Origin of the sequence: Paenochrobactrum gallinarii, from assembly GCF_014205685.1 — a bacterium.
GTDB lineage: Bacteria > Pseudomonadota > Alphaproteobacteria > Rhizobiales > Rhizobiaceae > Paenochrobactrum > Paenochrobactrum gallinarii.
The window spans coordinates 90,978-148,648 of sequence record NZ_JACIIU010000006.1 but is presented as its reverse complement, the minus strand read 5'-3'; the positions used below and the strand labels follow the sequence as shown (position 1 = coordinate 148,648).

Annotated in this window: 47 protein-coding genes and 1 riboswitch; of the genes, 19 read left to right on the top strand and 28 right to left on the bottom strand. The window is 50.0% G+C overall.

Going from position 1 to position 57,671, the window contains the following annotated elements; genetic code table 11:
- Positions 1–63: 63 nt before the first annotated feature.
- Complete coding sequence (gene polA / locus FHS77_RS08650) at positions 64–2,991, bottom strand: DNA polymerase I (RefSeq protein WP_184222382.1); 2,928 nt, start codon at positions 2,989–2,991, stop codon at positions 64–66.
- Positions 2,992–3,500: 509 nt separating this feature from the next.
- Here polA and FHS77_RS08645 point away from each other — a divergent pair.
- The 4 genes from FHS77_RS08645 (at position 3,501) to FHS77_RS08630 (ending at position 8,868) form a co-directional block, all read left to right on the top strand.
- Positions 3,501–4,898 (top strand): M20/M25/M40 family metallo-hydrolase, encoded by a 1,398-nt coding sequence (locus FHS77_RS08645; RefSeq protein WP_184222380.1) that lies wholly within the window; start codon positions 3,501–3,503, stop codon positions 4,896–4,898.
- A gap of 23 nt (positions 4,899–4,921) precedes the next feature.
- Positions 4,922–5,539, top strand: a complete 618-nt coding sequence (locus tag FHS77_RS08640; RefSeq protein ID WP_184222378.1) for a ribonuclease D — start codon at positions 4,922–4,924, stop codon at positions 5,537–5,539.
- A 277-nt stretch (positions 5,540–5,816) separates the two neighbouring features.
- Positions 5,817–6,512: an outer membrane protein gene (locus tag FHS77_RS08635; protein WP_184222376.1), complete on the top strand. Its 696-nt coding sequence runs from the start codon at positions 5,817–5,819 to the stop codon at positions 6,510–6,512.
- Between the two features lie 175 nt (positions 6,513–6,687).
- Positions 6,688–8,868, top strand: coding sequence for a transglycosylase domain-containing protein (locus FHS77_RS08630; RefSeq protein ID WP_184222373.1), 2,181 nt, complete (start codon positions 6,688–6,690; stop codon positions 8,866–8,868).
- A gap of 72 nt (positions 8,869–8,940) precedes the next feature.
- Here FHS77_RS08630 and glpK read toward each other — a convergent pair whose 3' ends face one another.
- A complete protein-coding gene (gene glpK / locus FHS77_RS08625) occupies positions 8,941–10,428 on the bottom strand; it encodes a glycerol kinase GlpK (RefSeq protein ID WP_184222371.1) in 1,488 nt (495 codons plus the stop codon).
- Between the two features lie 109 nt (positions 10,429–10,537).
- On the opposite strand from glpK, the gene FHS77_RS08620 reads away from it, so the two are divergent.
- Both FHS77_RS08620 and FHS77_RS08615 read left to right on the top strand, forming a co-directional pair.
- Complete coding sequence (locus FHS77_RS08620) at positions 10,538–11,284, top strand: SDR family NAD(P)-dependent oxidoreductase (protein ID WP_184222369.1); 747 nt, start codon at positions 10,538–10,540, stop codon at positions 11,282–11,284.
- A gap of 24 nt (positions 11,285–11,308) precedes the next feature.
- Positions 11,309–12,229 (top strand): carbohydrate kinase family protein, encoded by a 921-nt coding sequence (locus tag FHS77_RS08615; protein WP_184222367.1) that lies wholly within the window; start codon positions 11,309–11,311, stop codon positions 12,227–12,229.
- Between the two features lie 45 nt (positions 12,230–12,274).
- On the opposite strand, the gene pncB is transcribed toward FHS77_RS08615, so the two are convergent.
- The 7 genes from pncB to FHS77_RS08580 form a co-directional block, all read right to left on the bottom strand.
- Complete coding sequence (gene pncB / locus FHS77_RS08610) at positions 12,275–13,579, bottom strand: nicotinate phosphoribosyltransferase (protein WP_184222365.1); 1,305 nt, start codon at positions 13,577–13,579, stop codon at positions 12,275–12,277.
- 103 nt (positions 13,580–13,682) lie between these two features.
- Entirely contained in the window at positions 13,683–22,289 is an 8,607-nt protein-coding gene (locus FHS77_RS08605; RefSeq protein ID WP_184222363.1) for a glycoside hydrolase family 94 protein, read from the bottom strand.
- A gap of 389 nt (positions 22,290–22,678) precedes the next feature.
- Complete coding sequence (locus tag FHS77_RS08600) at positions 22,679–23,740, bottom strand: sulfate/molybdate ABC transporter ATP-binding protein (protein WP_184222407.1); 1,062 nt, start codon at positions 23,738–23,740, stop codon at positions 22,679–22,681.
- Positions 23,741–23,753: 13 nt separating this feature from the next.
- Positions 23,754–24,632, bottom strand: coding sequence for a sulfate ABC transporter permease subunit CysW (gene cysW / locus FHS77_RS08595; RefSeq protein WP_184222361.1), 879 nt, complete (start codon positions 24,630–24,632; stop codon positions 23,754–23,756).
- Positions 24,616–25,479, bottom strand: coding sequence for a sulfate ABC transporter permease subunit CysT (gene cysT / locus FHS77_RS08590; protein WP_184222359.1), 864 nt, complete (start codon positions 25,477–25,479; stop codon positions 24,616–24,618). Before cysT ends, cysW begins: the two co-directional genes overlap by 17 nt.
- 52 nt (positions 25,480–25,531) lie before the next feature.
- Complete coding sequence (locus tag FHS77_RS08585; protein ID WP_184222357.1) at positions 25,532–26,575, bottom strand: sulfate ABC transporter substrate-binding protein; 1,044 nt, start codon at positions 26,573–26,575, stop codon at positions 25,532–25,534.
- 214 nt (positions 26,576–26,789) lie between these two features.
- Positions 26,790–27,185 carry a hypothetical protein gene (locus FHS77_RS08580; protein WP_184222355.1) on the bottom strand — a complete coding sequence of 132 codons (396 nt, stop codon included), beginning with the start codon at positions 27,183–27,185 and terminating at the stop codon, positions 26,790–26,792.
- A 241-nt stretch (positions 27,186–27,426) separates the two neighbouring features.
- On the opposite strand from FHS77_RS08580, the gene FHS77_RS08575 reads away from it, so the two are divergent.
- Positions 27,427–27,813: an MliC family protein gene (locus FHS77_RS08575; RefSeq protein WP_184222353.1), complete on the top strand. Its 387-nt coding sequence runs from the start codon at positions 27,427–27,429 to the stop codon at positions 27,811–27,813.
- Between the two features lie 64 nt (positions 27,814–27,877).
- Here FHS77_RS08575 and FHS77_RS08570 read toward each other — a convergent pair whose 3' ends face one another.
- From FHS77_RS08570 to FHS77_RS08560, 3 genes are all read right to left on the bottom strand, one after another.
- Complete coding sequence (locus tag FHS77_RS08570) at positions 27,878–28,267, bottom strand: DUF930 domain-containing protein (RefSeq protein ID WP_184222351.1); 390 nt, start codon at positions 28,265–28,267, stop codon at positions 27,878–27,880.
- Positions 28,268–28,431: 164 nt separating this feature from the next.
- Positions 28,432–29,586 carry a GGDEF domain-containing protein gene (locus tag FHS77_RS08565; RefSeq protein ID WP_184222349.1) on the bottom strand — a complete coding sequence of 385 codons (1,155 nt, stop codon included), beginning with the start codon at positions 29,584–29,586 and terminating at the stop codon, positions 28,432–28,434.
- 264 nt (positions 29,587–29,850) lie between these two features.
- Entirely contained in the window at positions 29,851–31,113 is a 1,263-nt protein-coding gene (locus FHS77_RS08560) for a D-amino acid dehydrogenase (RefSeq protein WP_184222346.1), read from the bottom strand.
- Positions 31,114–31,341: 228 nt separating this feature from the next.
- Positions 31,342–31,428: riboswitch (glycine riboswitch) on the bottom strand.
- Positions 31,429–31,567: 139 nt separating this feature from the next.
- Here FHS77_RS08560 and FHS77_RS08555 point away from each other — a divergent pair.
- The 3 genes from FHS77_RS08555 (at position 31,568) to ilvD (ending at position 34,785) form a co-directional block, all read left to right on the top strand.
- Complete coding sequence (locus FHS77_RS08555) at positions 31,568–31,804, top strand: Lrp/AsnC ligand binding domain-containing protein (RefSeq protein WP_184222405.1); 237 nt, start codon at positions 31,568–31,570, stop codon at positions 31,802–31,804.
- A gap of 168 nt (positions 31,805–31,972) precedes the next feature.
- Positions 31,973–32,335, top strand: a complete 363-nt coding sequence (locus FHS77_RS08550) for a response regulator (RefSeq protein WP_184222344.1) — start codon at positions 31,973–31,975, stop codon at positions 32,333–32,335.
- Between the two features lie 614 nt (positions 32,336–32,949).
- Positions 32,950–34,785 (top strand): dihydroxy-acid dehydratase, encoded by a 1,836-nt coding sequence (gene ilvD, locus FHS77_RS08545; RefSeq protein WP_184222342.1) that lies wholly within the window; start codon positions 32,950–32,952, stop codon positions 34,783–34,785.
- A 78-nt stretch (positions 34,786–34,863) separates the two neighbouring features.
- Here ilvD and FHS77_RS08540 read toward each other — a convergent pair whose 3' ends face one another.
- The 5 genes from FHS77_RS08540 to ccmA form a co-directional block, all read right to left on the bottom strand.
- A complete protein-coding gene (locus FHS77_RS08540; RefSeq protein ID WP_374786225.1) occupies positions 34,864–35,475 on the bottom strand; it encodes a DsbE family thiol:disulfide interchange protein in 612 nt (203 codons plus the stop codon).
- Positions 35,462–35,647 carry a heme exporter protein CcmD gene (ccmD, locus tag FHS77_RS08535; RefSeq protein ID WP_184222338.1) on the bottom strand — a complete coding sequence of 62 codons (186 nt, stop codon included), beginning with the start codon at positions 35,645–35,647 and terminating at the stop codon, positions 35,462–35,464. The genes FHS77_RS08540 and ccmD overlap by 14 nt, the downstream gene beginning before the upstream one ends.
- Before the next feature lie 17 nt (positions 35,648–35,664).
- Positions 35,665–36,459 carry a heme ABC transporter permease gene (locus tag FHS77_RS08530; RefSeq protein WP_184222336.1) on the bottom strand — a complete coding sequence of 265 codons (795 nt, stop codon included), beginning with the start codon at positions 36,457–36,459 and terminating at the stop codon, positions 35,665–35,667.
- 200 nt (positions 36,460–36,659) lie between these two features.
- Positions 36,660–37,325 (bottom strand): heme exporter protein CcmB, encoded by a 666-nt coding sequence (gene ccmB / locus FHS77_RS08525; protein ID WP_184222334.1) that lies wholly within the window; start codon positions 37,323–37,325, stop codon positions 36,660–36,662.
- Complete coding sequence (gene ccmA, locus FHS77_RS08520; RefSeq protein ID WP_184222332.1) at positions 37,325–37,945, bottom strand: heme ABC exporter ATP-binding protein CcmA; 621 nt, start codon at positions 37,943–37,945, stop codon at positions 37,325–37,327. The genes ccmB and ccmA overlap by 1 nt, the downstream gene beginning before the upstream one ends.
- A gap of 312 nt (positions 37,946–38,257) precedes the next feature.
- Here ccmA and acnA point away from each other — a divergent pair, with 312 nt between their 5' ends.
- Positions 38,258–40,945, top strand: a complete 2,688-nt coding sequence (gene acnA / locus FHS77_RS08515) for an aconitate hydratase AcnA (RefSeq protein WP_374786224.1) — start codon at positions 38,258–38,260, stop codon at positions 40,943–40,945.
- Between the two features lie 811 nt (positions 40,946–41,756).
- Here the strand turns inward: acnA and FHS77_RS08510 are convergent.
- The 4 genes from FHS77_RS08510 to FHS77_RS08495 form a co-directional block, all read right to left on the bottom strand.
- A complete protein-coding gene (locus FHS77_RS08510) occupies positions 41,757–42,296 on the bottom strand; it encodes a GNAT family N-acetyltransferase (RefSeq protein WP_184222330.1) in 540 nt (179 codons plus the stop codon).
- Positions 42,297–42,502: 206 nt separating this feature from the next.
- Complete coding sequence (locus tag FHS77_RS08505; RefSeq protein WP_184222328.1) at positions 42,503–43,279, bottom strand: Bax inhibitor-1/YccA family protein; 777 nt, start codon at positions 43,277–43,279, stop codon at positions 42,503–42,505.
- Positions 43,280–43,525: 246 nt separating this feature from the next.
- Positions 43,526–46,087, bottom strand: coding sequence for an ABC transporter permease (locus FHS77_RS08500; RefSeq protein ID WP_184222326.1), 2,562 nt, complete (start codon positions 46,085–46,087; stop codon positions 43,526–43,528).
- The gene (locus FHS77_RS08495; protein WP_184222324.1) at positions 46,084–46,803 is read right to left on the bottom strand and encodes an ATP-binding cassette domain-containing protein; all 720 of its coding nucleotides are present in this window, start codon (positions 46,801–46,803) and stop codon (positions 46,084–46,086) included. The genes FHS77_RS08500 and FHS77_RS08495 overlap by 4 nt, the downstream gene beginning before the upstream one ends.
- A gap of 228 nt (positions 46,804–47,031) precedes the next feature.
- Between FHS77_RS08495 and FHS77_RS08490 the strand changes: the two genes are divergently transcribed.
- Positions 47,032–47,769 carry an arylesterase gene (locus FHS77_RS08490; RefSeq protein ID WP_184222322.1) on the top strand — a complete coding sequence of 246 codons (738 nt, stop codon included), beginning with the start codon at positions 47,032–47,034 and terminating at the stop codon, positions 47,767–47,769.
- 214 nt (positions 47,770–47,983) lie between these two features.
- Complete coding sequence (gene thpR, locus FHS77_RS08485; protein WP_184222319.1) at positions 47,984–48,577, top strand: RNA 2',3'-cyclic phosphodiesterase; 594 nt, start codon at positions 47,984–47,986, stop codon at positions 48,575–48,577.
- On the opposite strand, the gene FHS77_RS08480 is transcribed toward thpR, so the two are convergent.
- Positions 48,529–48,999: a low molecular weight protein-tyrosine-phosphatase gene (locus FHS77_RS08480; protein ID WP_246431274.1), complete on the bottom strand. Its 471-nt coding sequence runs from the start codon at positions 48,997–48,999 to the stop codon at positions 48,529–48,531. The two genes, thpR and FHS77_RS08480, sit on opposite strands and share 49 nt — an antisense overlap.
- A gap of 63 nt (positions 49,000–49,062) precedes the next feature.
- Between FHS77_RS08480 and FHS77_RS08475 the strand changes: the two genes are divergently transcribed.
- From FHS77_RS08475 to FHS77_RS08455, 5 genes are all read left to right on the top strand, one after another.
- Entirely contained in the window at positions 49,063–49,356 is a 294-nt protein-coding gene (locus FHS77_RS08475) for a 4a-hydroxytetrahydrobiopterin dehydratase (protein WP_184222315.1), read from the top strand.
- A gap of 131 nt (positions 49,357–49,487) precedes the next feature.
- Entirely contained in the window at positions 49,488–49,880 is a 393-nt protein-coding gene (locus FHS77_RS08470; protein WP_184222313.1) for a YkvA family protein, read from the top strand.
- Positions 49,881–50,180: 300 nt separating this feature from the next.
- Positions 50,181–50,684, top strand: a complete 504-nt coding sequence (locus FHS77_RS08465; protein ID WP_184222309.1) for an invasion associated locus B family protein — start codon at positions 50,181–50,183, stop codon at positions 50,682–50,684.
- A gap of 259 nt (positions 50,685–50,943) precedes the next feature.
- Complete coding sequence (rlmN, locus tag FHS77_RS08460) at positions 50,944–52,179, top strand: dual-specificity RNA methyltransferase RlmN (protein WP_184222307.1); 1,236 nt, start codon at positions 50,944–50,946, stop codon at positions 52,177–52,179.
- Positions 52,176–52,664, top strand: a complete 489-nt coding sequence (locus tag FHS77_RS08455) for a hypothetical protein (protein WP_184222305.1) — start codon at positions 52,176–52,178, stop codon at positions 52,662–52,664. The genes rlmN and FHS77_RS08455 overlap by 4 nt, the downstream gene beginning before the upstream one ends.
- Before the next feature lie 16 nt (positions 52,665–52,680).
- On the opposite strand, the gene FHS77_RS08450 is transcribed toward FHS77_RS08455, so the two are convergent.
- Positions 52,681–53,340 (bottom strand): LysE family translocator, encoded by a 660-nt coding sequence (locus tag FHS77_RS08450; protein ID WP_184222303.1) that lies wholly within the window; start codon positions 53,338–53,340, stop codon positions 52,681–52,683.
- A 202-nt stretch (positions 53,341–53,542) separates the two neighbouring features.
- On the opposite strand from FHS77_RS08450, the gene FHS77_RS08445 reads away from it, so the two are divergent.
- Entirely contained in the window at positions 53,543–54,763 is a 1,221-nt protein-coding gene (locus FHS77_RS08445) for an argininosuccinate synthase (RefSeq protein ID WP_184222301.1), read from the top strand.
- Between the two features lie 70 nt (positions 54,764–54,833).
- Here the strand turns inward: FHS77_RS08445 and map are convergent, their stop codons facing one another.
- The 5 genes from map to FHS77_RS08420 form a co-directional block, all read right to left on the bottom strand.
- Positions 54,834–55,613: a type I methionyl aminopeptidase gene (gene map, locus FHS77_RS08440; protein ID WP_184222299.1), complete on the bottom strand. Its 780-nt coding sequence runs from the start codon at positions 55,611–55,613 to the stop codon at positions 54,834–54,836.
- Positions 55,610–55,822: a ParD-like family protein gene (locus FHS77_RS08435; RefSeq protein WP_184222297.1), complete on the bottom strand. Its 213-nt coding sequence runs from the start codon at positions 55,820–55,822 to the stop codon at positions 55,610–55,612. The genes map and FHS77_RS08435 overlap by 4 nt, the downstream gene beginning before the upstream one ends.
- Before the next feature lie 68 nt (positions 55,823–55,890).
- Positions 55,891–56,541: a PAQR family membrane homeostasis protein TrhA gene (gene trhA / locus FHS77_RS08430; RefSeq protein WP_184222295.1), complete on the bottom strand. Its 651-nt coding sequence runs from the start codon at positions 56,539–56,541 to the stop codon at positions 55,891–55,893.
- A gap of 120 nt (positions 56,542–56,661) precedes the next feature.
- Entirely contained in the window at positions 56,662–57,423 is a 762-nt protein-coding gene (locus FHS77_RS08425; RefSeq protein ID WP_184222293.1) for a lytic transglycosylase domain-containing protein, read from the bottom strand.
- Between the two features lie 9 nt (positions 57,424–57,432).
- Positions 57,433–57,621, bottom strand: coding sequence for a hypothetical protein (locus tag FHS77_RS08420; RefSeq protein ID WP_184222291.1), 189 nt, complete (start codon positions 57,619–57,621; stop codon positions 57,433–57,435).
- Positions 57,622–57,671 lie beyond the last annotated feature (50 nt).

The window sequence follows — 57,671 nt, the reverse complement described above, 5'->3', positions numbered from 1 at the left end:
AGAAAACAAATTGGTTGCGTTCTCCCTAAAGGGTACAGCGCCCGCGGTCAACCTTGCTCATGCTTAGTGTGCCTCATCCCAGTTATGCGCTGCACGCGCATCTACTTGTAACGGAACCGAAAGAGACACAGCCGGCATGGCAGCGTTTTCCATAATATCGCGGATCACCGGTATGGTTTTTTCTACCTCTTCTTCAGGGGTTTCAAAGATTAATTCGTCATGCACCTGCAAAAGCATCCGTGCCGACAGACCCGCCGCATCAAGAGCATCTTCCATGCGCACCATCGCACGGCGGATAATATCAGCAGCAGAGCCCTGAATAGGCGCATTAATGGCAGCACGCTCGTTAAAAGCACGGATCTGCGCATTAGACGCTTTAATTTCAGGGTAATGCGCGCGACGGCCGAAAATCGTTTCGACATAACCATGCTCACGCGCAAATTCCTTGGTCGCATCCATATAATCACGAATTCCAGGAAAACGCACGAAATAAGTTTTAATATATTGGCTGGCCTCTTCACGCGAGATCGACAACTGGTTGGCAAGGCCGAAAGCCGAGATACCATAGATGATGCCGAAATTGATCGCTTTGGCGCGGCGGCGTACTTCAGAAGGCATACCTTCCACCGGCACTCCAAACATTTCCGATGCTGTCATGGCATGAATATCAATACCATCAGCAAAAGCCTGTTTAAGCTGAGGAATATCTGCCACATGAGCAAGGACGCGCAATTCAATCTGGCTATAGTCGGCAGAAATCAGCCTGTTGCCTTGCTCAGCGACAAAAGCGGTTCTGATTTTGCGGCCTTCACTGGTGCGCACCGGAATATTCTGCAAATTCGGATCTGATGACGACAAGCGCCCTGTGGTAGTGGCAGCCATCGAATAAGATGTATGCACGCGCTTGGTTTGCGGATTGATAAAACCGGGAAGCGCATCCGTATAGGTGGATTTTAATTTGGTCAGCTGACGCCAATCAACGATTTTGCGCGGCAATTCATGACCTTCGGCGGCCAAATCTTCCAGCACCTGCGCCGATGTCGACCATTGGCCGGTTTTGGTTTTAGCGCCACCCGGCAGGTTGAGCTTACCAAACAGAATATCCCCAAGCTGTTTTGGTGAAGCAATATTGAGCTTTTCACCCGCCAGCTCATAGATTTCTTCTTCATATCCGGCGGCTGCTTGTGCCAATTCGCCTGAAAGACGCGACAAAATCTGCCGGTCAACCGAAATACCCCGCTCTTCCATCCGCGCTAAAACGGCCACCAGCGGGCGCTCCAGGCGCTCATAAACGGAAGTCAGTCCGTCTGCGATGAGGCGCGGCTTCAACACCTGCCACAAACGCAATGTCACATCGGCATCTTCACCGGCATAAGCAGTTGCTTTGTCCAGATCGACCATGTCGAAAGTGACGGCATTTTTGCCAGTGCCGGCGACATCTTTATAGACAATGGTTTTATGACCAAGCCAGCGCTCGGCCAGTGCATCCATACCATGCGCATTGGCACCGGCATCAAGCACATAAGACAGCAACATCGTATCATCAAAAGACACGATATTGACGCCGTAGCGGCGCATAATCAGCCAGTCATATTTCATATTCTGTGCAATTTTCAGCACAGACCTATCTTCAAGAACCACTTTCAGCGCTTTGATCGCAGCATCAAACGGAATCTGACCTTCAACAAACCCGCCGCCCAGCAAGTCATCCTGACCGGACTTATGCTGCAATGGCACATAGCCGACTTTGCCGCTTTCAAGTGCGATGGAAAATCCGATCAGATCAGCCTGCATCGGATCGAGCGAATTGGTTTCAGTGTCAAACGACATCACGCCTTTTTCAAGCGCTTCGTCGAGCCAGCTTTCCAACAATTTCAGGTCACGGATACAGGTATAAGAGGATGTATCAATCTTTTGCGCCAATGCCTGGCTTGTGCGCCATGCCACCAAATCGGACGCTTTGCCGCCTGCGACCGCTGCGGCTGGCTCAATATTATCTGTACCAGTCACTTCCGGCGCTGTGCCCAAATCCAGATCAGGCCCGCGCGCATCAGCGCCCCACTCGGTTTCCACATGGCATGGCTCAACAGCAGACGCATCCGTATCAGTTGCTTCCGCCACACGGCGAACCAGTGTGGTAAATTCCATCGCTTTCAGAAAGCTGATGAGCTTTGGCCCGTTTTGCGGCTCCAGCACAAAAGCATCCAGATCAACCTCCACCGGCACATCGGTGCGCAATGTCACCAACTGGCGGGCGATCTTGGTCTGATCCGCATAAGCGATAATATTTTCACGGCGTTTATTCTGTTTAATCTCACCGGCGCGTGCCAGCAAAGTATCCAGATCGCCATATTCTTCCAAAAGAAGGGCTGCTGTTTTCGGCCCGATCCCCGGAATACCCGGAATATTATCGGTGCTGTCACCGGTCAGTGATTGCAGATCAATCATCTTTTCCGGCGGCACGCCCCATTTTTCAATCACTTCCGGAATAGCAATCTGCTTGTCCTTCATGCCGTCATACATCCACACCTGCGGTGAGACGAGCTGCATCAAATCTTTATCTGATGAAACAATGGTCACATCACCACCAGCCTCAGTGGCCTGACGGGCATAAGTGGCAATCAGATCATCTGCCTCAAAGCCTTCTTTTTCGATGCAAGGCAGGTCGAAAGCGCGCGTTGCCTGACGGATAAGTCCGAATTGCGGGATCAAATCTTCCGGCGGCGCGGTACGGTTCGCTTTATATTCCGGATAAATATCCTTGCGGAAGGTCTGTGACGAATAATCAAAAATCACCGCAAAATGCGTTGGCACTACACCGACATCCGTGTCGCGGGCATCTTTCAAAAGCTTCCACAACATGTTGCAGAAACCCGACACCGCGCCAACCGGCAAACCATCAGATTTGCGCGTCAGCGGTGGTAAAGCATGGTAAGCCCGGAAAATATAACCCGAACCGTCGATGAGAAATAAATGATCGCCTTTTTTCATGGTTCAAAGTCTTAAAGCAAACGGACACGAAAAGAAATAAATCCTTGATGATCTTCATACCCCATCCACGCATATGATTATATTTTTTGCCAAAGCACCCAAAGCGACAACGAAATTTCGCAATTTCGCCCTTGAAAAAACATGATTCCATGGTGAATTCACTGTCATCAACACACTGTTGACCGTCAGCTTTTCCCCCAAATAAAGCTGACCAAAGCCATTTCCCCCCACCCCTTTCGGGAAATAGGCGACTTGAGAGTACGACCGTTGTGGCCCTTCCCCCTCGCCACGACGGTCAGTACACTTTCTCTCCCCTTCACACCTTAAAGCAAATGCGTAGCGCTTTCGTCCTTGCAGCGTAACGACACCTTGCTGTAGTGTCAGGCCTCTTGTTTTTGAACGTCCAAATCAGGTTAGTGCGACCTTTGTATGCCAGGCTTGGCACACGGCGCTCTAATTCCCGAACCGGATTTTAACACCCCGATTTTAACATCAAGTCAGGCTTTGCAATGTCAACAATCGCTCTCGATCCAGTTTTGTCGCATATTGATACCAGTTTTGACGCCAGCGTTGAGCATTTGTTCGATCTGCTGCGCATCAAATCCATTTCTACCGATCCGGCTTTTAAAGCCGATTGCCGTCAGGCCGCCGAGTGGCTGGTCAAAGACCTGCAATCAATCGGTTTTGATGCAAGCGTTCGCGACACACCTGGTCACCCTATGGTTGTTGCCCATCATGAAGGCCCGACAAAAGATGCGCCACATGTGCTTTTCTATGGCCATTATGACGTTCAGCCTGTAGACCCGCTCAACCTTTGGGAAAATGACCCATTTGCACCAGCTGTCAAAGATATGGGCAATGGCCGCAAAATCATGACCGGTCGCGGCACCTCAGACGACAAAGGCCAGCTGATGACCTTTGTGGAAGCCTGCCGCGCTTATAAAGCCGTGCATGGCAAATTGCCGGTTAAAGTTACCATCCTGTTTGAAGGTGAAGAAGAATCCGGCTCACCATCTTTGAAGCCGTTTCTTGAGCAAAACAAACAGGAACTAAAAGCCGATTGCGCGCTTGTTTGCGACACCTCGATGTGGGATATCAACACGCCAGCCATTTCCGTCGGGCTTCGCGGTCTTGTTGGCACGGAAGTCACTGTTTTTGCAGCCGATCGTGATCTGCATTCCGGCTTTTTCGGGGGAGCAGCAGCCAACCCGATCCATATTTTGAGCAAGATCGTTGCCGATATTCATGATGAGAACGGCCACATCACCATTCCGGGTTTTTATGACGGCGTTGAAGAAACACCATCGCAAATCCTGCAATCATGGGAAAATCTTGGCCGCACCGCTGAAAACTTCTTGGGTCCTATCGGCCTTTCCGTACCAAGCGGTGAAAAAGGCCGCAGCGTGCTGGAGCTGACATGGGCGCGCCCGACTGCTGAGGTTAACGGCATCACTGGCGGCTATACTGGCGATGGCTTCAAAACTGTCATTGCAGCACAGGCTTCCGCCAAAATCTCCTTCCGTCTTGTCCATAAGCAAGATCCGGAAAAAATCCGCGCTGCTTTCCATCAGTTTGTTCAAGACAGATTGCCAGCTGATTGCCGCGCAGAATTCGCCAATCACGGCGGCTCGCCAGCCATCCAGTTGCCTTACGATTCATCCCTCGTCAACAAAGCCAAAGACGCATTGTCCGACGAATGGCCAAATCCGGCAGTTCTCACCGCTATGGGCGGCTCTATTCCGATTGTTGGTGACTTCGACACCTATCTGGGCATGGAATCACTGCTGGTTGGCTTTGGCCTTGAAGATGACCGCATCCATTCACCAAATGAAAAATACGAAATCACTTCCTTCCATAAGGGGCAGCGCTCATGGGCTCGCATTCTAAACGCCCTGGCACAAAAATAATCCTTAAAAAGAAACGGCATGCAATGACTATTCGCTTTCACAAAAACGATCTGCCTGATTTAAGCAATTATCAGGTGGATGCTGTTGCCATCGACACTGAAACTCTGGGGCTTAATCCCCTGCGCGACCGCTTATGCGTGGTGCAGATCTCGCCAGGTGACGGCACAGCCGATATCATCCAGATTGACAAGGGGCAAAAACAGGCTCCCAACCTGATGAAGCTTTTGGGCGATGACAATATCACCAAAATTTTTCACTTCGGCCGCTTTGATATTGCTGTGCTTTACCATACTTTCGGCGTGATGCCGCTGCCGGTTTTCTGCACCAAAATCGCTTCAAAACTGACCCGCACCTATACAGACCGCCACGGCCTGAAGGAAATTTGCGGCGAATTGCTGGATGTGTCGATTTCCAAACAGCAGCAATCTTCCGACTGGGCAGCCGAAACCCTGTCACAAGCACAATTGGAATATGCAGCTTCTGACGTGCTTTATCTGCACCGCCTCAAAACCATTCTCGAACAGAGACTGGAGCGCGATGGCCGTAAAACCCAAGCCGCTGAATGCTTCAAGTTCCTGCCAACCCGCGCAGAGCTTGATCTGATGGGCTGGGATGAGCAGGATATTTTCTCGCACGCCTGATCCGCTGCGAGAATGATTTTATCGAATCAAAAAAGGCGGCCAGGTTATTCCGGCCGCCTTTTTTAATTCCATACAATATTATTAAATATAAAAATTATACAATAACAATATTTATAAAAATAAAAATCAAACCAACAAGCAAATATTAAAACAAAACAATATAATAAAACAAGCAATAAAATCCATGTTGCATTAATACTACATACAACAATACTTAAAAATGAGACCATAGCTGCATTGCCTAACCAAAAAAATATTCTTAACAGCTGAGGTTTTTATGAAGAAGCTATTAGTCGCCGCCACTATTCTGGTATCCACATCCTATGCGGCCCATGCAGCCGATGTCATTATGCATCACGAAATGGTTCCGGTTGTGATGAACACCGGTCATTCGTGGACGGGTGGATATTTAGGTTTTGAAACCGGTTATCAGAATGCTCGCTTTAAAGAGCATTTTAATGGCGTTCATCATTTAAGCCAAAAATCCGATGGCCTATTAGGCGGCATTTATGGCGGTTATAATTTCGAATTCCGGAACAGAATGATCCTTGGCGTTGATGCCAATCTAACCTACAATAGCGCGCGTCAAAACAACGCCTATTCAATGCTTGTCAACACAAATACGACCAGCAACTTCAACCATGAGAGCAAGCTGGAATGGTCGGCAGCCCTGCGTGCGCGTCTCGGCTTTGCGATGGATCGCTGGATGCCTTACATCGCCGGTGGTGTCGCCACTGCCCAAATTAAAAATTCCATCTATGACGCCAATTATAATTATCAAAGCGACCGCAATAATATGACCGGCTGGACAGCAGGTGCGGGTGTTGATTATGCGCTGGCCAGTAATACGACATTACGCCTTGAATACCGCCATACTGATTATGGCCGCAAAACATTCGCCATTGATAATTTCACTTATAAGACCAAGGTCAAAACAGACGAATTTCGCATTGGTGTCGCCTATCGTTTTTAAGGTGTGATTTTTCACATCGCTCAAAGCCTGCCGGATCAACACCTCCAAGATCCGGCAGGCTTTATTTTATAAACCATAGCGCCAAATAGCCCCCCCCTGTTTACCCCCCTTTAAACCGCCGCAATTATCATCCAAAGCAGACAAAAATTATTAGCCGGACAGAATCTGATCACGCATGTCATCACGTAAAAATAATAATAATCGCATTGAGCCGAGCTTTGGCGGCTCAAAACCAAAAAACGATCATGATGATTTTCGTGCAGACGAAAGCGATCGCACATCCGGCAGACGCCCGCCTCAAACACGGAAACCATCTAAAAAAACCGGCAAACGCAGCAAGAAAAAACCGGCCGGCTTCTGGGGCAGACTGCGTCGTCTGATCTACTGGCTTATGGTGCTTGGCCTTTGGGGCGCCATCGCCTTTGCCGGCGTATTGATTTATTTCGCGGTTAAAATGCCGCCGACGACCGATTGGGAAATTCCTGACCGCCCGCCCAACGTTAAAATCCTGGATGTAAACGGCAATCTGATCGCCAATCGCGGCACCACCGGTGGTGAGGCTGTCGGCCTGCATGATATGTCACCTTATATTCCGCAAGCGGTTATCGCCATTGAAGACAGACGTTTCTATTCACATTTCGGCATTGATCCGATTGGTCTGGCGCGTGCTTTTGTCACCAACATCACTAAAGGGCGCTCGGTACAAGGTGGTTCCACTCTCACCCAGCAGTTGGCAAAAAACCTGTTTCTTTCACCCGAGCGCACGATTGAGCGTAAGGTGCAGGAAGCTATGCTCGCTCTATGGCTTGAGCATAAATATACCAAAGATCAGATTTTGGAGATGTATCTCAACCGCGTCTATTTGGGCTCAGGCGCTTTTGGTGTTGATGCCGCATCCCGTCGTTATTTTGACAAATCGGCACGCGATGTCACGCTGATTGAAGCGGCAACCATTGCCGGTCTTTTGAAAGCGCCATCGCGTCTTTCACCGGCGCGTGATCCGCAGGCAGCATCTGACCGCGCCAAGCTGGTGCTGGCCGCCATGCGTGATCAGGGCATGATTAACGACACGGATCAGGCAATAGCCGAAAGCGAACCGCCAACGCGTGCTGCCAGCTATTGGCAGGGTTCGGAAAACTATGCCGCTGACCGTATCGTCGGTTCGTTGAAATCCCTGATCGGCGATGTGCATGACGACATCACCGTTCAGACCACCATCGATATGAATCTGCAACAGACCGGCGAGGAGGTCATTCGTGACCTTATTTCGCAAAACAAAGACAAGATGCAGGTCAGCCAAGGCGCGCTTGTTTCCATCGATGCGACAGGTGCCGTGCGCGCATGGATCGGCGGCTATGATTATGCTGCCAGCCAGTTTGACCGCGCAAGTGATGCACGTCGTCAGCCGGCCTCCTCATTTAAACCCTTTGTCTATCTGACAGCGCTCGAACAGGGGCGCACACCGGATTCGGTGCGCAATGATGCGCCGATCCGCATCGGCAAATGGACACCGGGCAATGACAGCGGCAAATATATGGGCGAAGTCACCCTTGCCACCGCGCTTTCTCACTCGCTCAACTCTGTCGCAGCGCAATTGGTGATGGAAGTGGGCCCGCAAGCGGTTATCGACACAGCGCACCGTCTCGGCATCCAGTCAAACCTTGTCAACAATGCTTCATTGGCACTTGGCACATCGGAAGTATCGCTGGTGGAGCTCACCGATGCCTATGTACCCTTTGCCAATGGCGGCTATAGTGCTCCGCCCTATATGATTGAAAAAGTCACCACCAATGACGGAACAGTGCTTTATCAGCGCGACAATATATTAGGGCCGCGCGTCATTGATGATCGTAATATCGGCATGATGAATGCCATGCTGAGCCGCACCGTTGAAGATGGTACCGCAAAACGTGCGCAATTTGGCTGGCCGGCAGCGGGTAAAACCGGCACGGGGCAAAATTTCCGCGATGCATGGTTTATCGGTTACACCTCAAACCTCACCACCGGTATCTGGTTTGGTAATGATGACGGCAAGCCGATGAAACGCGTTTTCGGCTCCACCTTGCCGGTAACGGCATGGAAAAGTTTCATGACAGCCGCGCATAAAGGGGTGCCGATTGCGCCGCTTCCAGGCTCATACCAGATTGAAAATATCGTACCGGGCGGTAGTGATAATATGCCGGATATTGATGCCCCATCCGGTGGTTATGGCGGCCAGAATGTGCCGCAGGATGATGACGGCTATTGGCCGCCAGCACCGGAAACCACCCAACCCGGCGCTGCTATTGATGATAATACGCCAGCACAACCGGCTAACAAGCCGACCACTTTGCTTGATATTATTATGGGCAATTAAAGCAAAAACGCTTATTCAAAAACCAAAGACTGCGCTCAGATTGAAGCGCAGTCTTTTTCATTTTCAGCGTAATTAGCGCGTCAAAGTACGTGACAGGGCATCTTTCCAACCAGCCATTTTACGTGAGCGTTCCGCCTCATCCATTTGAGGTGCAAAGCGACGCTCCAACGCCCATGTTGTGGCAAATTCTTCTGCATCCGGCCAAAGCCCTGCCTTCGAACCGGCAAGCCATGCCGCGCCTAATGCTGTGGTTTCCAGAATTTCAGGACGATCCACCTCAACATTGAGGATGTCGGCCAGACGCTGCATTGTCCAGTCAGAAGCAACCATACCGCCATCAACACGGAGTACAGTTTGCGAAGCATTGTGCCAGTCTTTTTGCATGGCCTGCAACAAATCTGCCGTTTGATAAGCAACCGATTCCAGCGCTGCACGGCAAAATTCGGCAGGCCCCGTATTGCGTGTTAACCCAAAAATGGCTCCACGTGCATCCGCATCCCAATGCGGCGCACCAAGACCGACAAAAGCCGGAACCAGATAAACATCCTGATGCGGGTCTGCCTGATCGGCCTGCTTGCCGGATTGATCCGCACTTTCGATGATTTTTAACCCATCGCGCAACCATTGTACTGCCGCACCGGCAATAAAAATTGAACCTTCCAACGCATAAGCAACTTTACCGTTCAGACGATAAGCAATCGTAGTCAATAACCGGTTTTGTGAACGTACAATATCTGCGCCGGTATTAATCAGCGCAAAACATCCCGTTCCGTAAGTGGATTTTACCATGCCCGGTTTAAAGCAGGCCTGCCCCATTAAGGCTGCATGCTGATCACCTGCAACACCCAGAATCGGTATTTCTGCCCCTAAAATTTCCGCGTTTGCGACCCCGAAATTATCGGCACAATCTTTCACTTCCGGCAGCATGGCACGCGGAATATTAAACAAGCGCAGCAGTTCCTCATCCCAGTCTTGTTCAGCAATATTGAAAAGCTGGGTGCGCGACGCATTGGTGGCATCAGTTGCATGAACCTGTCCGCCCGTTAGCCGCCAGATCAGAAAACTATCAATCGTGCCGAAAAGTAAATCGCCTTTTTCAGCTCGCGCCCGCGCGCCCGCCACATGATCCAAAATCCAGCTTATTTTGCTGGCTGAGAAATAAGGATCAAGCAACAGGCCGGTTTTAGAAACCACCATGTCCTCATGGCCGCTATCGCGCAACTGCGTACAGAATGCAGCGGTGCGCCTGTCCTGCCAGACAATAGCATTATAAAGCGGGCGGCCGGTATTTTTATCCCAGACCACTACGGTTTCACGCTGATTGGTAATGCCAATGGCTGCAACCTGTCCGGCCTCGATATGCGCATTGCGGATAGCCTGACGGCTTGTTTCCACAACCGTGTGCCAGATATCTTCCGGATCATGCTCCACCCAACCGGATTGGGGGAAATGCTGCTGGAATTCTTCCTGACCAACCCCGACCACACGCCGCCCTTGATTGAACACAATGCCGCGTGTTGATGTGGTGCCCTGATCAATTGCTAATATAAATTGTTGCATATGCCCTCCGTAAATAAAAGCAAACTAGGGATTAACCGCGATATGATCAATAAGACTACTCGAATTCCTTTAGCCAATAGGCTATTCAAGGTTGAACAGTGAGGCAATTATGAGTGATTCAGAGCGTAAAACTCTCGTATTGACCGGCGCCAGCCGTGGTATCGGCCATGCCACCGTCAAAAGATTTTCCAAAGCCGGATGGCGGGTTATCACCTGCTCCCGTCAGGATTTTTCTGAAAATTGTCCGTGGCCGGCAGGGCCTGAAGACCATATCAAGATTGATCTGGCCGATGCAGAAGATATCGGCCGCGGTATTGCTGAAATCCGCCGCCGCCTTGAGGCGCAGGGAAGCAAGCTGCATGCGCTCGTCAACAATGCCGGTATTTCGCCCAAAGCTGAAGGCGGCCGCCGCCTCAACTCTTTGGAAACGCCGATGCACGTATGGCGCGATGTATTTCAGGTTAATTTCATGGCTCCCATCATGCTGGGACGCGGGCTTTTCAAAGAGCTGGAAGCAGCACAAGGCTCAATCGTTAATGTGACCTCCATTGCCGGTAGTCGCGTGCATCCTTTTGCCGGAACCGCCTATTCTACCTCCAAGGCAGCACTTGCATCGCTGACCCGCGAAATGGCTTCAGACTTTGGCCCTCACGGCATTCGCGTCAATGCGATTGCACCGGGCGAAATTGAAACGTCTATTCTTTCACCCGGCACAGAAAAGCTGGTTGAACAATTGCCGTTGCGCCGTTTAGGCCAGACATCAGAGGTAGCCGAAACTATTTATTATTTGTGTTCCGAAGCCTCATCCTATGTCACCGGCTCGGAAATCCACATCAATGGCGGGCAACACGTCTAAAAACTGATAAAACGGGGGGAAACCATGATCCTGTGCTGCGGCGAAGCTTTGATTGACATGATAGCGGAGATCAACGCCGCAGGCGAACCGGTTTTCAAGCCCCATGCAGGTGGCGCAATTTTCAACAGCGCCGTCGCTATTGGACGTCTTGGTGTACCCTCCGGCCTGCTCACCGGCCTGTCATCCGATTTCTTCGGAGAAGTGTTGCGGGGCACCATGGCTGCCTCCCATGTCAGTGACAAATACACAATACAATCCGACCGTCCGACAACGCTTGCCTTTGTACGCCTCGTTAATGGTCAGGCATCCTATGCTTTTTACGATGAAAACACCGCCACGCGCCTGTTGCATATCGACGATGTGCCAGCGCTGGAAGATGAAGTGTCCGCCCTGCTTTTTGGCGGCATCAGCCTGATCTCCGAGCCATGCGCCGACACATTTGAAGCACTGATGATGCGGGAAAAATCCAAACGCGTCATTATGCTTGATCCCAATATCCGCGCCAATTTCATCCAAGATCGCGAAACCTATCTGGCGCGTCTCAACCGCATGATTAAACACGCCGATATCGTCAAATTATCAGATGAGGATTTGGGCTGGTTTGCCAACGAAGATAATCAAGATGCCAAAATTGATGAATGGCTAGCTCAAGGTGTTAAGCTGATTGTCATCACCCGCGGTGCCAATGGTGCAGATGCATATACATCGCATGGCAAACTATGTGTGGCAGCACAAAAAGTGGATGTGGTTGATACGGTTGGCGCTGGCGACACCGTCAATGCCGGTATTTTGGCGAGCCTTCACAACCACCAGCTTTTAAACAAAAAAGCAGTTGCCACACTTTCAGATATAGCGATTTTACAAGCTCTGAGCCTTGGTATTGATGCGGCATCGGTGACAATTTCCCGAGCCGGAGCCAATCCGCCATGGGCATATGAGCTTTAATCATCACTGGTGCTAATAGTACGGGGTGCTAAGGGTGCGGGATAATTAAACCCGCACCAGATGATCGCTGCGCTCTTCATTACCAAAGAATTCGATGTAGCGCTCCACTTCTGCCGGATCACCGGTGGCCTTCTGGATATTATCTGACAGTTTCACTGCCGGTCGGCCATTGGCATCAATCACTTTGCAAACCAGTGAAATGGCTTTCAAACCATCAATGCTGTTGGGCGCGCAACCGGCAAAATCATTGGTCAGGTTCGTGCCCCAACCAAAGCTCATCCGCACCCGATCCTTGAAGTGGTGATAAGTTTCTTCAATTGTATCCACATCCAGCGCATCGGAGAAAATCAGCATTTTCTCACGCGGGTCTTTGCCATGCTCTTTCCACCATTGAATAATGCGTTCGCCACCTTCAATCGGCGGGGCACTGTCAGGGCGGAAACCTGTCCAGTCGGCCACCCAATCCGGCGCATCCCGCAAGAATGCCGCCGTGCCATAAGCATCCGGCAGCACAATCAAAAGATTACCGCCATAATAGCGGTTCCAGTCCTGCAACACACGGTAAGGGGCAGTGCGTAATTCTTCATCCGTATTAGCCAGCGCCGCCAGCACCATCGGCAATTCATGCGCATTGGTGCCAAGCGCTTCCAGATCGGTGTCCATTGCCAACAACACGTTGCTTGTGCCGGTGAAAGCGTCACCAATACCTTCTTTCAAGGCTTCCACGCACCAGCGCTGCCACAAGAAGGAATGGCGACGACGAGTGCCAAAGTCCGACACTTTCAGGTCAGGCAATTCACGTAAGCGCTCAACCTTGCTCCACATTTTAGCTTTCGCACGCGCATAAAGCACATCAAGCGCAAATGGCCCTAAATTTTTCATCGCGGCGCGCGAGCGCATCTCATTGATGATAGCAAGAGCCGGAATTTCCCACATTGTTGTGTGAGACCAAGGGCCATGGAAATTTAACTCATACTGGCCATCGCGGCGGATCAGTTCATATTCCGGTAGTTGGAAATCCTGCAACCAGTGCAAAAATTCCGGCTGGAAAATCTGCTTGCGGCCATAAAATGTATTACCGGCCAGCCAGATCATTTCTTTTTTTGAAATGCGCAAAGTGCGGGCATGATCAAGCTGGGCGCGTAATTCGCCTTCATCAATCTCATCGGCCAGACGCACGGTTTTGGTGCGGTTGATCAGTGAGAATGTTGCATCCACCTTCGGGTAAAGCCCCCAGATCATTTGCAGCATCAGCAGTTTATAAAAATCCGTATCCAGCAAACTGCGGACGATCGGATCCAGCTTCCACGCATGGTTATAAACACGCCGGGCAATATCTGTTCTGGCCATAACGGCTCCCATTCCATATCAACTTTGTGCCAGCATTACGCATAATCAATAAACGAAAAGCTGCAATAAAAAAGGCGGGGTAAGCCCCGCCTTTTCAATCATTTCAGCTTAATGGCACAAGCTCAAGCAAAATTTCGTGGCTGCCATCTTCGGCAATCGTAATGCTTGGTGCAGAATTCGGCATTTTTTTGCCATTAACTGTCACTGTTCGCACCTTGGCACCACGCTTAACCACCACATGATAATGCGCTTTCCCAAACTGCAAATCAGCTTCAAAACCATCCCACTCCGGTGGCAGACACGGCTCGATGAAGAGCTGATCGCCACGGCGTTTGATGCCCAGAATACCTTCTGTCGCAACACGGAAGAACCAACCGGCAGACCCTGTATACCATGTCCAGCCGCCTTGACCGCGGCGTGGCTCGACCGAATAAATATCAGCCGCTATCACATAAGGCTCAACCCGATAAGTCTCAGGCTCTGCCCCGTGATTAACCGGATTGATCATCGAGAACAGCTCATACGCTTCGCGTGCTTTGCCCATTTGGGTAAGTGCCAGAATGGCCCATGTGGCGCCATGAGTATATTGACCACCATTTTCACGCACACCCGGCGGATAGCCTTTAATATAGCCCGGCTGCTGCTCAGTCTTGTTAAATGGCGGCGTAAAGAGACGCAGCAAGCCGCCCTTTTCATCCAAGAGATGTTCGTGCAGCGATTGCATAGCCTGTTCTGCATGCTCATCCGATGCCGAGCCTGACAAAACGCCCCATGATTGCGCAATGGCATCAATCGAGCATTCGTCACTGTCTTTTGAGCCAAGCAGAGTGCCATTGTCATAGAAGCCACGGCGATACCATGCACCATCCCAGCCATCACGCTCCAAAGCAGCGCTCAAGCTTTCCAAATGAGCTTCCCACGCTTTGACACGTTTTTGGTCATTGCGCTTTACGGCAATCGGCAACATTTGTTTAAGCGTATAGCTTAAGAACCAGCCAAGCCAGACGCTTTCACCACGCCCTTCAACGCCGACAAGGTTCATGCCGTCATTCCAGTCACCGCCTAAAATCAGCGGCAAACCATGCTGGCCGGTGCGCTTGATGGCCAGATCAAGTGCCAAAGCACAATGCTCATAAATGCAGACTGTATGCTCGGTAATTTCCGGCTGGAAGAAAGCATCATGCTGGCCTTCTTCCAGAGGTGCACCTTTTAAGAAAGGAATTTGCTCATCAAGCACTGCCACATCGCCGGTGGTTTCCACATAAAGTGAAGCCGCATAACCAAGCCAGACCACATCATCAGAAATCAATGTGCGCACACCAGCACCCGTTTCCGGCAACCACCAATGCTGCACATCGCCCTCTTCAAACTGGCGCGAGGCCACGTTGATGAGCTGCTTACGCGCCAGACTTGGATCAAGCAGCAACAGAGACAGACTATCCTGCAACTGATCGCGGAAGCCATAGGCACCACTTGCCTGATAGAAGGCAGCACGGGCCCAGATGCGGCAGGCAAGGCTTTGATAAGGCAGCCAGCCATTGACCATCACATCAAAAGACTGATCCGGTGTTTTGACCTGTACCGGTTTGAAAAATTCCTGCCATTGCTTGCGCGATGCCGCTAAGGCTTTGCCAAAATCAACAGTTCTGATTTCTTCAAGCAATGTGCTTGCTGATTTCTCATCTTTCTCATCACCAAGATAGAAGATGATTTCTTTCGTTTCACCGGCTTTCAATTCAAAGTCAAAGGCAAAGGCCGCGCACGGATCACGCCCTGCTTCGACAATATTGGAAAGCGCCTGCGCTTTGATCACCGCATCCGGCATTTCCACCGAGCCGGTCACGCCGATAAATTCGGAGCGGTCAGAGGTGACGGATTGTGGTTTTTCCGACATAGCAAAAAAGGCGACCTGCTCCGAACGGTCGGTGTGATAAGGATTGCGCGCCAGCAGAGCGTGCAGGTTTTCATGGTAGGACGGCACGATAAACGGCGCGTTTTTGGCGCGTTTATTGCCAAGCACCCATTCCGCATAAGCATAGTTGCGCAGACGACGCGTGGTTTTCCCCTTATTGGAAACCGTCAGACGAGACAGGCGCACCGGCCTTTGTCGATCGACAATATGGGTGAGTTCCAGATCAACATCGCCGTGGCGCGCCGAGAACGTGCTGAAGCCATGACCATGGCGGGCTTCATAGGTCACACTTTCATCACGTACCACGCCAGCCGTTGGCGCAAAGCTTTTGCCGCTATCCAGATCAACCAGATAAAGCGCTTCGCCGGTACGGTTTGTCACCGGATCATTCGCCCAAGGCGTCAGCTGATAATCGCGGCTGTTACCGGCCCAGGTAAAGCCTGCGCCTTCTGCGGATACATGGAAGCCGAAATCCGGATTGGCAATCACATTGATCCACGGATGCGGCGTGACGCTATAGCCGTTAAGGCGCACGACATAAGAGCCTTCACTATCGAAACCGCCAAAGCCGTTCCAGAAGGACAGATCTTTACCGTCCGGTGCCGGATAGGTTTGACGAGGTGCCGGGACTGGTAAGACAGGCGCTTTTTTGCTGCCATCTTTATCGGCGTCCGCCTCTTCTTTTTCACCATAACCGATGGCAGCCAATCCGGCAGTTTCGGTGAGTTTCTGCGGTTTAGCCTCTCGCAATGCTGCCAGATCGCCCGATAATTCATCACTGCGGCGTAATTGCTCTGCCAGCGAACCATTTTGTGCGTGCATGACAATGCGAGCAGATGCCAGCAATGTATTGTAGGTTTCTGCACTCATCTGATCACGGCGAACCGAGAAAATATGCGCGCGCATATCATGGCTGCGTGCGCGGAAACCTTCCAAAATCCAGTCAATCGCACGCTGGGTATCCTGAGCGTAGGAGAAGGAACGCTCATTGACCACCACCACATCAACAATCAAACCTTTGCCGAGCCAATATTCATGCGCTTTCAACAGACCGCGCAGCACGTCAAGATCGGCTTCATTGTCAATTCTGAGTGCAAAAATCGGATAGTCGCCGGAAATCGATGCCGGCCACAGGTCGGATTGTTTGCCAAGCCCTGCCGCAATGGTTTCCGGCGGCTGGCGCAGAGTGCGGTCAGGATAAGTCAGATAAGACGCAATCTTCTGGCACTCGACCGCTTCTGCCGGTTTCATGCCGATGTGATAGAGCTGCACCTGCGAACGCGTCCATGAGAGCGAATATTCACGCACAAAGCTTTCAGAGAAATTGTGATGTGCGACAGCTTCCTCCAGAGCGGCTCGTGTTTCGGCAGCCAATGTCCAGAAGACAAGGCTGACTTTTTTATGAGCAGGCACACGCACGCGGGTGCGCACCGATGCAATCGGATCAAGCACACACCCTTGCGAACCGGTCAAATGTGCACCTTCGTCAAAAGCCGCCGGATTGCGTAAATTACGACCGCGACCGATAAAGGCGCGACGGTCGGTTTCCGCTTCCACTTCACGCGCAACGCCCGACATGTCAGCGACAAAATGTGCGACATGCATATCCGGATCGGATGGCGCACGTTTACGGCGGGTTGCATAAATCGTGGTGCCGTTACCGGCAATTTCCGTCTCGACGAACATTTTCGCAAAAGCCGGATGCGCCGTATCATTATCTTCCGTGTTCAGCACCAGTTCCGCATAGGATGTCACATCCAGCACACGGTCGCGCGGGCTGGTATTGATGATGTCAATGCGGCGGCCTTCACCATCATTTTCAGAAGTGACGATCACCTCCACGACAGTTTTAATATCACCGGCGGTTTTATAAAACTCGGCTTTATCTTCAGTGAAAACCGTCTTGGCAAGTTCATGCGTCGAGCGGGTTGGCTCTCCGGTGGCAGACCACCAAGCGCCTGTTTCCACATCTTTCAGGAAGATGAAAGTGCCCTGCATATCTTCCGAGGCATCCGGCTGGAAGCGCGTCACCATCAGATCATTCCAGCGGCTATAGCCCGAACCATTGGCGGTCAGCATTAATGAATATTGACCGTTAGACATCAGATGGGTTGAACGCGGTGCCTGCAATGGTTTTTCAATAATCCGCATCGGCGCATCATCAAAACCACCGGAATCCACACGCATCGGATTTTCCGTCTTGGCATAGACCATCGGAATTTCGCGCGGGGCTTTTTCCTGCAACAGCAATTCAGCCGCTTCAATCACCGGATCGCTGTGAAAACGCTCACGCATACGGCCTTCAAAAATCACATTATTGACCGCGATAATCGCCATGCCGTGATGGTGGGCATAATAGTTTTGCACCACGGCGTATTCCTGACCTTCACGCACACGCGACGGCGTGAAGTCCACGGAATCATAAAAACCGTAGCGGCCAAGCGCACCGAGCTTATCCAGACGCTTGAGGTTTTGCACCGCAGCCGCAGGCTGATATTGCGAGGCCAACAGGCTTGCATAAGGCGCAATCACCGCATTACGCGAAAGCCCGCGCTGCAAGCCCAATGTCGGTACACCGAAATTTGAATATTGATAATTCATATGCGCATCGCGCGCATTGAAGGCAGCTTCAGAAATACCCCACGGAAGCCCGCGCGATGTGGCATAATCAATCTGGCGTTGAACAATCAGCTTATTGGTTTGATCAAGCATCGAACCGAGCGGCTCTGACATCACCAAAGGCGGCATCAGATATTCAAACATCGAGCCCGACCAGGAAAGCAGCGCCCCTTTCCAGCCCACCGGCACCAAAAGACGGCCTAAGCGGAACCAATGTTCCACAGGCACATCACCCTTGGCAATGGCAAAGAGGCTGGCAAGACGGGCTTCGGAAGCAAGCAAATCATAGCAACTTTCATCCAGCTCGTTTTCCTGCACGCGGAAACCGATTGACAGAAGACGACGTTCTTTACGCTCGAGGAAGCCAAACTGCATATCAAAAGCAAGCTGACGCGCGCGCGTTGCAAGATCGCTCAATGTCTGGCGCAAGCTCTCGGTATTATGCTCGCCAATCGCGTCATCGGTGTGTGCTTTACAGGTATTGATCAGCACCTGTGACCAATATTTAGCTTCAGCACTTTGCAGAGTTTCCACTTCCGCATCAAGCTCGGCCATCAGACGGTGAATATCATTGGCAAAAAGCGACAGATTAATGGTGCGGAAAGAAGCGGTTTCCGGCTCTTTCTTGATGGTTTGCACAGCACGACGGAAATTGGCAATCCGCTCTTCCAGACGGCGGCGCAACGGGCGCAAAATACGTCTGTCATCAGGAATTTTCGCAATTTCCTGTTCCAGCACATCATTGACATCCAGAAGACCGTTCAGGTCTGCCTGCAAGTAAACGGATGGTGCTTCCGCCCATTCTTCCACTGCGGAGGAAAGAGTGACCAAATGACCGGCAAGATTGCCGCTGTCCACCGCCGACACATAAAGCGGCTGCAATGGTTTCAGCGTATCGGTCTCATACCAGTTATAAAGATGGCCTTGATATTTCTCCATCTTTTCCAAAGTGGCGATGGTGGCAGACAGTCGCTTGATCGTCTCGTCAAAGCCGATCCAGCCGAAATCGCGCGCCGCCACAACGGAGAGCACATAAACACCAATATTGGTTGGCGAAGTCCGCTGTGCTACCAATGGTGCCGGATCTTCCTGAAAATTATCCGGTGGCAGATGGTTGTTGTCATCATTGGCAAATTCATCAAAGAAACGCCATGTGCGACGGGCAAAGCGACGTAGATCACCTTTGTCTGAGGAGCGTACTTCGAGCGTATCCTGCGGCTTGGCCGAACGGCTCACCAGCCATGCAATAAGCGGCGAAGCAAACCACACCAGCACAAAAGGCAGCGCGATCAGCACGGATTTTGCGCCAACAGATAAAGGCGCCAGCAGCGCTGCAACGGCAATCGCCATCGCAGGCCACATCAGCCATGTGTAATAAGACAGTGTATCAGGCGAAGATTTAGCCTGTGCCGCAGTGCGCCATTCCAAGAGATCACGCTTTGACACAAACAGGCGATAGAAGGTGCGGGCAATCGCATCGCTCATCAAAAATGCCGAATGGGCAATAAATGATGTGCGCAAAGCCACATCTGCCGTGCCAAGTCCGATATCGGTCAGAATTGATTGTGCATGGCCTTTTAAAGAATAGTCCATGCTAGCAGGAATGAGATTGGTGACGATGGCAAAGGTCGGCGCGATGAACATCGACAACAGCAGGAAGAACTGCCAGACGGCAGCAGCGCCCACCGGCAGCACAACCCAACCGACAACGGAAGCCAAAATCCACAAAATCGGATTGAGCGAGCGGCGTAAATTGTCGACCATTTTCCAGCGGGTAACAGCACTCACACCGCTTTTCATCGAGAAAAGATAAGGCAGTAACTGCCAGTCACCACGTGCCCAGCGGTGATGACGTGACACATCAACATTATAACCGGTCGGATAATCTTCCACCACTTCCACATCGCTGACAAGCGCTGCACGGGCATAGCCGCCTTCGAGAAGGTCGTGGCTGAGAATGGTGTTTTCTTTGATACGATCTTGCATCACCGCTTCGAAAGCGTCGATATCATAAAGACCTTTACCGGTAAAAGTACCCTCGCCCAGCAAGTCCTGATAGGTGTCGGAAACAGCAAATACATATGGATCAATACCGCGATTGACCGAAAATACGCGTTGCAGGAAAGAGGCATCATCTCCGGTCGTCAGCGATGGGGTCACACGCGGCTGCATGATGCCATAACCGCGCACCACACGGCGTGTTTCCGGATCAACCACCGGACAGTTGAGCGGATGGCTCATTTTACCGGCAAGAGTAGTTACTGCCTCCGGTGTCAGGCGCGTATCCGCATCCAATGTCATCACAAAGCGGATGCCGGTCGGTAATTTATCATCGGGCGGGAAAAAGCTGGTATCGCGATCGCCGCGCAAAAGCAGATTAAGCTCATGCAGCTTGCCGCGCTTGCGCTCCCAGCCCATCCAGCAACCTTGTTTTTCATTATACAAACGGCGACGATGCAAAATGAAGAAACGCGGCGCATTGGTTGCGCCATATTGCGCGTTCAAACGTGCAATTTCTTCCATTGCATAATCATAAATTTCCATATCTGCGGGTGTGACTTCGTCCTTGGAATCCAGCCAGTCACTCACCAGCGCGAAATAAACCTCACCGCGCGGATTGGTCAGATAATGCACTTCAAGATTGCGGATCTGCTCATCAACACTGTCGCGCGAATTGATCAGCGTCGGCACGGCAACCAATGTGCGTGCTTCTTCGGGAAGACCGTCCTTATATTCATAGCCGATCAGTCGCGTTGGCTGTAAAAACCACGGAACAAACGAGTTGACCAGCGAGTAACTGGCATCCATAGCCGGAAAAAGTGCGAGCAGCACAAACAAAAATTGCACTTCGCCCGAGAGCCCCAAACGGCTCATGGAATGTTCAGCAAACCATAAAAGTAAGCCTGTGAAAATTGCCGTCGGCAGGAACAGGCCCCAAAGACCGAGACTGCGATAAAAGCGCTCGAACTGAACTGTAAACGGCTTGTTATAGCCGCAAATTTCTTCCAGTTTTTTGCGCCCGTCACCAGCCAGATAATAGGCAATTGCACCAGTACCTTTGGCAGCACCATGACCGGCCGCTTCTGCCGTTTCGCCGTCTTCAGCCAGTTTTAAGGCCGCATGGGTAATTTCCACCTCACTCATTTTCGAGCGACGCGCCAGTTTTTCAATGGTTACACGATAGGCATTGCGGGAGCGGAAATCCAATCGCTCAAAATCAGAGTTGTCACGCAAAATTGCATCAACAACACTGACCATTTCAAACCATGTCGGCCAATCAATATCATCAATCGCCTTGAGGCTGCGGATGATATTGCCCATCGTCACACCGCCGGTGGACTGGCGGGCATGTTCTTCTACAATCGCTTCTTCGCCATCTTTATCAAAGCGCTTTAATTCGGCTTCCAGCCATGTTGTGGCGGGGCCGGTATCAGTTGACGCACTGCGCAAACGATAAAGCAAGTGCGTGGTAAAGGTGCTATCAGCAACAACCGGCTGGATACGCGCTAAAACAGCGTTTAGCTCATCACCGTTGCTGGCAATGATAATCTCATCCGCCGCACGGTTGGCAAGATTACGCATATTGCGCGCGCGCTCAACCCGCAAGGCAAGACGGCGCGCATTTTCAATCAGCACATAGCGGATGGCAGAAGGAAGCGCCCAAAGCTCCCCGATGCGCAGCGGCTCGACCGTCTGAAACCCCTCTACCAAAGCGGTCAGTGTTTTGAGCGAAAAATTACTATCATTATGACCGACATAAAGCCATGCCAGCGCAAATATGCGCGGCATGTCCGGCATGGACGGATAGACCGGTAATTGCCGCATAAAACGTAGAGGCAAATCGCGGCGTACCTGCTGAATGTTTTTATCAATCAGATAATGATTATCAAGCAGCCATTGTGCGGCTGGCGTGATAGTTTCACCCGCGCGCGATGCCGCATCGGATGAGCGATAGGCATGCAAAATGAATTTGGCATTTTCAGATAATCTTTTATCAAAAGCAAATTGCTCATAGCCGGGCAAAGCAACCGCTTCCCCCCGCGCCACTGAGGCTGCGATCTGCTGCAATTCTTCCGGTGTTTTATAATGATACCTCACCGGTGAGGGCTGTGTAGGTGGCAGGATCATCTGCCCGTTTGAAGAGAACATCGAAGACAGCGAAGAAGACAATTTGGGCATATGCCTTGGCAGCCTTTCAGGTAGAAAATCATCAGATGCATATTGAGAAAAGCTTGGGAGGATTTTTCAAAATCAATATGCGGTGGGTCTAAAAGTTGAAGAGTATTACACATCAAAAGCGGTACAGTTTCAGCCGCCAAACCGAAAATCAGAAGCATCCATAATCAATACCAGACTCAGATTTGAAACCCTCTTTAGTGTGAGATAACGAAGTAAAAGACGAATAGTTCCGTGTCTGCGAACAAGATTAGGCCAAATTGCGTCAGAGCTTATTGCTGTGACGTAATTCGGCCAATTCTCAATGCACATTTCGTTCCGGCTTTTAATCTTGCGTTATAAAAAGCCCTTAAAATACAAGTCAGTCCGGTAAAATAGCCAGTGGTCGTGGTTCAACCCAGAAACAACGCCCAATATCGCGGGCGAAATCGTAATTTCGCTCCCTTAGGTTCTGGCTCAGGTTCTGGCTCAAGTTCTGGCTGATCGGCAGGCACTTCAATTTCCACCTGCGCCTTGCCGTCATCAATCAACAGCTCCACACGGCGTCGGCTGCCCGAACGGCGACTGCTTAAAATCACACCTTCAATGCCCTCTTCATCAGCAGCAACCAGCGCCACATCATGCGGGCGAAAGTAAAGCAGCCCCCGGGTTTCAGGAAAACCTTTTACCTTCAATCCGCTTGCAGCATTTTGAATGATAATTTCGCCATCCCTCACCGTAACATGCAGATGACTGGATTCGCCTACAAAACCATAGGTAAAAGGTGAGTTGGGACGATCATAAACCTCATCTGGTGTGCCGACCTGTTCGATCTTGCCTTGGCTCATCACCACAACACGGTCGGCCAGCTCCAGTGCTTCATCCTGATCATGGGTAACAAAAATAGTTGTATGGCCGGTTTTCTCATGAATTTCACGCAGCCATTTGCGCAGTTCTTTACGCACCTGCGCATCCAGTGCGCCAAAGGGTTCATCCAGCAGCAGAAGTTTGGGTTCAATCGCCATCGCGCGCGCCAAAGCAACACGCTGACGCTGTCCGCCTGAGAGCTGCGACGGATAGCGATCCTCCAAACCTTTCAGCTGGACAAAATCCAATAATTGCAAGGCGCGGCGACGTATCTCAGCATTTGTTTCACGTGCATGGCGCGGGCGCACTTTAAGGCCAAAGCCGATATTATCAGCAACGGTCATATGCCGGAAAAGCGCATAATGCTGGAACACAAAACCAACATTTCGCTCCTGCACCGTTTTGGCCGAGGCATCTTCATCACCAAAGAAAATTGTACCTTCAGACGGCGTTTCAAGCCCCGCAATCAATCGCAGCAAAGTGGTTTTACCTGAGCCGGAAGGCCCCAACAAAGCGATCAGCTCGCCCGATTGAATATCCAGTGAGACATCATGCAAGGCCGGAAACTGGCCGAATTGCTTTTTCACATCAACAACGCGCACATCCATTAAATACGACCTCTCAATGCCTGCCGCCATTGCTTGCAAGTTCTGCGCTGTAGCGCATTTCCAATAAAGCTTTCAGTGCCAGTGTTAAAAGTGCCAGCAATGTCAGCAGTGATGCCACCGCAAAAGCGCCGACAAAATTATATTCATTATAGAGAATTTCCACATGTAGCGGCATGGTGTTGGTCAGGCCGCGAATATGGCCGGAAACAACAGAAACCGCTCCAAATTCGCCCATCGCACGCGCATTACACAAGAGCACACCGTAAAGCAGACCCCATTTGATATTGGGCAAAGTCACATACCAAAATGTCTGCCAGCCGGTGGCCCCCAAAGACAATGCTGCCTCTTCATCACTAGTTCCCTGCTCCTGCATCAGCGGGATCAGCTCACGCGCCACAAAAGGAAATGTGACAAACAAGGTTGCTAATACAATCCCCGGCACTGCGAACAGAATGTCGATATTATAAGATTTAAGCCACGGCCCCAGCACGCTTTGGCTGGAAAACAGCAATACAAACACCAGACCGGAAATGACCGGCGACACCGAAAACGGCAGATCGATCAAGGTGGTCAGGAAAGCCTTACCTTTAAACTCGAACTTGGCGATTGCCCATGCACCCGCCACCCCAAACACCAGATTGACCGGCACGGAAATTGCTGCCACCAGCAAAGTCAGGCGGATGGCTGCCAACGCATCCAGCTCGATAAATGTCTCGAAATATTGCGCCACACCTTTACGGAAAGCTTCGATAAAAACGGTCAGCACAGGCAAAATCAGCACCAAGCCTAAAAAGAGCATGGCAATGGCAATCAGGCTATAGCGTACCCAGCCCTGTTCGCTCACCGCATGGTCATCAGCAGGCGGAGTGTGCTGATCAGTTTTGATAGCCATATTTCCTCCTGCTCCAGCTTTGCAAAAGATTGATGATAAACAACATCAGAAATGACAGAAACAGCATGATAGTGCCGATGGCTGCCGCACCACGATAATCAAACTCCTCCAGTTTGATGACGATGAGCAAAGGCGCGATTTCCGACACATAAGGGGTGTTACCGGCAATAAAAATCACCGATCCGTATTCACCAACCCCACGCGCAAAAGCCAGTGCAAAACCGGTTAAAATAGCCGGTTGCAACCCCGGCAGCAGCACCCGCCAAATGGTTTGGAAACGGCTGGCACCAAGCGTTGCGGCCGCCTCTTCCACCTCGCGGCTGATCTCTTCCATAATCGGTTGAACGGTGCGCACAATAAAAGGCAAGCCGATGAAAATCAGCGCAATCACAATACCGGCTTTGGTAAAGGCTACCCGCGTATTGAACTGCATCAAGATACTGCCGATCCAGCCATTAGGCGCATAAACAGCAGTAAGCGCTATCCCTGCCACTGCCGTTGGCAACGCAAAAGGAAGATCAACGATGGCATCCACCAGGCGCCGCCCAGGAAAGCGATAGCGCACCAGCACCCACGCCACCAGCACACCAAAGACAACATTAATGAGTGCCGCAATAAAGGCCGTGCCAAAGCTTGTTTGCAGCGCATAAAGGGTGCGTTGATCCAGTGCTATTTTCCAAAACCCAGCCCATCCCAAACCGCTGGCATAAAACACCAGCACAGCCAGCGGAATGAGGATCAGCAGACTCAGATAAACAACACTCAAACCGAATGTAAGCCTGAAACCTGGCAATACACTCGGTTGGCGAAAGTTAAAACCGCTCAGTCGCGTGAGCCGTGATGTCATCAATCACACCTTTTGGTTTTGAGAGCAGTTTTGTTCACGAAACCAAACAAGATTATCTGCCCGACTTGTAGATCTGGTCAAATGTACCGCCATCACCAAAATGATAAGGTTGCGCCTTTTTCCAGCCGCCAAATATCGGATCATCAATGGTCAGTAATTTCACATCCGGCAATGGCTTTAACTGACCTTCAGGCACCAGTTCCGGTAAGGATGGCCGGTAATAATGCTTTGAAACTATCGTCTGGCCTTCGGGAGAATAAAGATATTGCAGATAGCCTTCCGCTAATTTACGTGTGCCTTTGGCATCGACATTCTTGTCAACCACGGCAACCGGCGGCTCGGCCAGAATGGAAACCTCCGGTACGACAATATCAAAGGCATTATCGCCAAATTCGGCCACCGACAAATAGGCTTCATTTTCCCATGCCAGCAGCACATCGCCTAATTGGCGCTGCACAAATGAGGTAGTTGAACCACGAGCACCGGTATCCAGCACCGGCACATGACGGAAAAGCTCCGAGAGATAGGCTTTTATTTTCTCTTCATCGCCATCAAATTGCTGATAAGCCCAGCCCCATGCGGCCAGATAATTCCAGCGTGCACCGCCCGAAGTTTTCGGGTTTGGCGTGATCACCTCAACGCCATCTTTGGTGAGGTCTGCCCAGCCTTTAATGTTTTTAGGATTGCCTTTGCGGGTTAAAAACACGATTGTTGATGTATAGGGAGCCGAATTTTTCGGCAGTTTTGTGCGCCAATCTTCCGCTATTTTCCCGGTGCGCTCGACAATCGCATCAATATCGCTTTGCAAAGCCAGCGTCACCACATCCGCATCAATACCATCAATCACAGAGCGCGCCTGCGCACCTGAGCCACCATGCGATGTACGCAGTGTTATTGTTTCGCCGGTTTCAGCCTTCCAATGTTTAGCAAAAGCGGCGTTATATTCTTTATAAAGCTCGCGCGTCGGATCATAAGAAACATTCAGCAAAACCTGCTGCGCCGACGCTATCCCCGTTGCTGCTCCGATCACAGCACTGACCAGAAAAGCAGATACCAGAAAATCTCTGGCCAACGCTCTCACAAAAACCTTGTTCATGCATGCCTCCATCTGGTTAACAATGCTCAGCCTAGCAAAATATGAGGCAAAGAAAACTTATGAACACCGCCTAAAACATCATGATCGCAGAAAATAAAACCTCCACTGACGCCATACGGAAAATAGATTTTTAGCATGCCTCCTCAACCCCAACAATGTAGCAGGCAGTGGCTGTCACAGCTATACTAAAAAATGTGACGTCGATTTAAGCCGCTTAAAAAACGCTTTTACGGCGCGTGACCGAGAATCCGCACGCATAGCGTACTTCATAATAAGGATCGACGATCAGCGTCACATCACGGCTCTCGCAACGCCGGTTGCCCGCGTTCAAATAAGCCTCGGCCGCATCGCGCACGACAACCGGTGAAACCGGATCAAGTCCGCTGCCCAAAGCCAGCCCTTTGACAAAACCGCGCGAGGCGGAAGGATCAATCGAAGGACCGATCAGAATTTTCTTCTGCTCGCGGTTTTCAACAATACGATAGCTGCGGCCATCGTCAGTTTTAAAATCAACTGCAGGCAATCCGGCATAGTTTTTTTGGGTGTAATCGACACCAGCGCAGCCATATAGGGCGATCAGAACAATGCTTAAACATGTAAATTTTGACATTTTTCTCTGTATTTCAAAACATTATCAGCCGGGATGATCAGGAGCGATTGCAATCATCGCGCAGCCAATGAAGACCACCGCGACCGATCAGATCACTTTTTCATGTGACCTTTTAAAATAAGTTCGCGGCATAAAAAAGTCAGGCGCGCATTCATGACGCTCAATTATTATTTATGCTTGCATCTTTCCTAATTCATGCCATCAATCTATCTTAAACGAGCCGAATATAAACGGAGTTTAGATGATGAAATCATTAGCCTTAATGACAGTAAGTGCCAGTCTTCTCATGCAGGCGGGTGCTGCACTGGCTCAGCCAGCCGGTGGCGACACCATTCAAAAGATTGACTATTATTGTGAGCGGAACATCGTCATTCCCGTCACCTATATCAACACTGCGGCAGGTACATCCTTTGCAGTGATCAATGTAGACGGCAAACAGGTTTCCATGACCCAGGCAACAAGCGGCAGCGGCGCACGTTACATTGCAATCGACGAGCAGGACAGCTATCGCTGGCATGAAAAGGCCGGTGAAGCCGTACTTTCCTATCTTGAAGCTGATGACAGTGCGAAGGAGCAAACATTGCTCACGCAATGCCGTGCTGATGATTTAAGCGAAGACGAAAATTAATCGTCACGCATCTCAATGAAAAAGCCGCCTGAAACTGACCTTTCAGGCGGCTTCTTTTTAAGGCTTAAGGCACCAGATAATGAGCGTCCCACTGGTCATGGGGAACAATGCCACCCAATTTATACTTGAATGACAAAATGGTCATCCGATCTGTGTCAGTCTTGCAGCTGTAAGACAGGCGATACCATTGATTGCGGCTGCGTAATGCAGCACCTTTGGCAATAATCGATTGCGGCTTAATGGTCGGTTCTGAAAAAGCATAGGCCAGCACTTTATCAGGACTAAAGCCTGACTCGGAGCGGTTTATCACTTCCATCGCCTCAACATCACAGCGTTGTTCAAGACGCGTTGCCGGATCAAGTTTTTTCAGCTGGGCAATTTCCAGTGCCGTCATGGCATTCGCCGGCATTGCACAAAATACAACGCCCGCAATAATAAATTTAAGCAGTTTCATCAGGCTCTTTTCAGTCAAAATCCGTAAAATAAAATAGTCATCCGGCCTGTCAAAAGAACGGAAAAGGAGCGAATATTCATTAGAATCAATTTCAGCCAAGGGTGCAAGGCGCTTAAAAATGAAACAGACACTTACGAACAGGAAAGCGCTTTATATAATCAATTTCACCCTGAATAGTTTAAAGGTACTTTAGTTTCTTCGGCATGAGTGCGGTTGCGCCCCCCGTGCTTTGCCTTAAATAATTGCTTGTCGGCGCGATCAATCACCGCCCAGATATCTTCCTGATGCCGCAGTTTCGTAATTCCGAAACTACAGGTCAGAATATGCATATCATCAAGCCCGTCAAAGAATGTCTCTTCAATTTCATTGCGCAGTCTTTCGATCAAAATATAAGCTTGCCCAACGCTTTTTTGATGCAAAATCAACACAAATTCTTCACCGCCCAGACGCACTGCCCAATCACGCTCGCCGATAGATCCCGCCAGAATGCCAGCAAATTGCTTAAGCACCCTATCACCCACAGTATGACCATAACGATCATTGATGCTTTTAAAATAATCAATGTCGCACATGATGATGCTATCGGTACGACTGCGCTTTTCTTCCGAGATGGCAGCCAAACGATTCATTAAGCCACGCCGGTTCAACAAGCCGGTCAGCACATCCGTATCGCGATCACGTTTCAGGAGAGCGATCACTTCAATGCCAACCGCCAAGATAATCATCAATCCCAATATCAATCCCAGAATTACCGACCAAAATGAAGTCACATCCCAGTATGTACTGTTGAGATAAGCAGCACCATGCATATCCTTATTAAGGGTATCATCCGTCATCAATACTTTTGGAAAAAAATGTATCCCAACCAGAAACAAACAGCCAAGTAAAATACGATCAGCACTTGTTTCCCATACCAGTTTTCGTAACCGGAAAACGGCAATCAAAAAGAAAGCAGCCACACCAAAATTAACCAAGTAAATTCTCGCAAATAAATTATTGTCAAAATAATAAAAATAAACAATTCCGCTGGTAATCAGAATTATTATTAAAGAATATATAAAAATATTGATGGTTTTTCCTGAGCGATAAAGCACGCCCCCGGTCATAAGCTGGCTGCCCAGAATATAACAAAAGCCGCTCACGACAGTGCTTCCGCCCCGAAAAGGAATTATTTCAACGGTCTGAACAATCGCTCCAAAGGCGACAAGAAGGAAACCTGCCGCACAGATCAGCAAATATTTCCGTTCACGCGAATAAAACCAAACACTGCACAAAAAGAATGAAACGAGCAACAGAATGGCTGGCAATGCAAATTTCATAACGCAGTTCGCCCTCCCCACCTGTGGCTCTGCCTGTATGCAGCTTAAAACCGATTGTAATATTACTGACAGAGATGAAATAAACCGGAGCGACATAAGTCGGCGTTTAAATATTCCCTGTGCCTCCTTATCTTCCCCCGAAGATTATAGAAAGCACAGGAACTTTAACGCAACACAACCGGCTTGCAACCAGTTTATTTCTCAGCTTAGAAGATAATCAGCATCTAAAGATAAAGTCGCAAGATTATGCAAAAGCACTGGCGCTTACGCCGCCTGCTTTTCTCTTTCGCCAGCCGGAAAGGCGGTGCAAATTTGCTGCGTTATCATTTCAGCTGTCACCGCCGACAATGTCCAGCCCAGATGTCCGTGACCGGTATTATAGAAAACGCGTGGTTTGCTGCCAGCCCCGACCCGTGGCATCATATCCGGCATCATCGGGCGCAATCCCGCCCAAGGCACCACATTAGATGTACTCATACCCGGGAAGAAACCACGGCTCCATTCCACCAGCGGCCGGATACGGTCATGGCGGATATCGCGATTATCGCCATTATATTCCGCTGTTCCGGCAACACGCAAACGATTGAGCCCTAAACGGCTGGTGACAATTTTAGCATCATCATCAAGCAGGCTCACCCAAGGGGCAGCCTTTTGGCACATTTCGCTGTCGAGATTGATAGTGATGGAATAGCCTTTGACCGGATAAATATTGACCCTGTCGCCCAGCATAGATGCAAAGCGTCTGCTGCCAATGCCGGCACAAATCACCACCGCATCAAATTGCGCTTTCTCACCATCCGATTTCTCAGGGCAGGAATTACTGCGCCAGCTGATTTTAATACCATTGCCGGTGTGCGACAGGTTCTCAACATCCGCATCACCAATGAAATTCAAACCTTTGCGCATCGCAGCATCGGCCAAGCCGCGGGTAAACTTGTGAATATCGCCGGTCGCATCAGATGGCGTGAAGAAACCGCCATAAAGTGATCCCGTCAAAGCCGGCTCAATTTGCTTAGCCTCTTCCGGTGAAACAGCTCTGCGATCAAGTCCGGCTCTGGTCAGCAACGCGTTGACCTTTTCCGCATGGCGATAACCGGCTTCGTTGCGATAAACATGCAGAATACCACGCTTTTCCAGATCGAAGTTGATGCCCTCTTCTTCTGCAATCCGGTAAAGATGCTCACGCGCCTCAATAGCAAGCTTGGCAGTTGCAACCGTATTGTTCTGATATTTCGGGATGTTGAGCATAAATTCCGTCAGCCACGAATATTTATGCCAAGATGGTTTCGGGTTCATCAGCAATGGAGCGTCTTTGCGCAAAATCCATTTCATGCCTTTAAGAACTGTGCCCCAATTATTCCAAACCTCCGCATTAGATGCAGAAAGCTGGCCGCCATTGGCAAAGGATGTTTCCATCGCGGCATAACGGTTGCGGTCAAAGACCGTTACCTCATGCCCCTGTTTCAACAAAGCATAAGCGGTCGTAATGCCGGTAATACCGGCGCCAATAATTGCAATATGTGACATGTAAATCCCACAAACAAAGGTTCCACCCAATCCTCCGCCACAAAAGGCAGAGAACATGAAACCCCATCTGTCATGGAACCTGAGAGCTTGACCTTTCCACGTGGCCGAATGTTGAATCACCCGTGCTCAACGTTTCTGCCCTTAGAGTAAAAGGGCGAAAAGACTTTCTCCTTCGGTGGGCTTTTAGCGCATTTCCCTCATTGCCTATTTGCCACTCTCCAGATGTTCTCAAACCGTCTGGTCCTTTTGCCTGAGAGTTTCCGGGGTGGTTGCTCCGTCGGCGTCGGTTTTCCCGATCTCTTCCAGATGGTCATAATCGAACAGGCCATGTATAACGTAATCAACCAGTGATAACAAGCGTAGAGAAGATGCGCCAAAAGCACATTGTAATCCGATGATTTTACAGTAAAAGATCGCACCTACACATTAACAGTCAACGCAACGGAGCCACATGATGAAACCAGTTTTTTTACAGCTGCAATGTACGCCGGGGAAAACCTATCAGGTTGCAGAAGAACTGTTTCGCCGCGAGATTGCCTCCGAGCTTTACTCCACCAGCGGCGAGTTTGATTTGCTGATCAAGATCTACATCAAAGAAGAAGATGACATCGGCAAGTTTATCAATGACAATGTTCTCAACATTCCAGACATTGTCAGATCACTGACAACGCTTACATTTACCGCTTTTTAAACAACTTGCCGATATTAATATTATAGTGTAGCTTCAACACTATCAATATTACTTGGACTTACATTGCCTTTAACTGCACGAGTTTACAGTCGATAAGTGCAGTCAAAGGCTTACAATACAGGATATGACAGATAAGGATTAACCGGTTTTCAATCAGGCAGGCTAGAAATGCCCAATACGCTTCAGAACTTAAATATACTTATTGTTGAAGATGAAGTGATAACTGCAATGGATGTTGCAGCAACGGTTGAATATGCGGGCGGCACAGTCCTTGGCCCTTGCAATTCAGTGCAGGATGCACTGGATCTGATTGAACACAACACAATCCACGCCGCTATTCTGGACGTAAATTTAAGAGACGGCGATGTTTGGCCTCTTTTAGAGCGGCTTCGGGCGCACGGCATTTTTGTCATAGTCTACAGCAGTGCCGGCCTGCCAAAAGAAATGACCAAACGGCATCCAGGCCTTTCCTTCTTCCACAAACCAATGCCACATGCAGTTTTGGCGCGCGCCTTGATTAATGCATTCTGATTTCATCAACCGCCATATCCGGTACCATGCCTGGCAAATAACCCGCCATTTAACGCAGACGTGATCATGACAGCCCTTTTAAGGGCAGCGGACGCTATCCACACCGCGATCAATCCTCTTTAAATTTTAAATTTAATATGCTAACAATATATTGTCGCCGGATATTTTTGGCGCGACATCTTTCTCTTCCGACGACTGAATAAACCGCATCCTTCCTATGCAATGGTTGATCTTTGGTCACACCACCGGATCAGAAAGTTACATGCACAGCATGACCACTTCTGGAATGACTTAAATTTTAAACTTGAAATCGTGTTAAGTCACACCGGAGCCTTTCAACGGTTTTCCGTCAAAAGGACAAACGAAGCACCCCACCTGAACTTGCTTTGTTTAGTCATGCTTGTGAATCATAACGAACCTCTCGCTGGGGCAATTTGTCCTTTGCCCCGTGCGGGCGGTTCTGTAATAAAAATAACAAAATTATTGCACAGTTTTGCCCTTCTGCTCTTGCAGTCGGGGATGAAGAATTGCAATAAGCACCTTATATTATAATCAATGTCGCATTATTTTTGAAATAATATGACAAATTAACTTGAATTCGTGAAGGACTCACAATGCCTCCTTATCGTTCGCGCACTACCACCCACGGCCGTAATATGGCTGGTGCACGCGGCCTTTGGCGCGCCACCGGCATGAAAGATGAGGATTTCGGCAAGCCAATTATTGCAGTGGTCAACTCATTCACCCAGTTCGTGCCGGGTCACGTTCATTTGAAAGATATGGGGCAACTGGTTGCGCGCGAGATCGAACGCGCCGGTGGCGTCGCCAAAGAATTCAACACTATTGCGGTTGATGACGGCATCGCTATGGGGCACGATGGTATGCTCTATTCGCTGCCATCACGCGAAATCATCGCAGACTCGGTTGAATATATGGTCAATGCCCATTGCGCCGATGCGATGGTTTGCATTTCCAACTGTGACAAGATCACTCCGGGCATGTTGATGGCTGCGTTGCGCCTCAATATCCCTGTTGTGTTCGTTTCCGGCGGCCCGATGGAAGCTGGTAAAGTTGTCTGGGATGACGTCGAAAAAAGCCTTGATCTGGTTGATGCTATGGTCGCAGCAGCCGACGACAATTACACCGACGAACAAGTGGCAACAATTGAGCGCTCGGCTTGCCCGACCTGCGGCTCCTGCTCCGGCATGTTCACCGCCAACTCGATGAACTGCCTGACTGAAGCGCTTGGTCTTTCATTACCGGGCAATGGTTCCACTCTTGCAACCCACGCCGACCGTGAACGTCTGTTCCTTGAAGCCGGTCGTCTGGTCGTTGATCTGGCACGCCGTTATTATGAGCAGGATGATGCATCCGTTCTGCCTCGCGCAATTGCCAGCTTTGAAGCCTTCAAAAACGCCATGACCCTTGATGTGGCGATGGGCGGCTCGACCAACACCGTGCTGCACTTGCTGGCAGCAGCGCACGAAGCAGAACTTGACTTCAATATGAGTCATATTGATCAGCTTTCGCGCCATGTGCCGGTCTTGTGTAAAGTAGCACCTGCTGTGCCTGATGTTCACATGGAAGACGTGCATCGTGCCGGTGGCATCATGGGCATTCTGGGTGAGTTGGATCGCGCCGGTCTTCTTGATACATCGGTTGGTTCCGTTCACGCCAAATCTTTGAAAGATGCGCTTGATAAATGGGATATCAAACGCACCAATGACGAAAGCGTGCACAATTTCTTCCGTGCAGCACCGGGTGGCGTACCAACACAGGTTGCCTTCAGCCAGTCACGCCGCTTCGACAGTGTCGACAGCGACCGTGACAATGGCGTGATCCGCAACAAAGAACATGCCTTCTCGCAAGACGGTGGTCTGGCCGTGCTTTACGGCAATCTGGCCGAAGACGGCTGCATTGTTAAAACAGCTGGTGTTGACGACAGCATCCTGACCTTCTCAGGCCCTGCGCGCATTTTTGAAAGTCAGGACAGTGCGGTTCTCGGTATTCTCAATGGCAAGATCAAAGAAGGCGATATCGTCCTCATCCGCTATGAAGGCCCGCGCGGCGGCCCTGGCATGCAGGAAATGCTCTACCCGACCAGCTATCTGAAGTCGAAAGGCTTGGGCAAAGCCTGTGCGCTTGTCACCGATGGTCGTTTCTCGGGTGGCTCTTCAGGTCTTTCCATTGGTCACGTTTCACCGGAAGCGGCAGAAGGCGGCACTATTGGTCTGGTTGAAGAAGGCGATATCATCAATATCGACATTCCAAACCGTATCATCCATCTGGATGTCGCTGATGCAACCCTTGCAGAACGTCGTGCTGCGATGGAAGCCAAAGGCTGGAAACCGGTTGAACAGCGTAAACGTAAAGTCAGTGCGGCTCTGCGTGCTTATGCAGCCATGACCACCAGTGCGGCTAAAGGTGCTGTGCGCGTTGTGCCTGAATAAACGCAAGTTGACATAATAATTAAAAAAGCGCAGTCCCATTTGGCACTGCGCTTTTTTTATAAGTTCAAAATGAAACTTTTAAGAGCTCGCGTGTTTTTCAACCAATGGCAGGATTTCTTCAACCACCGCCTTCGGTGTCACAGGGCCCACATGCTTATATAAAATAGCGCCATCAGGACCGATGAGGAATGTTTCCGGCACACCATAAACGCCCCAGTTAATGGTTGAGCGTCCGGCCTGATCTGTACCGACAGCGGCATACGGATTGCCCAGATCACCCAAAAAGCGACGGGCATTTTCCGGCTGGTCTTTATAATTCAGGCCAACAATCTTAATGCGCTTGTCTTTCGCCAATTCCATAAACACCGGATGCTCCTGACGGCAAGGCGCGCACCATGAAGCCCAGACGTTCAAAAGCGTCAGCTGGCCTTTAAAATCGGCACTGGTGATGCCCGGCAACTGCACACCATCACGTACCAAACCTTCCAAAGGCGGAAGTTCGGTTTCAGGTGCCTGCTTGCCGATCAAAGCTGATGGAATGGTGGAGGCATCTTTGCCCGACAACAATTGATAGGCAAACACCCCCGCCAAACTGGCAAAAATAATCAATGGCAGCAATGCCATGATCACGCGCTTGGAAGCCGCAGATTGTGCTTGTGTTTCAGGCTGTTTCTGCTCAGTCATTGTCATTTCCTGCGCCATCTTCTTGGGTGCGGCGTGAACGACGGCGCACACCCTGCGCTTCCAGACGCTGTAATTCACTGCGCTGTGCACGCTGATCAAGTAAAATCCATGTAATCATGCCGGTCAGAACCAAAGCGGAAATCACATAAGATGCGACGACATAAGTGATATGAGTCATTGTTTTATGTCTCCTTTTCACACATCTGCGGCTTGTTGTGCAGCTTGCGCTCTTGCAGGGCGTGCATCAGCATTGCGTGCTGCCATTTTGCGCATGGCAGCCACACGGCGGCGCCAGATTTCATTGCGCATGGCCATCAGGTGCAGCGTGAAAAACAACATGGTAAAACCAGCGGCCATCACCAGCAAAGGATAGAGCATCGACGGATCAATCGTCGAGCCGCCCATACGGATAACAGAAGCTGGCTGATGCAATGTATTCCACCAATCGACCGAGAATTTGATAATCGGGATATTGATGAAGCCGATCAGAATGAGCACAGCCGCAGCACGCGCCGATTTTGACGGATCATCAATGGCGCGGCTCAAAGCAATCACGCCGAGATACATCAAAAACAATACAAAAACAGAAGTCAGGCGTGCATCCCACACCCACCAGGTGCCCCACATCGGCTTGCCCCATAAGGAGCCGGTCAGAAGCGCAAGCGCTGTAAAAGCTGCACCAATTGGCGCCGCAGCGCGCGCAGACACATCAGCCAGCGGATGACGCCAGACAAGCGTGCCGAGCGCCGACATCGCCATCACCGAATAGCACATCATCGACAACCATGCGAAAGGCACGTGGATATACATAATCCAAACGGTGATGCCCTGCTGATAATCTTCCGGTGAAAAATAGACCATGTAAAGGCCAACCACCAGCAACACGGCAGTGATCACTGCCATCCACGGCAGCAATAAGCCGGCCAGCCACAAAAACCGCGTTGGATTAGCCAGATCAATCCAGCGAGAAAGAAAGAATTTATTGCTCATTAAACCTACATAGCCTCGCCGGTCAAATCTTCAACACCTGCCTGCAAATGCGCCATCCTGATCTGCATAGGATATTTGTTACATGCTCTGTTGCTCATATACATGCAGTATACTGCTACCGGCCTGCCGCAAATCATCATTTTCGCCGCAGTCTGGCGCTTATTTTGTCAGATCGCTTCAATTCATCCGGTTTAGTTTCTTTAATCTGTTGCGTTCTTCAGCGCAGAAGCCGCCGCGATCGGCCCAATAACTGCAAAAAACAGCGTGATTGCAATCAGGATCAACAAAGGTGCCAGAAATGGTGAACCTTCAACCGTTGCTCCATAAGAAGCAGAGACCCCGAAAATAAGCACAGGGATAGTTAAAGGCAACACAATCACCGAAACAAGCAGCCCCCCGCGCGGAAGTGCCACTGCTAAAGCAGCACCAACCGCCCCCACAAAGGTGATTGCAGGGGTGCCGACAAGCAGGGTCAAAGCAGTTGCGCCGATCGAAGTCATGTCCATATTCATAAACAGACCCAGTAGCGGACTTGCCACCACCAGCGGCAACACACTGCCCGTCCAATGCGCCAGACTTTTGGTGAAAACCAGCAGCGGCAACATGTGTGTGTGTGAGGCCATGATCATCAGATCAATCGATCCGTCTTCACGATCCACCTGAAACAACCGGTCGAGCCCCAGCAGCACTGCAAGCAATGCCCCGATCCACAACATAGCAGGGCCGATACGTGCCAGCAGGTTAAGATCAGGGCCGACACCAAAAGGCATCACCGCGATCACAGCCAGAAAAAACAGGATTCCGATCAAAGCGCCGCCGCCTGCGCGCAGGCTCAAGCGAAAATCACGGATAAAGAGTGCCAGCATTAATCCGCGCTTTCGGTTTGATATGCACCAAGATCAATTCTCTGTGCGCCTTCAAGGCCAAGCGGAATATGGGTAGCGGCGATAATCATGCCGCCTTCAGCCAAATGTCTTTTCATCAGATTGGCAAAGCGCTTTTCTGATGCCTCATCAAGACCGGCTGTTGGCTCATCCACCACCCAGATCGGGCGATAGCTTACCAGCAGCTTGGCAATGGAAACACGACGCTTTTGCCCTGTGGACAGATAACCAAACGGCAGATGGTCAATACCGATCAGGCCAACCTGCTCCAGCGCATCATCAATTTCAATATGCGGATTGCCATTGAAGGTGCGCCAATATTGCAAATTCTCGCGCACGCTCAGACTTGGCTTCATCGCATTTTGATGACCGAGATAATGCAAAGAAGATTGCAAATCTAACAGCCCTTCACCGCTTTCCAGCCGGATGAATCCGCGCACCGGCTCCAGCAATCCACAGATGATTCGCAGCAATGTGGATTTACCGGAACCATTTTCGCCGGTGATCACCAAAGCGTTCCCCTGTTCCAGACTAAAAAACAGGCCGCTAAAAATATGCTGACCGCCGCGTTCTGCGGCTAAATCCGTCACAACAACCCGCATTTCACCTCCGAAAACCCTGCATCTGCGATTACAAACCGATTAAATATAGTGCATCGCAACATTTCGCCGCAACCAGCCAATATTCATAATATCTATCTAGAATCGTTTTAAAAAACTCTCTATATAGCAGCTACCATGCCAGCGGTCGGTGTGGAAACGAATTTTGGCCGATCTCAAAAGCTTGATGCTAAAACAGCACAGGTCGGGACGGACAGCGGAAATGACTGCACCCGCACCTTGAGCAGCGTCCTTGAAACGCAAGCCTTGGCGTTCGTCCTGGTTTTCCGGCCAGTAGCATGAAGGACGAACATCGTGTCGCAAATCGACAGTTTTAAATGCCGCAAAACCTTGCAAGCAGGGGGCAAGGACTATGTCTATTACAGCCTGACCGAAGCTGAGAAAAACGGACTGACTGGTATTTCCAAGCTGCCTTTCTCCATGAAAGTATTGCTTGAAAACCTGCTTCGTTTTGAAGACGGCCGCTCTGTCAAAAAAACAGACATTGAAAATGTTGCCAAATGGCTGACCGACCGCGGTACAGCCGGCGCCGAAATCGCTTATCGTCCGGCACGCGTTTTGATGCAGGATTTCACCGGCGTTCCGGCCGTTGTTGATCTGGCTGCCATGCGCGATGCAATGGTTTCGCTCGGCGGCGACCCTGAAAAAATCAACCCGCTCGTGCCGGTTGACCTCGTGATTGACCACTCAGTCATCGTTGACGAATTTGGCAATCCAAACGCCTTCAAGCGTAACGTTGATCTCGAATATGAACGCAACGGCGAACGCTACCGCTTCCTCAAATGGGGTCAGCAGGCATTCCAGAACTTCCGCGTTGTGCCTCCTGGCACCGGTATCTGCCATCAGGTAAACCTTGAATATCTGGCGCAGACCGTATGGACCAAGGAAGAAGACGGCGTTACCGTTGCTTATCCTGACACATGCGTTGGTACCGACAGTCACACCACCATGGTCAACGGCCTTGGCGTTCTGGGCTGGGGTGTTGGCGGTATTGAAGCTGAAGCTGCCATGCTCGGCCAGCCGGTTTCCATGCTGTTGCCGGAAGTTATCGGCTTCAAGCTGACCGGTAAGGTTAAAGAAGGCGTCACCGCAACTGACCTGGTACTGACCGTTACGCAGATGCTGCGTAAAAAAGGCGTTGTCGGTAAGTTCGTTGAATTCTTCGGCCCGGGTCTCGACAATATGACCCTCGCCGACCGCGCTACCATTGCCAATATGGGCCCTGAATATGGTGCGACCTGTGGTTTCTTCCCTGTGGACAAAGAAACCCTCAACTACATGAACACCACCGGCCGTACAGAAGAACGTATGGCACTGGTTGAAGCTTACTCCCGCGCACAGGGCATGTGGCGTGAAGCAGGTTCGGAAGATCCTGTTTTCACCGACATTCTCGAGCTGGACATGGGCGATGTTGTTCCTTCGATGGCTGGTCCTAAGCGTCCTGAAGGCCGTATTCCGCTTGAAAATATTGCATCCGGCTTTGCCACTGCACTGGAAGCAGAATACAAGAAAACCTCAGGTCAGGATGCCCGCTACGCTGTAGAAGGTGAAGATTATGATCTCGGTCATGGTGATGTTGCTATTGCTGCAATTACCTCCTGCACCAACACATCCAACCCGAGTGTTCTTATTGCTGCCGGTCTTCTCGCACGCAATGCAGTTGCCAAAGGCTTAAAAACCAAGCCTTGGGTTAAAACCTCGCTGGCTCCTGGTTCGCAGGTAGTTGCTGCTTACCTCGAAAGCGCAGGCTTACAAAAAGACCTCGACGCACTCGGCTTCAACCTGGTTGGCTTTGGTTGCACCACCTGTATCGGTAACTCCGGTCCGCTGCCTGCTGCAATTTCCAAGACCATCAATGAAAAGGGTCTGATTGCTGCGGCAGTTCTCTCCGGTAACCGAAACTTTGAAGGCCGCGTATCTCCGGACGTACAGGCAAACTATCTGGCTTCCCCGCCACTGGTTGTTGCACACGCGCTGGCAGGTACCGTCACCAAAGACCTCACATCAGAGCCTCTGGGTGAAGATCAGAACGGCAATCCGGTTTATCTTCGTGATATCTGGCCATCATCTGCTGAAATTCAGGAATTCATCGCAAAGAACGTAACCCGCAAAATCTTCTCTGAGAAATATGCGGACGTATTCAAAGGCGACGAAAACTGGCAGGCAGTTCAGGTTCCGGCTGGTCAGACCTATGCCTGGGATGACAAGTCCACCTATGTGCAGAACCCGCCATACTTTGTTGGCATGGGCAAATCTGCCGGCAAGATCAATGATGTTAAGGGCGCACGTGTTCTCGGTCTCTTCGGCGACAAGATCACCACTGACCACATCTCCCCTGCCGGTTCGATCAAGGCTCAGTCGCCTGCCGGTAAATATCTGCTCGACAACGGCGTAGCAGTTGCAGACTTCAACCAATACGGTACACGTCGTGGTAACCACGAAGTGATGATGCGCGGTACATTTGCCAATATCCGTATCCGCAACCACATGCTGGGTGAAAACGGCCGTGAAGGCGGTTACACCATCCACTACCCATCCAAGGAAGAAACTTCCATTTATGATGCAGCAATGCAGTATAAAGATGAAGGCGTTCCATTGGTTGTGTTTGCCGGTGTGGAATATGGTAACGGTTCATCGCGTGACTGGGCTGCAAAGGGCACCAACCTGCTCGGCGTTAAGGCAGTGATTGCGCAGTCTTTCGAGCGTATTCACCGCTCCAACCTCGTTGGTATGGGTATCGTACCATTCGTGTTTGAAGACGGCACCAGCTGGCAGTCTCTCGGCCTCAAAGGCGACGAAATGGTCACCATTGAAGGCTTGGAAAATGTACGCCCGCGTCAGGTTATCAACGCCAGCATCACTTTTGCTGATGGCAGCGTGAAGCAGGTTCCATTGATCTGCCGCATCGATACACTTGATGAAATCGACTACATGAAGAACGGCGGCATCTTGCAAACCGTTCTGCGTGATCTGGCTTCTTAATCTGCAAACCAGTTATTAATTAAAGAATGCCGCCGGATCGCTCCGGCGGCATTTTTTATGACAACAGACCGAATCAGAGGGTGTCTCCCACTTCGCAAAATGCGTTATTAAGCATTTCCTGAACTAAGCTTCATTTCATTGAAAATTATGTCGGCACTTTCTGATGCAACCAGAAAATCAAGCAAAGCAACGGGATTCCAAACAGCGCCATATAAGGCTATATATAGAGGCACATAATCATTCAGACTAAAGTCCGAATAAGCATAAATATTTGTTTTTATATTAAAAAGTTTTTTAAAATGTCGGAGACTTATAATGGCAATCTCAAGAGTCGGTATATTTATTTATTACATCATAATCGCAAAACTGGTGCGCTAGAGCACCATATCAACGCTGCCATTCATGAGCAGAAATATATGTGCGCTTTCTTTGAAAGCGCTCTGGTGCCGCCTTTACGCACACATAAGGTATGAGCAATCCTGCCATCAAAGGAGATGATTAGATGATGATAACTGACAATCACAAAAAGGAGTCAACATAAAAACAACATCGCCCATAGCTTTGTCATCCACGCATCAGGCATGGCGCATGGCCATCAGCCCTAACGCTTGAGCCCTCATCCGGCTCTTTGATGCCGGTAGCGTTCCCGACAATAGCTATATGCGGCTTATATAAACGCGTGGGCGCCCGTCCACTCGTCTGGTTGATAAATAGCTTGCAACCAACCATCACGACGCTGTCGGCTTTTCATCAAAAGCGACTGGTCGCTATTGGTGTTTCCTCAATAAGCATCTCAAGAACAGCCTAAAAATCAAACAAATGGTGGCTTGCCCGCAGGCACTTTATCACCTTCATTCAGCTCCAGCTGCATCAACAAAGTATCGAGCCAGCGCCCATGTTTGAAGCCAGACCCTTTAATGCGGCCACACTCGATAAAGCCTAAGCTTTCATGCAAACGCACCGAACCATGATTTCCGTCGGCATCACCAATCACTGACACCATCTGCCGGAAGTCCAAAGCGATGCATTGTTTGATCAGCTCGCTCAAAAGCAGTTTACCAATCCCCTGCCCCCGAACTTCCTCAGCAATGTAAATGGAATCTTCCACCATCCAACGATAAGCAGGCCGCGTGCGGAAATAGCTGCCATAGGCATAACCCAGCACCTGATCGCCCTCCACCGCAACAATCAATGGAAAACCTTGCGCAATCAGCATGGTCAGACGGCCGCGCATATCTGTCATGGTCGGCGGCTCGGTTTCATAACTGCCAGTGCCCTTTTCCACTGCATCTGCATAAATTGCATAGACATCAGCGAAATCGGAAAACTGAAACTTGCGCACACTAACCATGATCTGTTCCTATATCATTCCGGCATATTATGCCGGAACCGCTTAACGCGTAACGACAAACAGACGGAAATTAAAACATGAGTGCTATTGCATAGTTTAAATAAAGGACACAAGACCTAAATAAAAATGAAGGGGCTTTTAAAGCCACCTATAAAAAAAGGCGGCCATATCAGCCGCCTTTTCTATCAATCCGTCAAGTTCTCTGATTATTCACGGTTGCCCATGAACTGAAGCAGGAACATGAACATGTTGATGAAGTCGAGGTACAGACGCAGCGCGCCCATAACAACCTTACGACCCTGCGTTTCGGAACCATCACCTTCGTAATACATTTCCTTGATCGACTGGGTGTCATAAGCGGTCAGACCAGCAAAGATCAGAACACCAATGACCGAGATTGCGAACTGCAATGCAGTCGAACCGAGGAAAATGTTCACAACCGATGCGATGATCAGGCCGAAAAGACCCATCATCAGGAACGAGCCCATCGCCGACAGGTCACGCTTTGTGGTGTAACCATAGAGCGAAAGCGCGCCGAATGAAGCGGCTGTTACAAAGAATGTGCGAACGATGCTCTGGCCGGTAAAGACCAGGAAGATCGACGACAGTGAAATACCTACCAGCGCCGCATAGCCCCAGAACACTGCATTTGCAGTTGCAACTGAAAGACGTTCAATGCGGAAGCTCAGGAAGAATACTGCGGCCAGAGGCGCAAGCATAACAACCCAACGCAGTGGCGAGGTGTAAAGTGCTGCACCAAAAGATGTGAGCATTTTGCCGTTGCTCATCTGAGCGACAGCCAGTGCTGCATCTGTGGTTGTTGCCAGCGAGGCCATTGCATAAGCCGCAATACCTGTGACAGCCAAACCAATGGCCATCATATTGTAAACGCCGAGCATGTAACTGCGCAGACCCTGATCGATGCCTGCGTCTGCGCGGGCTCCAACCGGACCACGCGCCTGAATGTTGCGATAGTCAGCCATGACTTAAAATCCTTTTGCGTTGTCCCGTCCGGTGTCGGTGCGATCCGTAACCGCGAAACAAGCCGCGACTACAAAACACTCCAGGCGCCGCTGGCGGGACCCCAGCATGCCTGCTTATATTATGGGGATTATCAGCCTCCGACACAAGACAATGTTTAAAAAAACCGATGATTCAGCCCCGATTCTCATGCATTATTTTACATATTCGCCAGTAGCTTAACATAAAATCCGATAAAATTGCTCCGATTACAGTTCCCGCAAGATATTGGCAGGTTTTTGTCCGAGCACGCGCCACGTGCCGGCCAGACCAAATCCAATGGTCAGGATCAGTGCGATCAAAATCGTCATTCCTGCCACATCAGGCAAAAACGCAGCCTTCAAACGCATGATCTGCGCAACCACATACCAACCCGCTAAGCCCCCGGCAAAAAGCGCAAAAACCGCAGTTGCGATCCCGAGCAACATATATTCAAGCACATAGGCTTTAATCAGCGTGCCACGCGTTGCGCCCAAGGTTTTCAGCACCACCGCATCATAGATCCGCGCCCGATTGCCCGCGGCCAAAGCACCACCCAGCACCAAAACGGAAGCCGCCAAGGCGATGGAAGCAGCCGCACGAATGGCAGTGGAAAGCTGCGATATCAAAGTGTTGGCCACTTCAACCGCATCCTTGACACCAACAGAAGTGATCGTCGGATAGGTTTGTGTCACCTGCCGCAAAATATCAGCCGTCAAAGCCTTATCGCCGTTCTCCAGCGTCAAAGTGGAAAGCCATGTGACCGGCGCACCGGCAAATGTATTTGGCGAAAACACCATGACGAAATTCATCGCCAGCGTTTCCCATTGCACTTGCCGGAAATTGGCAATTTTGGCAGTAATATTGCGCCCCAGCACATTGACCGTAATCGTATCGCCGATTTTTAAGCCTAAATCCTGCGCTTCTTGCGCGGCAAAAGACACCAAAGGTTCACCGCTATAATCAGCAGGCCACCACGCCCCTTCATTAAGCGTCGCATTGTCCGGCATCGTTTCAGAGAAAGTAATGCCGCGATCACCCCGCAATACCCAGCCACCGGCGGCCGGAATTTCCATTTTTCGCACATCAGTGCCATTGAGCTGCACCACACGTCCGCGCAACATTGGTGCCGCAGTAATTTTGCCGTTTGGTGCAATGCCGCTAACCAGCTTTTGGAAACCGTCTATTTCTGAATTTTGAATATCAACAAAGAAAAAGTCGGGTGCCTGTGCCGGAATATTAGAGGCAACCTGCTGTCGCAAATTGCCATCGACCAGCGCTAAGGCCACCATCAAGGTTAGCCCCAGCCCAAGCGATAAAACCACCGAAGAGGTCAGCGCATTGGGGCGATAAATATTGCCGACTGCCAAACGCAATGCCGTTGAACGGGTGCGCGGTGCTTTTTTGGCAATATATTGAATGAGATATGCCACCAGCCGCAAAATGATAAAAGCGACAATCGTTGCCGAGATAAACACAATCGCAATGCGCCGGTCATAGGCCACATAAAGTGCCAGTCCGGCCAAAAGTGCCATCAATACAAGCGCGAATGCAAAATAGATCCAAGGCGCGTGTCCGTGATGGTCAATGCCGTTTTCACGCAGTAACTCCGTTGGTGCAACGGCGCGTGCCCGCCCCAGCGGTATGCTGGCAAAAGCCCAAACTGTGATGAGACCAAAAACGGCAGCTAACGCCAGTGACCATGGATAAATGCCGCTCATACCCGTTACCGGCAGATAGCCATCCAATGCTGCCATTGCGCCAAACGGAATGAGTATGGCCAGCCCCAAACCAATCACAATACCGATCAAAGCAATCAAGGTGATCTGAAAAAGATAAACAAGCACAGCAAAACGCGCAGGCGCCCCAAGCGATTTAAACATCGCAATCACAGCACGCTTACTATCAAGATAAGCACGCACCGCATTGGCAACGCCTACACCACCCACGATCAAAGCAGTTAATCCCACCAAGGTTAAAAACTGCGAAAAACGCTCAATATTTGCTGTTAAAGACGGTGCTGCATTGTTGCGGGTGCGGATATTCCAGCCTGCATTGGGAAAGTCTTTGGCGGCCTGCTCGCGAATTTGTTTCAATGTGCTATCACCAGCCCCATCCGGCAAAGCGACCTTATAAATATGCGTAACCAGACTACCCGGCTGAACAAGACCCGCAGCAGATAAAGCCTCCAAAGAAATCATGAAACGAGGCGCAAAGCTAAAGCCGTCTGATAATAAATCCGGCTCTTCATCAATCACACCGCGCAATTGAAAACGTGCCGTGCCAAGCAGCACTTCTTCACCAATAGCGAGCCCCATCCGGTCAAGAAAAAGCTGCGAAACCAGCGCACCATAAAGGCCCTGTTCGGATGCAAAGCGCTTATCTGACGGTAATTGCGGGCTGGTTTTCAAATCACCATAAAGCGGATAGTTTTGATCAACCGCCTTCACTTCGACCAAAGACTGATCACTGCCATCGGGTTTTCTGGCCATTGAACGCATGGTGGCGCTTTCCGACAATCGGCCCGACGGCTGAATTTGTTTGTCTAAAAACTGTTTTTCAAGCGGGGTGGCCTGACGTTGCTGAAGTGCAAAACTCATGTCCCCGGCCAAAATGCTGCGGCCTTGAGCGGCAATGCCGTCACCCACCGATTGCGCCACCGAATTGACGCCGCCAATCGCCGCAACGCCTAAGGCAATACAAGCAATAAACACATAAAAACCGCTTAAGCCGCCGCGCATTTCACGCAAAGCATAGCGCAGTGCTAATATACCAGATTTCATCACGCTCATGCAGATACCGCCTGCCTTGAGGCGTTCATTTTTTCGCTTTCAATCAAACCGGAACGCACCGGAATTTCCAGATCACAGCGCGCGGCCAGTGAAGGATCATGCGTAACCAGCACCATGGTTAAGCCGGTTTCGCGCTGTTTGGCAAAAAGTAAATCAGCAATCTGCTGGCCGGTTGCTGTATCAAGATTGCCGGTCGGCTCATCAGCAATCAGAATTTTCGGCGATGGCGCAAGCGCACGGGCAATCGCTACTCGTTGCTGCTCGCCGCCTGATAATTGAGAAGGATAATGATTAAGCCGCTCACCAAGACCGACAGCACGCAATTCTTTTTCAGCCACAACAAAGGCATCTTTGCGCCCTGCCAATTCCAAAGGCACGGCCACATTTTCCAGCGCTGTCATATTGGGAATCAGATGAAAAGACTGAAATACAATGCCGATATGCTGACCACGAAATGCCGCCGCCTGATCTTCGCTCATCAAATCAAGGCGCTCGCCATGAATGGTCACGCTGCCGCTATCGACTTTTTCCAAGCCTGCCAAAACCATCAAAAGCGTAGATTTGCCTGAGCCGGAAGGCCCGACGATGCCAAAAGAATGCGCTTTAGGCAGCACAAGACTAATGCCCTTCAACACATGTACGGAAGAAACCCCGTGCCCCAAAGTAAGCTCGATATTGTCGAGGACAATTGCTTGTTCATCAGCTTGATGTGACACGTATTTTTCTTTCCTTATCCATGATCTCGCCTCATATTTCACGCAATCATGTTCTAGTTGTGGGCACTAACAAAATATTTACGATGAAACCGAGTATATCAGTGGTGATGCAGATTGTTTCACCCAAATATGATTTAACTTAACCAAGCAAAGCGGCTCTCACCGCTTTAAAAATTGCAAATGCTGGCCTCCTGCAATTGCATACTCCGGCAATATGGGTTTTTCTGAATGCGTTTCAAACCTCTTGCAGCTTTTCTTCACATTATCCTCATCATAGGCATTATGGGACTGTTTGCGCTTGCCGCGCGCGCGCAATCTCCTGTGCAAAATCCGGAGCCGGACATGGAAGAATCATCAGGTCTGGAAGAGGTTTTACCGGAAGATCAGCTTTCATCCTTTAAAATCATCGGCTTCGGCGACAGTCTGATGGCTGGCTATCTATTGCCTGCAAATGATGCTTTTCCGCAGCAGTTGGAAGAGGCACTGCTTAAAAACGGCCTTGATGTTTCGGTAGAGAATGCCGGCGTTTCAGGCGACACCACCACCGGCGGGCTGGAACGCCTTAATTGGTCGGTGCCTGACGATACTGATCTGGTGATTTTGGAGCTTGGTGCCAATGATGCCTTGCGCGGCATTGCACCTGCAATTACCGAGCAAAATCTGGACGAGATGTTGCAACGCCTGCAAACACGTAAAATCCCTGTTGTGCTGGCCGGTATGATCGCGCCGCCTAATATGGGTGCCGATTATGCAGCGCAGTTCAATCCGATTTATCAAAAACTGGCCGACAAGTATCAGGTGCCGCTTTATCCGTTCTTTCTGGATGGCGTAATGACCAAGCAATCTTTGCAGTTGGAAGACGGCATGCATCCGAATGCTGAAGGTGTGGCAGTGATGGTTGCAAATTTTGCACCCTTTATTCAAAAAACTATCACACAACTGCAAAATCAGGGGAAAGCACAGTAAAACATCGGCTAAAACAGTTAAATTAACTTGCCCAAAGACAGTTTCAATGTTTGGCTGACATATCGCCTTCACAATCAAAGGCGATGAAAAGCAGAACTTAAGCACTCAAATGCCTGAAACTGCTGATAAATAACAGCAGCTTCACGCAAATGACCCGAGCAAAGCCATCTAAGGTTTCATTGTTTCGGGGCATAACAGTTCGGGGAGTTGCCAGATGCCACGTCTTTTCACCGCTCTCGAAATCCCACGCGATGCTACTCTTTCCCTCTCGCTTTTACGCGGTGGTTTGCCCGGTGCACGCTGGATTGATGTTGAAAACTATCACCTGACATTGCGTTTTATCGGCGATATTGAAGGCCATATTGCCGATGAAATCGTATCTGAATTCGACCGTATCGAACGGCAGCAATTCACTTTAAGCCTTTCAGGCGTCGGGGCTTTCGGCTCCAAAAAACCCCATAGCATTTATGCAGGCGTTGCGCCTTCACCTGAACTCAATGCGCTTCAGGCCGAGATCGAACGTATCTGTCAGCGTTTGGGCGTTCCTGTCGATCCGCGCAAATTTGTGCCGCATGTCACCCTTGCACGTTTGAAAAACCCGCGTGACGGCGATGTAGCGCATTATCTGTCTTCTCGCGGCAATTTTGCCACCCAGCCCTTCGCTGTGTCGCGTTTTGTGCTGATGTCATCACGCGATTCTGTTGGCGGCGGCCCTTACATCATCGAAGAAGCATGGCCGTTAAGCCGCCCGTCTTCATTTCAAATGCGTGCGGCAAGTGCTTTTGAAGATGAAAGCACCATGCGGTAAACCTCTTCAAAACCGGACATATCGCCAAAATAAGGGTCGGGGATTTCCATATCCCCCACACCTGCAATATCGGTAAAAAGCGCGATATGTGCGGTTGTATCCTCTGGTTTTCGTTGAGCAAGCGTTGCCATGTTGACCTGATCCATGCCTAAAATCAGGTCGAATGTATAAAAATCATCACGGGTGAGCTGACGACAGCGTTGCGCCGAGATATCAATCCCGTGTAATTTTGCAACCTCAACCGAGCGCGGATCCGGAGCGTCGCCGGTGTGGTAGCCATTGGTTCCGGCAGAATCAAAATGAATGTCTTCACTGCGACCGGAATTTTCCCAGACATGGCGCATCACACCTTCCGCCAAAGGCGAGCGGCAAATATTACCAAGACAGATAAATAAAATGGAACGCGGCGTATTTTTCAGCATAATCCTGTCACCCATCTGTAAATTTAAGAAATGACCACCCTATTTAAACCGGAGCATGAGTGAATGTCACGTACACTTCTGACCCCACAAGAACTGGCTGAAACATTAATCACCCTGCCTGATTGGGATATTGTCAGCAGCGGTAAAGCCATCCGCAGACTTTTTACCTTTAAAGATTTCAACGCGGCTTTTGGCTTCATGACCCGTATCGCCATGTATGCCGAAAAGCTCGACCACCATCCGGAATGGTCCAATGTTTATAATAAAGTGGAAGTAACACTCACCACTCATTCCAGCCACGGCATCACCAAGCTGGACATTCAAATGGCTGAAATTATGGACAGGCTTGGCGGCTAAAAACCGGATAATAGCTGCAAAAGCTTGCGCGAAGACTTAAGCCTTCCCATTTACAGGCAATGATGTGCCCAAAGTGCTTGGCCAATAAAGCACATAAACCAGTCTGCTTTTAAAGTCCCGGAGGGATGTCGATGGATGATGTGAAAATAGGAGAAATTCTGGAGCCTGGTGATGAGAACACCTATCAGGAGCGCAAAGCTAAAGTGAAACATGGTTTCTGGAAAACAGTGCGCCGCGCCGGTCGCCATATACCTTTTATGGATGAAGTGGTGGCTGCTTATTATTGTGCACTTGATCCGCAAACCCCTCGCCGTGTCCGCATGACGCTGATGGCAGCACTGGCTTATTTTGTTCTGCCTTTTGATTTCGTGCCAGATATTTTGCTCGGCATCGGCTTTACCGATGATATTGCGGTGTTGATGGCAGCACTGGCTGCAATCCGCACTCATATTACCCCAGCCCACCGGGCCGCGGCCAAAACCGCGCTGCAAGAAACCGGTGACACCGCGAACAAAAGCGCATAAATTAAAAGCTGATTTTTCCATTCAATTTCAGCTTTTACACAAGACAAAAGCAACTTATTATCAGCAAACTCGAATATGACAAAATCTCGCCACCTTCTTTTGGCTGATGTCAGAGCAATCAGAGACGAGATTTTCGCCATTTTCCACAAGGCGAAAAAACTTAAGGTTTTTTCGCCAAATCTTCACCGTTTAGTAACCTAAATTAAGTCAAATTAAGGGTAATTGAACGGGACGACGTGCGAACGGCGATTATCCCGATCTACCATTTTGAAGCAAACGAAAGAGAACCGGTAAAAAACAATGCTTGGAAAATCGATCGTCGCGGCTTCGGTGTTTACAATTGCAATGGCGGGTTCGGCACTCGCACAGACACCGACCCAGATTAAACAGTTCGACGTCTGGGGTGCCTATAGCTATAAGTCAGGTAATGGCAAGGTTTGCTATGTATTGTCGGTTCCGACCCAGATGCAGCCCTCCACTGTCAATCATGGCGACAATTTCTTTCTCGTCACCCAGAAGCCTGGTCAGAACGTATCATTTGAGCCACAGTTCATGGCTGGTTATGACCTGAAAGCCAATTCAAAAGTGACCGTCACCATCGGTTCGCGTTCGTTCAACATGTTTGTTAACGGCAAATCCGGTTGGATGGAAAATGCAGCAGAAGAGCCACAGCTGATCGCAGCCATGCGTGGCGGTGCGGATATGGTTGTCAAAGCGCAGTCCCAGCGCGGCACCAACACAACCTACACATATTCCCTCAAGGGCATTACCGCAGCTTTAAACGCTGTTCAAAATTGTAAGTAATTACTGACTTACAAACCTGCACTTGTGAAACTCTAGGTTTTGGTGACGGGTACATTTTTTCAAAGCCGGACTTAAAGTCCGGCTTTTTTGTTCTATATAGAAAAAGCCGCGATTGCATAAGAGAACAAGTGTGATGACGGCAGCGCTTTTTCATGTTATGAGCGCGCTTAACAAGCCTTTGAAGAGGCAAACAGGCATTTGAGATGCCCTGACCATACCCACATATTAATTTGAACCAACACAGAAGAACTGTAAAACGATGTCCATTTCTTTCGACCTGACACAGGATGATACACGTGACCGTCTGGCGCAGCATATTCGCGCCAACAGGCCGCTGAAACCATCTTTAATCGGTCTTTCCCGCGAAGAAATGGCTGATGCTTTGGTCAATGTCGGCGTTCCGGCACGTCAGACCAAAATGCGTATCGCGCAGCTCTGGCACTGGCTTTATGTGCGCGGCGTATCCGATTTTGATGATATGCTCAATATTTCAAAAGATCTGCGCAGTAGCTTGAAAGAAAATTTCAGTATTCAACGCCCGGAAATGGTTGAAGAGCAGATTTCCAATGACGGAACCCGCAAATGGCTGTTCCGCTTTCCACCACGTGGTGCCGGTCGCCCTGTGGAAATTGAGACTGTTTATATTCCTGAAGAAGGTCGCGGCACCCTGTGCATTTCATCGCAGGTTGGTTGCACGCTCACTTGCTCTTTCTGCCATACAGGCACCCAAAAGATGGTGCGCAACCTGACAGCCGAAGAAATTCTGGCACAGTTGCTGGTCGCACGTGATCGCTTGGGCGATTTCCCTGAAAAAGGCACACCAGACGGCGCTATTGTGCCGGCTGAAGGACGTAAAGTCACTAATATCGTCATGATGGGTATGGGGGAGCCGCTTTATAACTTTGAAGAAGTTAAAAAGGCGCTGCTGATTGCCTCAGATGGTGATGGTTTGGCGCTTTCCAAGCGCCGCATTACGCTCTCCACCTCAGGTGTTGTGCCGGAAATTTACCGCACCGGTGAAGAAATCGGCGTTATGCTGGCGATCTCGCTCCATGCTGTGCGCGATGAATTGCGCGACATGCTGGTTCCAATCAACAAAAAATATCCGCTGGCTGAACTGATGAAAGCCTGCCGCGATTATCCGGGGCTTTCCAACGCCAAGCGCATTACATTTGAATATGTGATGCTCAAGGATGTGAATGACAGCATGGAAGATGCCAAAGCTCTTGTTAAATTGCTGCGCGGCATTCCGGCTAAAATCAATCTTATTCCGTTCAACCCTTGGCCGGGCACCAATTACCAGTGCTCTGATTGGGAGCAGATTGAGCGTTTTGCTGATTACGTCAATGCGGCGGGCTATGCCTCGCCAATCCGCACCCCGCGCGGCCGCGATATTTTTGCAGCCTGCGGCCAGCTGAAATCCGAATCTGAAATTATGCGTAAGAGTGAACGTCTTGAACTCGAAGCCATGATGGCAGAGGAAAATGCTGTTTGAAGCAATCTTCCGGCATTTTAATTTTAAAAATTCTGGGCGGCTATTTTTTAACCACTTTAGTCGCCCTCATTTGCTTGTTTTTTGTCTCCGCCCCGCAAAGTTTTTTGCTTCCTGAAGGCATCGAAAATCCTGTTGAATTTATTAAAGGCATCGGTGCGGTTTTGCTGTTAGGGTGGATTTTAACATCCTTCATCATGGCCATTCCCTGTGCAATTTTCATTGTGATTTCGGAATTTTTCAGCCTGAAACACCGCCTGCCCTATCTGATTTTTGGTGCAGGCCTGGGCGTTTGCATCCTTTATTATAACTGGCTTGAAAACTTAGCTCACGGACGGCTGATGCCCTTTGAGGACAGCTTGTTAAAACTCACCGGCCTTTTCATCAGTGGTGCCATTTGCGGGCTGATTTACTGGAAAATTGCCGGTCGCAATGCCGGTACCATCAAGCAAAGAATGTGCAGTCAAAATCAAAAAAACGGGGCATAAAAGCCCCGTTTTGATTTTATTTGGTTTGTGCGGTCAGAATTTTCAGGGCGAAGGCCGAGAACACACCAGCAAACAACCAATCAATGATACGGGTAACTTTCGGATTTTTCTTCAAAAGTCCGGCAAATTTATCAGCGACCAGCACCATCGGAATGGTGAACGGCAGCGCCATCGGGATGAAAATCAGTCCTAAGAACAGCAGTTTTCCGGTTACATGCGGATCATGTGCCGAGACAAATTGCGGCAGGAAGGTCATGTTGAACAAGATCACTTTCGGGTTCAGCAAATTAATACCCAAACCCGTGAGCCAGTTCTGCCAGAATGTATGTTTCTTGCTGCCGTTTTTTTCCAGCGAGAAGGCCGAGCCCTTGGTGATCGCCTGAAATGCCAGCCAAACCAGATAAACGGCACCAATCACCTTCAAAACCCAGAAAGCTGTTGGCGAAGCAATAATGAGCGCAGACAAGCCCAGCGCCACCATGCTGCTATGAATGACAATGCCGGTGCATGCGCCTGCCATACAGGCAAAACCCGCCGCTTTGCCTTCTGACAACGAGCGCCCGACAAATAATGTCATATCAGGCCCGGGCGTCAGTGACAGTATCGCGGTTGCGACAAAAAACTGCGCAATCACCGGCCATTCAGGAATAAATGTGAGCGCTGCCAAGAACGACATCCGAACCTCTTTTAGATAAATTTTCGGCAAGCTAACGCGAATAGAGGCGATTATCTATCATTTTTTTTAACAGAAACAGCACCTCTTGCACCATCATGCTTGCACAGTCGCCTCCAACTGATAAAAGACCAAGTAACAAATATATTTCACCGACCCTTTCAGGCCGTCATCCGGCTGATTTTGCATCGAACGGAAGTTAATTATGAGCAAGTTGAAAGACGTTAAAAAAGTCGTTCTCGCCTATTCGGGCGGCCTCGATACATCCATCATTCTGAAATGGCTGCAAACCGAACTGAATGCAGAAGTTGTTACTTTTACTGCTGACCTTGGTCAGGGTGAGGAACTCGAACCTGCACGCAAAAAAGCAGAAATGCTCGGCATCAAAGAAATCTATGTTGAAGATGTCCGTGAAGAATTCGTTCGTGACTTCGTATTCCCGATGTTCCGCGCCAATGCTGTTTATGAAGGCGTGTATCTGCTCGGTACTTCCATTGCACGCCCGCTCATTTCCAAGCGTTTGATTGAAATCGCTGAAGAAACCGGCGCTGATGCCATTGCCCATGGTGCAACCGGTAAGGGCAACGATCAGGTGCGTTTCGAGCTTTCAGCTTATGCGCTTAATCCTGATATCAAGATTATCGCTCCTTGGCGCGACTGGGCTTTCAAGAGCCGTACAGACCTGCTCAACTTTGCTGAACAGCACCAGATCCCTGTTGCAAAAGACAAGCTCGGCGAAGCACCATTCTCCGTTGACGCCAACCTGCTGCACTCTTCATCCGAAGGTAAAGTGCTGGAAGATCCGGCAGTTGAAGCGCCTGAATATGTGCATATGCGCACTATTTCGCCAGAAAATGCACCAGACAAGCCAACCATCATCAAGATCGGCTTTGAAAAAGGTGATGCTGTTTCCATCAATGGCATCCGCATGTCACCGGCAACCATTCTGGCCAAGCTGAACGACTATGGCCGTGACAACGGCATTGGTCGTCTTGACCTCGTGGAAAACCGTTTTGTTGGCATGAAGTCACGCGGCGTTTACGAAACACCAGGCGGCACCATCCTGTTGGCTGCCCACCGTGCGATGGAATCCATCACCCTTGACCGTGGCGCTGCCCACCTCAAAGATGAGCTGATGCCACGCTATGCAGAGCTGATCTATTACGGTTTCTGGTTCTCACCTGAACGTGAAATGTTGCAGGCCGCCATCGACCTCAGCCAGCAGCATGTTGAAGGTGAAGTGACCCTGAAACTCTACAAGGGCAATGTTATTGTCACCGGCCGTGAAAGCGATAAGTCGCTTTATTCCGATGCTCTCGTTACCTTTGAAGACGATCACGGTGCTTATGATCAGAAAGATGCAGCAGGCTTCATCAAGCTCAACGCATTGCGTCTGCGCACATTGGCTGCACGCAACCGTCGCTAATCCTGATCGAATAAAAATGAAAAGCCCTTGTCGCATCGCGGCAAGGGCTTTTTTATATCCAGGATTGCTTCTATTTCAGCAAATCCAGCATTTTTTCTTCATCAGGACGCAGTGTCAAAACGCGGACGCCATCAGCAGTCACGGCCACGGTATGCTCAAACTGAGCGGATAGTTTTCCGTCCTTAGTCATCACCGTCCAGCCGTCTTTTTTGGTTTTCACCCGCGCCGTTCCCTGATTAAGCATCGGCTCAATGGTAAAGGTCATACCTTCGCGCAACACCACGCCGGTGCCGGCCTTGCCAACATGAATAATGTCCGGTTCCTCATGCATTTCGCGACCAATACCGTGGCCGCAATATTCGCTCACCACGCCATAGCCATGCCCCTTGGCAAAGCGCTCAATCGCATGGCCGATATCACCAACCGTTGCGCCAGGACGCACGACAGCAATACCCTTCCACAAAGCTTCATAAGTGCTTCGCACCAGCTTTTCCGCATAAGGCGCTACGGCACCAATCATATAGGTTTTGCTGGAATCAGCGATAAAGCCATCTTTCTCGAGCGTAATGTCGAAATTGATGATCTGACCATTGGCAATCACATCCTTATCCGACGGCATACCATGGCACACAACTTCGTTGCGCGATGAGTTCAGCACATATGGATAATCATACTGCCCTTTGCTGGCAGGGCGTGATTTCAGCTCATCAACAATGTAATCTTCCACCATATTATTGACCTGCATAGTGGTCATGCCCACCAGCGGTAAACGGTCGATAAAGGTGAAAACATCTGCCAGCAAACGGCCGGAAGCGGCCATTTTTTCCAGCTCTTCAGCGGTTTTAATCATGATAATCTTATCGCAATCTGCCCAAGATCAACCTTGGCGTTGCGCAACTGCATCTGAACAATTTCATTAAAGGTCATCTCGGGATGGGCTTGCGCCAACATGCCGATTTTCATCCAATATTCTGCCTGCGCATTGATAGAACGGCACATCACATCACTGGCTTTACGCAGCTCTTCGTGCAGCTCATCATTAATTTTTACAATACCCATATTTCTACCAATATATGATTCATATACGAAACATATATTGATCAGCTTTTAAAAAATCAAACCAAAATTTAATGTAAAGAAATGGCGACAAAAACCGCACAATAATGCAGTGCAGCACCGGTTGCGACAAAACCATGCCAAATAGCATTTTGAAAACGCAACCGCTCCCAGACATGAAAAATGACACCGAGTGAGTAAACCACACCACCTGCGGCAATCAGCCAGAGGGTAGCCGGCGACAATACCTGAAACAGCGTGTCATAAACCAAAATCCCGCTCCAGCCCAAAGCCAGATAAAGCCCAATCGACAAGCGATCAAAACGGGCAGGCCATAAGAGTTTAAGCGCTACACCCATGAGTGCCACCACCCAGACAAAGCTCAATAAATATGAGGCTTTGCCGCCTGTCTGCATCAAAAAAGGTGTATATGTTCCGGCAATCAGCACATAAATGGCGGCGTGATCAAAACGGCGTAAAAACCATTTCACCCGCGATACCGGCCAGATATTGTAAATGGCCGACATCGTTAAAACCAACACCAGCGACACTGCATAAATGGCAATTGCAAAAGATTTAGAAAACGGCAAAACGGGCAGATAAAAAATCAACAGGATCGCGGCACCAATCACCGCGAACGTTACGCCCAGCACATGAATAATACCATCCGCCCATAATTCAGCGCGCGTGTAATTCCATGATGGATTGGGTTTCATTGTCATTGCCATGCTTCCAGCTTGTTCTTTCGACACGCAAACACACAGCAATATTTAAGCCGTCATCTGCACGACATAAAGATGTCGCGCAATTATGACATGGTCATGACTTGGAATTTTTGAACTTTATTTACGCGCCGGACGCAGACCAGTTTCTTCCAGCAAGCCTTTGCGCTTGGCATCATAATAATAACCGCGCGCGTAGAACTTAACTGCCTGACTTTCATCGCCTTCAGCAACTTTATAGGCGCCGGAAAGATATTTAACCGCATATTTGAGATTGGTTTCAGCGTCCAGCAAACCACTGGCCGCACCACGATAACCCATCCCGCGCGCTGTTGGATGGCTGATCTGCATCAGCCCCCAATATGGCCCGTTGCGCGCTGCCGGATTGAAACGGCTTTCGCGGTGCACAACACGGCGCACCAGACGTTCCGGCACTTCATAAGTGGCAGCATATTTCTGGATCAGCTCATCAAGGCCGGTCGGCGCATTGGCCGGTGTTTCAAAAGCCAGATTAGCAGCGAGTGACCCGGGCGAAGTTTCCGCAGGCGTTGCCGCAGCATAGGCCATGGCCGGAATGGCTGCTTCGCGTGAAGTCGGCAAAGGAGCAGACTGCTGCAAGCTTGCAATCTGCGTGGCGGCTGCTGTTTCTGCGGCCACTTCAGATGCTGTTTTGGCAGCGTCACCCGTGCTTGCCGAAGCCGCCGAAGCAGATGCCCCTTCCGCAGCAACAGATGATAATAATCCTGTCTGTGATGAGCCGCTCTCACTGGTCGTATTGCAACCGGTTAAAACCAACCCCAGCGCCGACACCGTTAATGCAAGTGAAAAACCACGCAACAACGACCATAGCTTTGTCTGGTCACGAAAAACGAGAGCAGTCATCTAAAACCCTTACGCTTCAAAATCACTGGTGAGGCGTTTTTCAAGCTCCACCAGATCTTCAGGAAGCGGCAGACCACTGGCCTTCAAAGCATTGAGCTTTTCATGCAAAGTTTCACGAATTTCGTGCGCATCTTCCGGCTGATTCACCATCTGCTCAAATAAGAGCGCCAGTTCTGCCTTGATGTCCTCAAATGCCATGACTGTTCCTTTGCAACGTAAAAGCTCGACCAAGCGGAATCTTTTTCAGC

Excerpts from the sequence above, each read along its gene's own strand:
- polA (WP_184222382.1), bottom strand. The coding sequence starts at position 2,991 with ATGAAAAAAGGCGATCATTTATTTCTCATCGACGGTTCGGGTTATATT.
- FHS77_RS08645 (WP_184222380.1), top strand. The coding sequence starts at position 3,501 with ATGTCAACAATCGCTCTCGATCCAGTTTTGTCGCATATTGATACCAGT.
- FHS77_RS08640 (WP_184222378.1), top strand. The coding sequence starts at position 4,922 with ATGACTATTCGCTTTCACAAAAACGATCTGCCTGATTTAAGCAATTAT.
- FHS77_RS08635 (WP_184222376.1), top strand. The coding sequence starts at position 5,817 with ATGAAGAAGCTATTAGTCGCCGCCACTATTCTGGTATCCACATCCTAT.
- FHS77_RS08630 (WP_184222373.1), top strand. The coding sequence starts at position 6,688 with ATGTCATCACGTAAAAATAATAATAATCGCATTGAGCCGAGCTTTGGC.
- glpK (WP_184222371.1), bottom strand. The coding sequence starts at position 10,428 with ATGCAACAATTTATATTAGCAATTGATCAGGGCACCACATCAACACGC.
- FHS77_RS08620 (WP_184222369.1), top strand. The coding sequence starts at position 10,538 with ATGAGTGATTCAGAGCGTAAAACTCTCGTATTGACCGGCGCCAGCCGT.
- FHS77_RS08615 (WP_184222367.1), top strand. The coding sequence starts at position 11,309 with ATGATCCTGTGCTGCGGCGAAGCTTTGATTGACATGATAGCGGAGATC.
- pncB (WP_184222365.1), bottom strand. The coding sequence starts at position 13,579 with ATGGCCAGAACAGATATTGCCCGGCGTGTTTATAACCATGCGTGGAAG.
- FHS77_RS08605 (WP_184222363.1), bottom strand. The coding sequence starts at position 22,289 with ATGCCCAAATTGTCTTCTTCGCTGTCTTCGATGTTCTCTTCAAACGGG.
- FHS77_RS08600 (WP_184222407.1), bottom strand. The coding sequence starts at position 23,740 with ATGGATGTGCGCGTTGTTGATGTGAAAAAGCAATTCGGCCAGTTTCCG.
- cysW (WP_184222361.1), bottom strand. The coding sequence starts at position 24,632 with ATGGCTATCAAAACTGATCAGCACACTCCGCCTGCTGATGACCATGCG.
- cysT (WP_184222359.1), bottom strand. The coding sequence starts at position 25,479 with ATGACATCACGGCTCACGCGACTGAGCGGTTTTAACTTTCGCCAACCG.
- FHS77_RS08585 (WP_184222357.1), bottom strand. The coding sequence starts at position 26,575 with ATGAACAAGGTTTTTGTGAGAGCGTTGGCCAGAGATTTTCTGGTATCT.
- FHS77_RS08580 (WP_184222355.1), bottom strand. The coding sequence starts at position 27,185 with ATGTCAAAATTTACATGTTTAAGCATTGTTCTGATCGCCCTATATGGC.
- FHS77_RS08575 (WP_184222353.1), top strand. The coding sequence starts at position 27,427 with ATGATGAAATCATTAGCCTTAATGACAGTAAGTGCCAGTCTTCTCATG.
- FHS77_RS08570 (WP_184222351.1), bottom strand. The coding sequence starts at position 28,267 with ATGAAACTGCTTAAATTTATTATTGCGGGCGTTGTATTTTGTGCAATG.
- FHS77_RS08565 (WP_184222349.1), bottom strand. The coding sequence starts at position 29,586 with ATGAAATTTGCATTGCCAGCCATTCTGTTGCTCGTTTCATTCTTTTTG.
- FHS77_RS08560 (WP_184222346.1), bottom strand. The coding sequence starts at position 31,113 with ATGTCACATATTGCAATTATTGGCGCCGGTATTACCGGCATTACGACC.
- FHS77_RS08555 (WP_184222405.1), top strand. The coding sequence starts at position 31,568 with ATGAAACCAGTTTTTTTACAGCTGCAATGTACGCCGGGGAAAACCTAT.
- FHS77_RS08550 (WP_184222344.1), top strand. The coding sequence starts at position 31,973 with ATGCCCAATACGCTTCAGAACTTAAATATACTTATTGTTGAAGATGAA.
- ilvD (WP_184222342.1), top strand. The coding sequence starts at position 32,950 with ATGCCTCCTTATCGTTCGCGCACTACCACCCACGGCCGTAATATGGCT.
- FHS77_RS08540 (WP_374786225.1), bottom strand. The coding sequence starts at position 35,475 with ATGACAATGACTGAGCAGAAACAGCCTGAAACACAAGCACAATCTGCG.
- ccmD (WP_184222338.1), bottom strand. The coding sequence starts at position 35,647 with ATGACTCATATCACTTATGTCGTCGCATCTTATGTGATTTCCGCTTTG.
- FHS77_RS08530 (WP_184222336.1), bottom strand. The coding sequence starts at position 36,459 with ATGAGCAATAAATTCTTTCTTTCTCGCTGGATTGATCTGGCTAATCCA.
- ccmB (WP_184222334.1), bottom strand. The coding sequence starts at position 37,325 with ATGCTGGCACTCTTTATCCGTGATTTTCGCTTGAGCCTGCGCGCAGGC.
- ccmA (WP_184222332.1), bottom strand. The coding sequence starts at position 37,945 with ATGCGGGTTGTTGTGACGGATTTAGCCGCAGAACGCGGCGGTCAGCAT.
- FHS77_RS08510 (WP_184222330.1), bottom strand. The coding sequence starts at position 42,296 with ATGGTTAGTGTGCGCAAGTTTCAGTTTTCCGATTTCGCTGATGTCTAT.
- FHS77_RS08505 (WP_184222328.1), bottom strand. The coding sequence starts at position 43,279 with ATGGCTGACTATCGCAACATTCAGGCGCGTGGTCCGGTTGGAGCCCGC.
- FHS77_RS08500 (WP_184222326.1), bottom strand. The coding sequence starts at position 46,087 with ATGAGCGTGATGAAATCTGGTATATTAGCACTGCGCTATGCTTTGCGT.
- FHS77_RS08490 (WP_184222322.1), top strand. The coding sequence starts at position 47,032 with ATGCGTTTCAAACCTCTTGCAGCTTTTCTTCACATTATCCTCATCATA.
- thpR (WP_184222319.1), top strand. The coding sequence starts at position 47,984 with ATGCCACGTCTTTTCACCGCTCTCGAAATCCCACGCGATGCTACTCTT.
- FHS77_RS08480 (WP_246431274.1), bottom strand. The coding sequence starts at position 48,999 with ATGCTGAAAAATACGCCGCGTTCCATTTTATTTATCTGTCTTGGTAAT.
- FHS77_RS08475 (WP_184222315.1), top strand. The coding sequence starts at position 49,063 with ATGTCACGTACACTTCTGACCCCACAAGAACTGGCTGAAACATTAATC.
- FHS77_RS08470 (WP_184222313.1), top strand. The coding sequence starts at position 49,488 with ATGGATGATGTGAAAATAGGAGAAATTCTGGAGCCTGGTGATGAGAAC.
- FHS77_RS08465 (WP_184222309.1), top strand. The coding sequence starts at position 50,181 with ATGCTTGGAAAATCGATCGTCGCGGCTTCGGTGTTTACAATTGCAATG.
- rlmN (WP_184222307.1), top strand. The coding sequence starts at position 50,944 with ATGTCCATTTCTTTCGACCTGACACAGGATGATACACGTGACCGTCTG.
- FHS77_RS08450 (WP_184222303.1), bottom strand. The coding sequence starts at position 53,340 with ATGTCGTTCTTGGCAGCGCTCACATTTATTCCTGAATGGCCGGTGATT.
- FHS77_RS08445 (WP_184222301.1), top strand. The coding sequence starts at position 53,543 with ATGAGCAAGTTGAAAGACGTTAAAAAAGTCGTTCTCGCCTATTCGGGC.
- map (WP_184222299.1), bottom strand. The coding sequence starts at position 55,613 with ATGATTAAAACCGCTGAAGAGCTGGAAAAAATGGCCGCTTCCGGCCGT.
- FHS77_RS08435 (WP_184222297.1), bottom strand. The coding sequence starts at position 55,822 with ATGGGTATTGTAAAAATTAATGATGAGCTGCACGAAGAGCTGCGTAAA.
- trhA (WP_184222295.1), bottom strand. The coding sequence starts at position 56,541 with ATGACAATGAAACCCAATCCATCATGGAATTACACGCGCGCTGAATTA.
- FHS77_RS08425 (WP_184222293.1), bottom strand. The coding sequence starts at position 57,423 with ATGACTGCTCTCGTTTTTCGTGACCAGACAAAGCTATGGTCGTTGTTG.
- FHS77_RS08420 (WP_184222291.1), bottom strand. The coding sequence starts at position 57,621 with ATGGCATTTGAGGACATCAAGGCAGAACTGGCGCTCTTATTTGAGCAG.